41 protein-coding genes are annotated in these 45,821 nt (G+C 42.9%); 19 read left to right on the top strand and 22 right to left on the bottom strand.

Annotated elements, in window-relative coordinates; genetic code table 11:
- Nucleotides 1-817 precede the first annotated feature (817 nt).
- Entirely contained in the window at nt 818-1,675 is an 858-nt protein-coding gene (gene rlmF, locus DRB05_RS04135) for a 23S rRNA (adenine(1618)-N(6))-methyltransferase RlmF (RefSeq protein WP_128725811.1), read from the bottom strand.
- 176 nt (nt 1,676-1,851) lie between these two features.
- Between rlmF and DRB05_RS04130 the strand changes: the two genes are divergently transcribed.
- Nucleotides 1,852-2,772, top strand: a complete 921-nt coding sequence (locus DRB05_RS04130; protein ID WP_128725810.1) for an alpha/beta fold hydrolase — start codon at nt 1,852-1,854, stop codon at nt 2,770-2,772.
- Here DRB05_RS04130 and DRB05_RS04125 read toward each other — a convergent pair.
- Nucleotides 2,714-4,180, bottom strand: a complete 1,467-nt coding sequence (locus DRB05_RS04125; RefSeq protein ID WP_128725809.1) for a sulfotransferase — start codon at nt 4,178-4,180, stop codon at nt 2,714-2,716. The genes DRB05_RS04130 and DRB05_RS04125 overlap by 59 nt on opposite strands.
- Before the next feature lie 98 nt (nt 4,181-4,278).
- A complete protein-coding gene (locus DRB05_RS04120) occupies nt 4,279-6,930 on the bottom strand; it encodes a TonB-dependent receptor (RefSeq protein WP_128725808.1) in 2,652 nt (883 codons plus the stop codon).
- Nucleotides 6,931-7,462: 532 nt separating this feature from the next.
- Between DRB05_RS04120 and DRB05_RS04110 the strand changes: the two genes are divergently transcribed.
- Nucleotides 7,463-7,837 carry a hypothetical protein gene (locus DRB05_RS04110; RefSeq protein ID WP_128725807.1) on the top strand — a complete coding sequence of 125 codons (375 nt, stop codon included), beginning with the start codon at nt 7,463-7,465 and terminating at the stop codon, nt 7,835-7,837.
- A gap of 55 nt (nt 7,838-7,892) precedes the next feature.
- The gene (locus DRB05_RS04105; protein WP_128725806.1) at nt 7,893-9,254 is read left to right on the top strand and encodes a leucyl aminopeptidase family protein; all 1,362 of its coding nucleotides are present in this window, start codon (nt 7,893-7,895) and stop codon (nt 9,252-9,254) included.
- Nucleotides 9,255-9,349: 95 nt separating this feature from the next.
- Here the strand turns inward: DRB05_RS04105 and DRB05_RS04100 are convergent, their stop codons facing one another.
- Both DRB05_RS04100 and DRB05_RS04095 read right to left on the bottom strand, forming a co-directional pair.
- Entirely contained in the window at nt 9,350-10,822 is a 1,473-nt protein-coding gene (locus DRB05_RS04100) for an aminoacyl-histidine dipeptidase (protein ID WP_128725805.1), read from the bottom strand.
- Between the two features lie 107 nt (nt 10,823-10,929).
- Nucleotides 10,930-12,000: a ketoacyl-ACP synthase III gene (locus DRB05_RS04095; RefSeq protein ID WP_128725814.1), complete on the bottom strand. Its 1,071-nt coding sequence runs from the start codon at nt 11,998-12,000 to the stop codon at nt 10,930-10,932.
- Between the two features lie 180 nt (nt 12,001-12,180).
- Between DRB05_RS04095 and DRB05_RS04090 the strand changes: the two genes are divergently transcribed.
- The 7 genes from DRB05_RS04090 (at nt 12,181) to DRB05_RS04060 (ending at nt 18,063) form a co-directional block, all read left to right on the top strand.
- Nucleotides 12,181-13,428 carry a HAMP domain-containing sensor histidine kinase gene (locus DRB05_RS04090; RefSeq protein ID WP_128725804.1) on the top strand — a complete coding sequence of 416 codons (1,248 nt, stop codon included), beginning with the start codon at nt 12,181-12,183 and terminating at the stop codon, nt 13,426-13,428.
- On the top strand, nt 13,403-13,918 hold the full coding sequence (locus tag DRB05_RS04085) for a response regulator (protein WP_128725803.1): 516 nt from the start codon (nt 13,403-13,405) through the stop codon (nt 13,916-13,918). The genes DRB05_RS04090 and DRB05_RS04085 overlap by 26 nt, the downstream gene beginning before the upstream one ends.
- Before the next feature lie 51 nt (nt 13,919-13,969).
- On the top strand, nt 13,970-14,380 hold the full coding sequence (locus tag DRB05_RS04080) for a DUF1761 domain-containing protein (RefSeq protein WP_128725802.1): 411 nt from the start codon (nt 13,970-13,972) through the stop codon (nt 14,378-14,380).
- 6 nt (nt 14,381-14,386) lie between these two features.
- On the top strand, nt 14,387-14,638 hold the full coding sequence (locus tag DRB05_RS22890; RefSeq protein ID WP_128725801.1) for a hypothetical protein: 252 nt from the start codon (nt 14,387-14,389) through the stop codon (nt 14,636-14,638).
- Nucleotides 14,639-14,809: 171 nt separating this feature from the next.
- On the top strand, nt 14,810-15,070 hold the full coding sequence (locus DRB05_RS04070; RefSeq protein WP_128725800.1) for a hypothetical protein: 261 nt from the start codon (nt 14,810-14,812) through the stop codon (nt 15,068-15,070).
- A gap of 136 nt (nt 15,071-15,206) precedes the next feature.
- Nucleotides 15,207-17,213, top strand: coding sequence for a TonB-dependent receptor (locus tag DRB05_RS04065; protein ID WP_128725799.1), 2,007 nt, complete (start codon nt 15,207-15,209; stop codon nt 17,211-17,213).
- A 37-nt stretch (nt 17,214-17,250) separates the two neighbouring features.
- Entirely contained in the window at nt 17,251-18,063 is an 813-nt protein-coding gene (locus tag DRB05_RS04060) for a kinase (RefSeq protein ID WP_240036199.1), read from the top strand.
- A 466-nt stretch (nt 18,064-18,529) separates the two neighbouring features.
- On the opposite strand, the gene DRB05_RS04055 is transcribed toward DRB05_RS04060, so the two are convergent.
- From DRB05_RS04055 to DRB05_RS04005, 11 genes are all read right to left on the bottom strand, one after another.
- A complete protein-coding gene (locus DRB05_RS04055; protein WP_128725798.1) occupies nt 18,530-18,916 on the bottom strand; it encodes a RidA family protein in 387 nt (128 codons plus the stop codon).
- A gap of 111 nt (nt 18,917-19,027) precedes the next feature.
- Nucleotides 19,028-19,339, bottom strand: coding sequence for a hypothetical protein (locus tag DRB05_RS04050; RefSeq protein ID WP_128725797.1), 312 nt, complete (start codon nt 19,337-19,339; stop codon nt 19,028-19,030).
- 391 nt (nt 19,340-19,730) lie between these two features.
- Nucleotides 19,731-20,579 carry a Tim44-like domain-containing protein gene (locus tag DRB05_RS04045; RefSeq protein WP_128725796.1) on the bottom strand — a complete coding sequence of 283 codons (849 nt, stop codon included), beginning with the start codon at nt 20,577-20,579 and terminating at the stop codon, nt 19,731-19,733.
- A gap of 144 nt (nt 20,580-20,723) precedes the next feature.
- On the bottom strand, nt 20,724-21,443 hold the full coding sequence (locus DRB05_RS04040) for a DUF3379 family protein (RefSeq protein WP_128725795.1): 720 nt from the start codon (nt 21,441-21,443) through the stop codon (nt 20,724-20,726).
- Nucleotides 21,443-21,958, bottom strand: a complete 516-nt coding sequence (locus DRB05_RS04035) for a sigma-70 family RNA polymerase sigma factor (RefSeq protein WP_010605216.1) — start codon at nt 21,956-21,958, stop codon at nt 21,443-21,445. Before DRB05_RS04035 ends, DRB05_RS04040 begins: the two co-directional genes overlap by 1 nt.
- A 157-nt stretch (nt 21,959-22,115) precedes the next feature.
- Entirely contained in the window at nt 22,116-23,747 is a 1,632-nt protein-coding gene (locus DRB05_RS04030) for a BatD family protein (RefSeq protein WP_128725794.1), read from the bottom strand.
- Nucleotides 23,741-25,633, bottom strand: a complete 1,893-nt coding sequence (locus tag DRB05_RS04025) for a VWA domain-containing protein (protein WP_128725812.1) — start codon at nt 25,631-25,633, stop codon at nt 23,741-23,743. Before DRB05_RS04025 ends, DRB05_RS04030 begins: the two co-directional genes overlap by 7 nt.
- A gap of 8 nt (nt 25,634-25,641) precedes the next feature.
- On the bottom strand, nt 25,642-26,625 hold the full coding sequence (locus DRB05_RS04020) for a VWA domain-containing protein (RefSeq protein WP_128725793.1): 984 nt from the start codon (nt 26,623-26,625) through the stop codon (nt 25,642-25,644).
- Complete coding sequence (locus DRB05_RS04015; protein WP_128725792.1) at nt 26,618-27,049, bottom strand: DUF4381 domain-containing protein; 432 nt, start codon at nt 27,047-27,049, stop codon at nt 26,618-26,620. Before DRB05_RS04015 ends, DRB05_RS04020 begins: the two co-directional genes overlap by 8 nt.
- Nucleotides 27,050-28,003: a DUF58 domain-containing protein gene (locus DRB05_RS04010; protein ID WP_128725791.1), complete on the bottom strand. Its 954-nt coding sequence runs from the start codon at nt 28,001-28,003 to the stop codon at nt 27,050-27,052.
- 4 nt (nt 28,004-28,007) lie between these two features.
- On the bottom strand, nt 28,008-28,964 hold the full coding sequence (locus tag DRB05_RS04005) for a MoxR family ATPase (protein WP_128725790.1): 957 nt from the start codon (nt 28,962-28,964) through the stop codon (nt 28,008-28,010).
- Between the two features lie 268 nt (nt 28,965-29,232).
- Here DRB05_RS04005 and fadI point away from each other — a divergent pair, with 268 nt between their 5' ends.
- The 6 genes from fadI (at nt 29,233) to DRB05_RS03975 (ending at nt 36,434) form a co-directional block, all read left to right on the top strand.
- Entirely contained in the window at nt 29,233-30,543 is a 1,311-nt protein-coding gene (gene fadI / locus DRB05_RS04000; RefSeq protein ID WP_128725789.1) for an acetyl-CoA C-acyltransferase FadI, read from the top strand.
- Nucleotides 30,543-32,645, top strand: coding sequence for a fatty acid oxidation complex subunit alpha FadJ (fadJ, locus tag DRB05_RS03995; protein WP_128725788.1), 2,103 nt, complete (start codon nt 30,543-30,545; stop codon nt 32,643-32,645). The genes fadI and fadJ overlap by 1 nt, the downstream gene beginning before the upstream one ends.
- A gap of 213 nt (nt 32,646-32,858) precedes the next feature.
- Nucleotides 32,859-34,391 (top strand): sensor domain-containing diguanylate cyclase, encoded by a 1,533-nt coding sequence (locus DRB05_RS03990; RefSeq protein ID WP_128725787.1) that lies wholly within the window; start codon nt 32,859-32,861, stop codon nt 34,389-34,391.
- A 76-nt stretch (nt 34,392-34,467) separates the two neighbouring features.
- Nucleotides 34,468-35,034 carry an elongation factor P hydroxylase gene (locus DRB05_RS03985; RefSeq protein WP_128725786.1) on the top strand — a complete coding sequence of 189 codons (567 nt, stop codon included), beginning with the start codon at nt 34,468-34,470 and terminating at the stop codon, nt 35,032-35,034.
- Nucleotides 35,024-36,145, top strand: coding sequence for an ATP-NAD kinase family protein (locus DRB05_RS03980; protein WP_128725785.1), 1,122 nt, complete (start codon nt 35,024-35,026; stop codon nt 36,143-36,145). Before DRB05_RS03985 ends, DRB05_RS03980 begins: the two co-directional genes overlap by 11 nt.
- Nucleotides 36,146-36,158: 13 nt before the next feature.
- The gene (locus tag DRB05_RS03975) at nt 36,159-36,434 is read left to right on the top strand and encodes a YfcL family protein (protein ID WP_010377735.1); all 276 of its coding nucleotides are present in this window, start codon (nt 36,159-36,161) and stop codon (nt 36,432-36,434) included.
- A 69-nt stretch (nt 36,435-36,503) separates the two neighbouring features.
- Here the strand turns inward: DRB05_RS03975 and DRB05_RS03970 are convergent, their stop codons facing one another.
- Together DRB05_RS03970 and DRB05_RS03965 are read right to left on the bottom strand one after the other, a co-directional pair.
- Complete coding sequence (locus DRB05_RS03970) at nt 36,504-37,736, bottom strand: divalent metal cation transporter (RefSeq protein ID WP_128725784.1); 1,233 nt, start codon at nt 37,734-37,736, stop codon at nt 36,504-36,506.
- A 120-nt stretch (nt 37,737-37,856) separates the two neighbouring features.
- Nucleotides 37,857-38,720, bottom strand: a complete 864-nt coding sequence (locus DRB05_RS03965; protein ID WP_128725783.1) for an HDOD domain-containing protein — start codon at nt 38,718-38,720, stop codon at nt 37,857-37,859.
- 185 nt (nt 38,721-38,905) lie between these two features.
- Between DRB05_RS03965 and DRB05_RS03960 the strand changes: the two genes are divergently transcribed.
- Nucleotides 38,906-40,462, top strand: a complete 1,557-nt coding sequence (locus tag DRB05_RS03960) for an AbgT family transporter (protein ID WP_128725782.1) — start codon at nt 38,906-38,908, stop codon at nt 40,460-40,462.
- 129 nt (nt 40,463-40,591) lie between these two features.
- Here DRB05_RS03960 and DRB05_RS03955 read toward each other — a convergent pair whose 3' ends face one another.
- Together DRB05_RS03955 and DRB05_RS03950 are read right to left on the bottom strand one after the other, a co-directional pair.
- The gene (locus tag DRB05_RS03955; RefSeq protein ID WP_128725781.1) at nt 40,592-41,302 is read right to left on the bottom strand and encodes a DUF4336 domain-containing protein; all 711 of its coding nucleotides are present in this window, start codon (nt 41,300-41,302) and stop codon (nt 40,592-40,594) included.
- 140 nt (nt 41,303-41,442) lie between these two features.
- A complete protein-coding gene (locus DRB05_RS03950) occupies nt 41,443-42,036 on the bottom strand; it encodes a TetR/AcrR family transcriptional regulator (protein WP_128725780.1) in 594 nt (197 codons plus the stop codon).
- Between the two features lie 198 nt (nt 42,037-42,234).
- Between DRB05_RS03950 and DRB05_RS03945 the strand changes: the two genes are divergently transcribed.
- A complete protein-coding gene (locus DRB05_RS03945) occupies nt 42,235-43,269 on the top strand; it encodes an MBL fold metallo-hydrolase (protein WP_128725779.1) in 1,035 nt (344 codons plus the stop codon).
- A gap of 68 nt (nt 43,270-43,337) precedes the next feature.
- Here DRB05_RS03945 and DRB05_RS03940 read toward each other — a convergent pair whose 3' ends face one another.
- Nucleotides 43,338-43,967 (bottom strand): LysE family translocator, encoded by a 630-nt coding sequence (locus DRB05_RS03940; RefSeq protein WP_128725778.1) that lies wholly within the window; start codon nt 43,965-43,967, stop codon nt 43,338-43,340.
- Nucleotides 43,968-44,083: 116 nt separating this feature from the next.
- Between DRB05_RS03940 and DRB05_RS03935 the strand changes: the two genes are divergently transcribed.
- Nucleotides 44,084-45,004 carry a LysR family transcriptional regulator gene (locus tag DRB05_RS03935; protein WP_128725777.1) on the top strand — a complete coding sequence of 307 codons (921 nt, stop codon included), beginning with the start codon at nt 44,084-44,086 and terminating at the stop codon, nt 45,002-45,004.
- Nucleotides 45,005-45,017: 13 nt separating this feature from the next.
- On the opposite strand, the gene DRB05_RS03930 is transcribed toward DRB05_RS03935, so the two are convergent.
- Complete coding sequence (locus DRB05_RS03930; RefSeq protein WP_128725776.1) at nt 45,018-45,626, bottom strand: outer membrane beta-barrel protein; 609 nt, start codon at nt 45,624-45,626, stop codon at nt 45,018-45,020.
- Nucleotides 45,627-45,821: the final 195 nt, after the last annotated feature.

Genomic DNA, 45,821 nt, shown 5'->3' with positions numbered 1-45,821 from the left:
GCGAGGTAAACTCGCTCCTACCACAGCATCAGCACTGACCAGCGTGGTCGGAGGTGGTTTACCCACCGAGCTGTTGGGCTCCCCAAACAAAGAGAGTAAAACATCCTAGTTCGTAGCGAGCCAGGGCCTTATTAAAGATCGCGAGGTGAACTCGCTCCTACCACCGCATCAGTACTGAGCTGCATGGTCGGAGGTGGTTTACCCGCCGAGCTATTAGGCTTCCCAAACAAAAAGAATAAAACATCCTTCTTCGTAGCGAGCTAGGGCCTTATTAAAGGTCGATTAACAGCATTCATCCATGGATCTAATCGACATTAGTACATCCATGTTACGTCAAACCCGTTGCAGCAAATGTGACGGGTTTTTTGCTGTTTTGGGTATAGAGATTTGAGATATAAAACCTCGCGAGGTGAACTCGCTCCTACCACCACATCAGCATAGAGCAGTATGGTCGGAGGTGGTTTACCCGCCGAGCTATTAGGCTTCTCAAGCAAAAAGAATAAAACATCCTAGTTCGTAGCGAGCCAGGACCTTATTAAAGATCGTGAGGCAAGCTCGCTCCCGCCACATCAGCACTGAGCAGCATGGTCGGAGGTGGTTTACCCGCCGAGCTGTTGGGCTCCCCAAACAAAGAGAGTAAAACGTCCCACTTCGTAGCGAGCCAGGGCCTTATTAAAGGTTGATTAACAGCATTCATCCATGGATCTAATCGACATTAGTACATCCATGTACGTCAAACCCGTTGCAGCAATGCAGCGGGTTTTTTGCTGTTTAGAAAATCTCGCGAGGTAAACTCGTTTCCACCATATACACATTGCTAGGGTTTGAAAAAACTCCAGGCGATAAAACGGCTTGTCTTATTACCTTGTTCCATCTCGATCACTTTTACTTGCTCTGCAGCGAACTGTTTAAGTTGCTGTTTAAGTGGTTTGACGTTGTCTTTATTAGAGATAAGGGAAGTAAACCAATAAACTTGCTCTTTGAAAGTGACACTCTCAGAGATCATATCCAGTATAAAGCGCTTTTCTCCACCTTCACACCATAGCTCTTGAGCTTGACCGCCAAAATTTAGCGAGGCTTGTGGTGCTCGGTTAAGGTTTTTCCACTTTCTTTGCGTGCCCTTGTTGGCATCTGCTTCACTGGAATGGAAGGGCGGGTTACACATTGAAAAATGATAAAACTGGTTTGCTTTTATTATTGTTTTAAAAAAGTGATTAGGCTGCTTTTGTTGCATCACTTTTACCGGCAACTTATTTAGTTCTGCGATGGTTTTGGCACACTTCACAGCAAGAGGATTGATGTCAGAGGCCACAAAGCGCCAGTTATATTCTCTTGATCCCAAGATGGGATAGATCAAATTGGCACCAGTGCCAATATCTACGCCTTGCACCTTATCGGGCAAGTTACTTTCATCTAACAGATCTTTCAGCGCATGGATATAGTCTGCTCTGCCTGGAACTGGCGGGCATAAAAATTGTGCGGGGATATCCCAAACTTGTATATCGTAGTCTGATTTAAGCAATGCCTTATTTAACAGTTTTACGGCATCTGGATTAGTGAAGTCGATGCTTTTTATGCCATCAGATCGGTTGTAAGTAAAATTCTTTAAAGCGGGTTCAATCGCTATAAGCTTGTCTAGATCATAGCCTGAATTATGCTTGTTTCTTGGGTGCACAGGATTCTTCGAATAAATAAAAAGGATTATAACACTTTTAATCGAACGCTTAAGTCTTGAATACTGGCTTTATCTTAAAGGCATATCAACCCTTTTATTTGCTTCGTTTAAGAGTTTACTTATCAATCAGTCAACTGGTACGATGAGGTTAGTGTTCAAAGAATAAAAACAAAGAAATGATAGAGCAAAAATCACTATTAGTAGATATAGCAGATGGACATAAACTCCATCTCAGATATATAGCAAAACCGGATAGTAGCGGCCCCGCTGTGTTTTTTATGCATGGTGCGGTTGAAAATGGCAAAATTTTTTATACTGAAAGTAATAAAGGGCTAGCGCCTTTTTTAGCTGAACACGGCTATCGCTGTTTTGTTGGTGATCTTCGTGGGCGAGGAGAGAGCATACCTAAAATCGACGCTGAAGCGGATTATGGTCAAACTGAATCAATCTTGCACGAAATCCCTGAAATGCTGAATTTTATCGAACGATATACCGGATCTAGAGCACAATATTGGATTGCGCATTCTTGGGGAGGGGTATTGATGAATAGTGTTTTTGCACGCTTTCCTGAAGAAATTCCGCATGTTAAAGCATGTGTTTATTTTGGCTCTAAGCGTAGTTTACATAACAATCACCCGAGCAAATTACTGAAAGCAAACCTGATATGGTTTAACGTTGCGCACTATTATTCGAAAAAGCATGGGTACTTACCTGCGAAGAGGCTCGGTTGGGGAAGTGATGATGAGTCTTTAAAATCACATGCTCAAAGCGCTGACTGGGCACAGAAGCACCCATGGATTGACTCCGATGACGGTTTTAATTACGCCGAGGTATTACAAGACATGACGTTGCCTCCAATCTTGCACATTGCGGGCGTTAAAGATAAAGCACTGGCACAACCTGTTGATATTCAAGCGTTCATTCGTGAATCAGGAAAGGGGATACAAGAACTCAGAATTTATGGAAAAAGTCACGGCCATCGGCACAATTATGGGCACATAGACATGTTAACCCATAAACATGCACGCGATGATCAGTTTAAAGATTTACTGGCGTGGTTTGATCGCTTTGCGGTTGAGCAATCATCTTCTCAATAAACGCTTCATATCGCTGCCACTTTTCGAGAGGCTGCGTGCTGATTGGCTTTCTGACCTGAGCCTTACTTAACGTATGCACCGGCTTTTTAGATTTGTGAAACTCCAAGCATTCTGGTTCGTATTTTTGATATAGAAAGCTCAAGCATTGCTTGATGGTCTTTTCGGGTTCAGCGATAAGTTGTTCGTAACTGAGCGTAAAAATATCTCTTTTCATAAACTGGTTAAAATGTGACATCAAGTCACTTTGCGCTTGCGCATACAAGGCAAATTCACTTAAAGAGCAGAAGTAGGGCTCGCTTTCGGCGAAATGATTACTATAGACCGACCACGCTGTCGCATTGAGGTTGCGAGTTAAATGAATAATTCGTGCCTCAGGGAATAGTTTGTGGATTAAGCCCAGATTTTGAAAATTAGCTGGAAGTTTATTGATCACCACTTCTTCCGACACCCGATGCCGCTTTATCTCGTCGACATAGAGTAAGCGGCAATGATCTAACATGGAGTTACTTAGTTGGTCTAAACAAGCTGGGAACTCTGCATTATTACGTTTAAAGAGGTAAGGGACAATTTTATCGCTGATCACGGTATTCTCACCTAGTGTGCCAACATGTGAATGTTGCACTAGCATTTGCTCTAAGAGAGTCGAACCTGTTCTCGGTAAACCAACAATAAAAACAGGTGTAAATGTTGTCTTAACCCTATCACTAGGTTTATCAAAAAATGCTTTACCACAATGTTGTTTGATTGATTCAAAAAAAGGCAGCATGTCTACAGTACGAAACTCGCTCATCAGCAGCTGTGTATCATTCGCTAAGGCATAGTTATCTTGAGCTGCATTATAGTTACCTAATTGTTCATGACACTTAGCAAGAGCATAGTGGACCACTGCTTTTAGCCTCGGTGCTTCAAACTCATTTTCCAGTTTCTCTAAAATCGCTAAATATGTAGGTAATTCTTTGGCTGAGGACATTTGTACCAGTTCGTACAGCATAAATGCTGTCACGGTACTATGAGGACAATCTAACCCCGCCTTAAAGACGTTTTTAGCTTGTTCAATAAAGCCATAGTCCAGATAAAATTGACCGAGTTGGTAATGGGCTTGAGCATTATGTTTTGCCACGCTTAAGGTGTATTCAAGTACGGTTTTTGCGTCAACAGGTGAACCAACGGCTAAAAACGCATCGGCCAAGGCGAAGAGCGGTTCAAGCATTTTTGGTAAATGTTCGCAGGCTCTTTTTAAATAGTAGATTGCGTTATCATATTGCTCTAAACGCATGCATATGCGGCCTAAACCAAATAGAGCAGGACCGTTGTTAGGTGACTGTTTTAGTACAGACTTGTACATAAACTCAGCTTCTCTAAGCTTATTTTCGGCCAATAATTCGTTGGCTCGCTTTAATAACAACATTTTCGTATTCAGAGTTAACTACTTTGTTATATAGGATAAAAATAAAAAGGCGAAATAGCTAATGCTAGTTCGCCTTTGTTTCTGGGTTACAGTAAAAGTTAGAACGTATAGGTTGCTTTTACATAGTAGAAACCACCATTAATACCGTATGGTGAAGTCTCGTAGTATTTGCCACCCCAGTTGTTATTTGGGATACCTGTAGCGTCAAAGAAGTCTAGTTCTTCAGCATCTTGGTCAAAGATATTATTTGCACCAACAGATAGACTGATTGAATCTGTTGCATAGTAAGTAAGCTCTGCATCAAATGTGATTGTTGCACTTGCTGTTTTAGCTGTTGCATCATAATCTACGTGGACACCTTGGTATTCACCAAAGTAGTTCATACGCACAAAACCTGAGAAGCTATCCCATTGCTGAGCCCAAGTTAATGTACCTCTGTGCTTAGGTAAGTCGTTTTCTAGACGAGATACCTTGAAGTCACCTGTAATCGCAGAGAAGCGATCAACTTCGGTTTCATTCCAGTTGTATGCTGCACTAAATGTCGCATAACCACCCAGCATATCCATAGAGTAGTTACCAACTAAGTCGATACCTTGAGTCGTGGTATCGAAGTCATTAGTAAAGAAGCTCACCTGTGCTAAGTTGTCAACGTTCGGAACACCCGCCGCTTTAAGGGCATCTTTGTCAGCTTGGTCTAACTCTATCTTCTCTGACTGGCTTAGGCGGTCAGTTACTTCAATGTTGTAGTAATCTAACGTAATAAATAAGTCGCCAGAACGATATACTGCGCCTAATGTGTAACTTTCAGATTCCTCCGGTTGAAGTTCCGTGCCGCCCAGTTGTAACGAAATTGGGTTTGTTGGTGGTAATAGCGCAGAGTCTACAAGTACACCACTACTTAAGTTTGTTTGTACGTTAGATACGTTAGCTTGACCTACTGTGGGTGCACGGAAGCCGGTACTGATTGAACCACGAACTGAGAAGTCCTCTGTAACGTGGTACTGGCCCGTGATCTTAAAGTTAGTAGTCGAGCCAAATGAATCATAGTCTTCATAACGCAGCGCCCAGCCCATCATGAAGTCTTCAGTAAATGGCGTTTCAATATCCACATAAGCGGCATAGTTACGGCGAGTGTACTCTCCTGCTGCAGAAGGTTTAAATCCAGGAAAACCGTTCGAACCAATACCAAAGCCTTGCTCTGTTAGCGGCCCTGCAATAAATGACGCTTCATCACCCGAAAGTACTTCAAATGTTTCTTCATGCCACTCAAGACCTGCAGCAACGTTTACATCGTAAGCAAGATCAAAGTCGTAACCTTTCGATACATCAAAATTAAAGTTCTTTTCTAGCTGAATATACTTACCTGGACTAAAGTCCATCGGAGTATCTGGACCTAATGAGGCATTCACCGTGTTAGTAATAAAATATCTAGATTCGTTGCGGCCAACAGAGCCACTCAAATCCCAATAGGCTCCCTCTAAGAAGCCATCTTTAAATTCACCTCTCACACCCATAGTTAAAGATGTATCTGTTATATTACCACCGAAGTTTGGTGTAAATCCTGCTGGAAGGATTTGGTTAAATGCAAAACAGTTGGCAGCATCCAACTGCCCTAATGCCGTTGGATCTGGCAATCCATTCGCTTGAAGTTCGACTACTGGACAGTCTAATTGTGCATCAAGGCCACCATCTAACGCACCTACTAACACTGTTGGTGTTGCCGCATCCCACAATTTTTGCTGTGCTTCGTCTGTTGCACTCCTTCTCATCGGTACGCCATTAACGAGTCTGATTGTACCGCCATAAACTCCGGGGCGAGTGGTTGGGTTTCGATAATAGAACCCACCTTTTACATCCCGTTCTGAGTAGTTACCGAACATGTAGAAGTGGGCGTTATCTGTAACGTCTACACCAACATTACCAAAAATACTGATGTCGTCTTTGATTTCGGGTGCACCCCAAATTTGTGCTGGATCTGCAACGCCTTCTAAGCCAGCTCCCGCAAATGCTGCTGCATCAGGACGCTGAACACTGCGGCTAGTCGCATCGGCCTCTTTATATTGAAAGCTTAGGTTAGCAAAGCCATCATCCGTAAATGGTAGACCCACGTTACCTTCGATAACCGTTGTATCGCCGTCACCTTCGTAGTATTCACCTTGACGAATAGAGAACGAGCCCCCTTCGCTTGCGTCTTTTAGTACAAAGTTCATTACACCCGCGATAGCATCTGAACCGTACTGCGCGGCAGCACCGTCGCGAAGTACCTCCACCTGTTTAAGCGCGATACTAGGGATCACTGAAATATCAGGACCTTGAGCACCATCGTTAATCCCACCGCCTAAAAAGGCAATAACCGACGAACGGTGGCGACGCTTACCGTTTAACAAAATCAGCGTACTATCCGCAGGCAATCCGCGTAAGTTAGCTGGTCTTACTAAAGTCGCTGCATCACTGATAGGATTCGCGTGTACGTTCAAAGACGGTACAGAACCTTTCAGTAGCTCGAGCATGTCAGAACCTGCCGCCTTTGACATATCTTCTGCACCGATGATGTCGATAGGGACCGGTGACTCACCCACAGAGCGAGGTGCAGCCCGAGAGCCAACTACGGCGATTTTTTCGATTTTTTCATCTGACTTTGCTTGATTGGCTTCTTCAGCCATTACGGTCGTGGTAAGAAGTGACGTAGTTGCTGCAGAAGCGAGCGCGAAGCGAATTGCACGGCGCAGCGTGTTACTTTTTAGTTTCATCCTGTTTCCCCAGTTGATTGTTGTTGTCATACCAATAAAAAGGTCATTTATAATATTTTTACCTTTAATACACATATAATTTAATTTGCAGTGTGTTGGCAAGCGCTTTTTTAAAATTAGCAGCGATTTTTAAAACTGCAACTTTCTTAATAACTTTTTGTTTAAGCTAAGAAGAGTTGCAGAAATTGAATGGTAAGTTATTGTTGAAAGTGAAATTTTGAGCCGTTTAACTACTTTTCAAGACAAACACCCAGTAGCTTAAAATTTATCGTTTCAAAACTTAGCGAGTTTCGTGAAGTTTCATTATTCAGTTTTTGTAGATTAATTGAACAGTCCTGAACGGCTAGTCTTTGCGTGTATGATTATTGTACATCTTTGTATGGTAACTGAGGTCGATTTTGCTCTAATTCATTATTTTGCACACTTTACGTATAACTTTGCTGGCTAGAATGGGTAATTTGTACCATTGGCTAATAGCTAAAGTGCTGATAATTTTGATAGACTCTAGTCAACACTATATTTGAGTTCACTAATGAAGCTGATCAAAGTTGTCCATAAGGCACCGATGCGCGTTGCTCGGATCAGTAAACGCAGACAGCAAATGAGGTTGCGTAGGGCGATGATTGCGCTCAAATGCGCACTAGAGCAAGAGAAACAAGAAACTAAAGAGATGCTTGAAATCTACAAGCGATATACCTTGGGGCGAGCGCAGAAGTCTGAGCTCAAAACGGCGAATGCCCAGCTTGTGGATATTCTTAAAGGGCTTGGGCTTGGTGTGTTTGCGGTTTTACCTTTTGCCCCCATAACTATTCCGATCATCGTTAAGGTTGGTCAATTAGTGGGTGTAGATGTGTTGCCTAGCTCATTCAATTTGAAAAAAAAGCCGACAAAAACCAAGGAACAGTGAATTTTCTTTTTAGCCTTGGTAATCTAAGTACGAACATAATAAATTTGAGGCCTACATGAACAATCTACTCGTTCAATCTGCTATGGGTAAACCCATTTCAATCTTCTCCGCTGCAGAATTAGCGTCATGGCAAGCGCAGCAGTCAAACACGATACAGCTTTTCGTGAAAACCGCACAATTTCAATCACAAAAAACCATTCTTATTCCGAATGCTGAATCTGGGGAAGTAGAACGAGTTATTGTGATTTCAGAAGAAGATGACTTTTGGTTATTGGGCGATCTTGCAAAGCAGCTTCCAAAAGGCACTTATTTTATTGATACTGCTTCTGAGCAAGTTGAAAACCACGCGATTGCGTTTTTACTGGGTGCGTATCAATTCTCTGCGTATAAAGAATTACCGGCGGTTGAAGCAAAACTTGCTATCAAAGATATTAAGACATATTCCAAGGTAAAAGCGTCTGTGGAGTCTATTTATCTTGCACGAGACCTTGTAAACACACCTGCGGCCGATATGATGCCTCAGCACATGGCTGAAGTAATGGATGAACTTGCCGAGCAATATGGCGCATCATTTGAGCAAATCATTGGTGATGAGTTGTTAGAACAAAACTACCCAACGATCCACATGGTAGGCCGTGCGAGTGACAATGCTCCGCGTTTGCTTGATTTACGTTGGGGTGATGAAAACCACGCAAAACTTACTTTAGTTGGTAAAGGCGTATGTTTTGACTCTGGTGGTCTGGACTTAAAACCTGCGTCTGGAATGCGTAATATGAAAAAAGACATGGGTGGAGCGGCTCATGTTATTGCGCTGGCCAACATGATTATGGCGGCAAAACTGCCTGTTAGATTACGCGTACTTATTCCTGCGGTAGAAAATGCGGTGTCTCGCAATGCCTTTAGGCCAGGTGATGTGATCAAAACACGTAAAGGTATTACGGTTGAAATTGACAATACCGATGCCGAAGGACGCTTGGTTTTATGTGACGCATTGGCCGAAGCACAAACTGAAGCGCCAGAGTTATTGATAGATTTTGCGACCTTGACCGGTGCATGTCGCATTGCCCTTGGTACTGAACTTCCTGGTTTTTATTCTACAGATCAAGCTATTGCGTCTGAGCTAATGGAAATTGGTCTGGGTAATGCGGATCCTATCTGGCAATTGCCTTTGTTTGCTCAATATAAGGCACTGTTCAAGAGCGATATCGCCGATATTGCCAACTGTGGTTCGACGCCGTTTGGTGGCTCAATAACAGCTGCACTTTATCTAAAAGAATTTGTTGAGCCTGCCACGACACCTTGGCTACATTTTGATGTGATGGCTTGGAACGTAAGAGCGTTACCGGGAAGACCTGTTGGTGGTGAGGCATTGGGTCTTAGAACCGTGTTTAGTTATCTTGAGAAAAAGTTCAGCTAGTCGCAAAGTCTAAAATCTATAAAAAGCCCAGCTATGTCAGCTGGGCTTTTAGTTTGTCTAATAACCGAATTGGTATAATTAATTTTAGATTAGTTTTACTGCTTTTCAGGAATGTTCTCTAAGATCCCTTTCATTTGCTGCCAATATAGACCAACGCTTGAAATTTCTACTTTTTCCTCAGGAGAGTGTGGAAATTTGATCGTTGGACCAAAAGAAATCATATCCATGTTCGGGTAAGGCTTTTTGAACAAACCACATTCAAGACCTGCATGAATAACCATAATATGTGGTTTTTCACCGTAGATTGATTCATACATATCACGGAAAATAGCTAATACTTCTGAGCTTGGATCAGGCTTCCAGCCTGGGTAAGCACCACTAAATTCAATGTCAGCTTGCGTCAGCTCAGCCAGTGAGCGCAGCATACCCTCGACATCACTGCGACCAGAATCAATTAATGAACGGATCAGACATAGGACTTCTAGAGTGTTATCTGTAGTAGAAATTACGCCCATATTAAGTGAGGTTTCAACAACACCTGGAATATCGTCGCTCATGCGTACAACACCATTAGGGCAAGCGTTAAGAAGCGCTAAGACTTTGCTTTGGGAAGCTTGGCTCATTGGCAATGTGCTAGTTGTTGAAGTGCTGAGTGCAAACGTGATCCCAGTTTCTATGGCACATAATTCTTGCTTAATGATAGTTTCATAAGCTTCAATCAGCGCTTGGAACTCGCTTATTTGCGCTTCATCAAAACTAATGAGTGCGTATGCTTCGCGCGGAATTGCATTGCGTAGGGAGCCGCCTCTGATCTCGATAAGTCTTAGATCAAAGTCTGCGATATGGTGCTTTAGGAATCTTGCGAGCAATTTATTGGCGTTAGCACGGCCGGTGTGAATGTCGACGCCAGAGTGTCCGCCACGTAGGCCTTTTAGAGACAGCTCAAAGATTTGATGGTGTTTGGGTAACACTTCTCGCGCGAGTTGTAGAGTTAAGGATGCATCTACACCACCTGCGCAACCCATGTAGATCTCGCCTTCTTGCTCGGAATCGGTGTTGAGCAGGATTTCACCTTCTAACCAGCCAGATTGCAAACCAAACGCGCCGCTCATACCTGCTTCTTCATCAACGGTTAGTAACACCTCAAGTGGACCATGCTTAATATCGTCAGCGTCTAATACGGCTAAACATGATGCCATGCCGATACCATTGTCTGCACCTAGCGTAGTACCAGTTGCGGTTACCCAGCCATTATCAACATACGGCTTGATTGGATCGGTAACGAAGTTGTGTGCTGTATCGTCATTCTTTTGTGGCACCATATCAATGTGCGCTTGCAATACAACGGGCTTACGATTTTCCATACCACTTGTCGCAGGCTTTTTGATGAACACATTACCAGTTTCATCACGACGTACGTCTAAATTTTTGCTTTTAGCCCAGTCAACAATAAAGTTTGCTAGTGGTTCTTCGTGTTTTGACGGGTGGGGAATGGCACAAATTTGGTCAAAAAACTTCCAAATTACTTGTGGTTCTAATTGACTGATCTCGGTATGCGCTTTGAGCACAGTAGACTCCTTGGATGAGCGATAATAATATTGCAATATTACCACCCACCCAAGGGCAAAATCGAGCAATTAACTCTAAGTTTCAGTACTTAGGGAGAATAGCCTACTTATTGAGCTTTACTTGCAGCGACTGCTGGTGCTACTAATTCAAGGCCGGTTTTATTGCAATCTGGTAAACGCGCATCCGACTTTGCGATTGGAGTCGTTCTTTCTCCCCATTTCAAATAGCTGGCAGCCCAAGTTAAGCCCGCGCCAAATGCCGCAGACATAATATTAGCGTGTGGTTTAATCATGCCATTTTCTACAGCTTCACACAGTGCAATTGCAATTGTAGCAGCAGAGGTATTACCGTATTTGTCGATATTAACCATGACTTTATCATCTGCAATTTCTAGGCGATTTTGAATAGCTTGAATGATGCGAAGGTTAGCCTGATGAGGGATAAGTACATCTATGTCGTTTAGTGATAACTGTGCTTGGCTGAGTACGTCATCACATGCGTCACTCATACCTTTTACAGCACGCTTAAATATTTCACGTCCTTCAAAAGACAGAGCAGAAGGCCCAGTGCCGGCGCAGCGGTCCATATCAGTACCATAGTTTGGAATGTGCAATATACTTCTATCTGTGCTATCACAGCCAGTCTTAGTGCCTAAGAGCCCGGTTGGCTCGTCACTTGCTTCAAGCACGACTGCACCTGCACCATCGCCAAATAATACTGCGCTGTCACGCTTTGCCCAGTTTACATACCAAATCATACGTTCCGCAGCGACAACAACAGCTCTTTTAATCATACCTGCTTGGATCTGTGCAGTAGCATTTTGTAATGCATACAAAAAGCCCGAACACGCCGCATTCGTATCACACGCCGCAGCACCAACAGCACCAATATTTTTTTGTACTAAAGAAGCTGTATTCGCTACCATAGTTGACGGTGTACAGGTTGCGAGTAGAACAAGGTCAATATCTTTACCCTCAAGTCCTGCACATGCCAATGCGTGTTGACTTGCTACCGTTGCAAGTTCAGCAGTGCTAACATGGCTAACGCGTCTAGATCTGATACCTGTTCTCGTATTTATCCATTCATCATTGGTGTCAACAATAGTACTAATTTCATCATTACTGATGCTCGCTGGTGGAATACACTTTCCCCAGCCGGTGATTTTTGCATAAACCATAGTGTCTCTTAATCTAATCCGACCAGTTGGCCAATTTTTCATTTATACCAAATCCTTCACAGTATTGCCATAAAAGCGAAGCTATGGTGTGTATTGGTGCAATATAACTGACCTCGATCACACCTATTTTTGTTAGATTAGGTATAATCTTTTCATCTTAGCTCAGACCCGTTCATTTTCATGAAAATTGCTTTTTCTCCCAATTCTGCATTGGGCCAACTGTTGTTGTTACGGTCAGTGGCAATCGTTATCCAAATTGTGATGCTTGCCATAGCCGCTGTCGTATTTGGTAAACAATTTGATTTTGTTGCGGTGGTGGGAGTGGTGGCTGCGGAGTCGGCATTTCAGCTGTTAAGTATTTACGCCTATCGTAACACAAAAGAAGCAGCGCCCATTGGCATGACAATGCAATTGTTGGCGGACATTTTGTTTCTTACTATTTTATTAGATCTGACCGGCGGAGCGACCAATGCGTTCGTGTCTTTGTTGGTACTGCCAACCGTTATTGCAGCAGTAACGATCCCAACTATCAACATGTTGATGGTGTCGGCTGGGGCGATTGGCGCTTACCTTTATCTTTATATAAAAATGTCTCATGAACATGTTCATCATATGGACATGAGCACTCATTTGCTCGGTATGTTAGTTAACTTTACTTTCACTATCATAGTTGTTGTTACCGTGGTGAGCATATTGGTAAAGCAAAATCGAAAAAAAGAGCGGGCGATCGCCTTGCTAAGAGAGCAGCAGTTACAGCAAGAGCAATTAATCGCATTAGGCAGTGCGGCCGCACAAGCGACCCATCAACTCGCCACGCCAATCGCACACTTGGCTCTATTACACGAAGAGCTGGATGAGTCGTACCCAAAAGAGCCCTGTGTTCAAGAAATGTCAGAACCTCTTGGGAAATGTAAGGAGCAGCTTAATGTCTTTAGAGAATTCACTGAGTATTTAAAGTCAGCGTCTAAACAACTGATAACCATAAAGCATTTTGCTGAGCAGTTAAAAGAATTGACGAATTTACAATTTCCACAGCAGCATTTTCGATTCGATATCACTAATGTTCAAGGGGCGCTGTGCGATGATCCTATGTTGATGCCTTCGATTTTAAATCTTATTAGTAACGGTGTGCGAGCAAATGAGCAAGCAAAACAAACTGACATCGACGTGATATTTACCTCACAACTGACAGAACATGTGATCACCATACTTGATAGAGGGGAGGGGATCGCAAAAGAAAAGCTAGCGCAATTGGGCCATAATGTCGTGAGCAGCGAATCAGGACTTGGTATGGCGGTGCTGCTCAGTCATGCGACAATTGAACGGCTTGGTGGACACCTAATAATTGAAAGCGATGTGAGCTTTGGGACAAAATGTACGATTAAACTACCAAGGGTAAGTGATGAAGTTACTGCTTGTAGAAGATGATGTGCCTTATGCACAGACATTGATAAGGCGCTTGGAAAAACAAGCATTTAGTGTTGAACATGTTACTTCCATTGAAGATATGCAGGTGGCGTGTAAACAAGAGGTTTTCGGCTACATATTATTGGATATGAAACTTGGCGAGGCCAACTCAATAAACTTCATAACACAAATCAAGCAGCTCAATGCAAATGCTCGCATTGTATTATTAACGGGTTATGCCAGTATTGCGACTGCGGTTGAGGCGATAAAATTGGGCGCTGACGACTATTTAACTAAACCTGCAAGCACCAGCTTGATAGTACAAACGCTATTGGGAGAGAAAGGCCAAGAAATTGTTGAAGAAGTCATGTCTCCAGAACGACTAGAGTGGGAACATATTCAGCAAGTTTTAAAGGCAAATGAAGGTAATATCTCTGAAACCGCGCGGCAACTTAACATGCACAGAAGAACACTGCAGAGGAAATTACAAAAGAAACCTGTTTATAAGTAAGTTTTCACTTATACTCATTATTAAATAAAATGAAATATGCTGAGTTAGTCGATGATACTTTCATTTGAAGCATTAAACCTTTGGGCAATTATTCTCGCCGCTTTGTCTTCCTTTATGTTAGGTGGTATTTGGTATTCTCCCATGCTGTTTCAAAAAGCGTGGATGGAGGGGTGTGGATTGACAGAGCTTGACTTACAAGCGAGCGATCCGAAGATGACTTTTGGTGTTGCATTTCTGCTGTCTTTGCTATCCGCTGTGTTTATGGCGGTGATGCTTGATCTATCGCTCTCTTTGCTTGCGGCTACGGGAGTTGGACTTGGTGTAGGGATCTTTTTCGTCGCCTGTTCATTAGGAATAAGCTATATATTTGAGCAACGCCCGATGAAACTGTTTTTAGTCAATGGTGGCTATCACGTGTTACAGTTTACGCTCATTGCATTTATACTAAAGATCATGAGTTAATTCGGTATGGCAAAACCCAATAAAAAAGGCCCAGTTAGAACTGTTGATATTTATTGTTCTGGGTGTCGCCATCAGCTCTTTAAGTATCGTAAGGGGGGTAAGGGTAGCCTAGTTAAATGTTTCAAAGAGCGGATCACCCAAGACTTTACGACCAACCAAATAAACTGCCCCAATTGTGAGCAAGAATTTGCCCGTGATACGCTAGTGAGAGGTGCGCCAGCACTGAAAATAATCGGTGGCAAGGTAACCTTCAAGTAACGATTACTTCAATTTTCATAGCTCACCTTCTGCTGTTATCAGACAAATGTCCTGTATTGAATTTTCCAATTTGTTACTATCTCGCCGTTTGGCTTTGCTGTTTCAATGAATGAAAATGACCCTTCCCATGGAGCTGGGCCAGCCTATTGGGTCTTGCAAAATGGAAAAAACATGATCGATTTAATGTTCGATATCATCGGTATGACAGGCACTTTTTTGGTCGTTGGTGCATTTTTTATGCTACAGCTGGAAAAGGCATCTCCCGATAGTTTAACGTACAACTTAATGAACTTAAGTGGTGCGATCCTGCTACTGATTAGTCTTTGTTATAACTTTAACCTCGCAAGCTTTGTGATTGAGCTATTTTGGATCGCTGCGTCGTTAATTGGCTTATTTAAATATTTCAAAGCGAAAAAGTTGGCATCAGCTTAAGGTGTAAAAGAAAAGCCTAATCAAAAACTTGCGTAGTGGCTAGGAGCAAGTATTATTAAGTTAATCATATGCTGCTACGTAGGTTAGAGCAATCTAACACTACGAGTGAAGTGTGGGAACATAGAGCTCGTATAATATGAAAAACTTAAGCGCTTTAATTAAAGCCACGCTATTCTTAATTCCTTTTGCGGTAGTCGCTGAATCAGACGCCGCGGACTCCGATCTGTACCAGCTTTCATTTGAAGAGTTGTTGAATGTAAATGTCTCTATCGCAACTAAAACCGACGAAACGAGAGCATCGGTCCCTTCTAGTATTACTGTTTTTAATTCAGAACAAATAAATAGCTTGGGTGTCGACAATGTCTATGATCTGATGAATTTTGTACCTGGCTTTCAGTCTACTCGAGGCGATTGGGTCGGGGCTGTGCCAAAAGAGCATACCCGGGGTGTGTATTTAGATACTGGACACGTATTAGTGATGATTGACGGACAACGGCTGAATGAGTCCTCATTCGGAAAAGCTTCTGTCTATACCCCTTATATTCCTATTGAGATTATTAATAAAGTTGAGTTTATCCGAGGCCCGGGCTCCGCGCTTTATGGTAGTAATGCCTTTCTTGGTGTGATGAATATTATTACCAAAAAACGTAGTAACCAGCTTTCTGTTGGCTATGGTGAACATGGCAATGCGCAAGCAGCATTGAATCTTTCAAGGCAAGTGTCGGACGAAACGCGGCTCTATGCCAATGTAGCATTTAATAAACGCTCAGGGGATAGCTATTTTGGAGGCGCTGTAAAAGACCCGTTAGAATCACTTTTTGTTGTATTTGGAGGTAGTCATCAAGCGTTAAAGTGGCAAGTAAGGTTTAACCGTACTCAACTTGATGAGTTTTTAAATCTTTCCCGTTATTCCCCTGAAAACGAGCATAAAAGCGAGAACTATGCGGCAACAATTGAGTATGTTTGGCGAGTTACTGAGCAACTTGAGTTAACGCATAAGTTGAGTTTTATTGAGCATAATATCGAAAGTGCTGGACTTATCGTTACAGCAGAAGAAGTTGGTATCACGCAAGGTGGCGACTTTTTAGTTGGCCCAGCTTGGCAATCTAGAGATTTAACTTATAACCTAGATGGTGGTTATAAACAAAATGACCGCTTACAATGGAACTTTGGCGTTGAGTTATCAAAGGAAGAGCAAAGTAAAGCGGGCGTTAGAACTTCATATTACGACCAAAGTGCCGGTGATATTATCATCTATAACCATACTTATTTAGGTGGCATTCAAACTATATCTGATTACGCTCCTTTTTATTCGCTGCGACAAGACTTTGATTCTTATGCAGGGTATGTTCAAGCAAAGTATCGATTTAGCGAAAAACTCAGCATGTTTACGGGGGTAAGATACGATGAGGTTAAAAACATAGATGATAAATTATCTCCTAGGCTTGCATTCGTTTATGACTTTGACGAAGTAAACACTTTGAAGTTGCAATATGGGGAGTCTTTTCGCACCCCAGTTAGTAATGAGCTTAACTCAAACGATGATGTAACATCGGGTAATTCAAACTTAACGTCAGAATATGTGAAAACTACGGAACTTGTCTGGCATTATCAAGATGAGTCAAAGCAGTTCGACGTGGTATTGTTTGATAACGAACTGGAAGATTTTATTAATTTAGTTCCTGTTAATAACGAGCAAGCTGAATTTACCTTCGATAATATCTTTGAAACGAGTATGCAGGGTTTAGAAATTAACAGTAATTTTAACTTGACTGACTCAACATGGATACAAGGCGCCTACACACAACTATTTGATGAACCATTAAACGGCAGTTTTAAAAAATTTGCGGCTTTGGCGTTTACGCACAAAGTGAACGATTTTGAAATTACGTTCAATGCAATATGGCGCGACAAAACTCAGGTCCCCGTTTTTGAGGGTGCAGACATTGAGCCTTTTTCCCAAGATAGTTATTATTTATTAGGTGCAACGTTTGCCTGGCAGTGGCAGGAGGACGCGGTGTTTCAGATAAAAGCAGAAAACTTAACCGATAAAAAATATGATGTTTTTGATCCAAGGATGACGGATGGAAGAGTGCCTCAGGAGGGAAGAAATTTACGCTTGCAGATTAAGAAGTCATTTTAAATAGTCCTCGTGTGAATAAAATAGAAAAGGATGTTGTGTGAGCGTAAATACTGGATTAATTAACCAGCTATGTGCACAGATAAAAAAGCAGAGAATCGCTCAACGGCCTTTGCTAGTTGGCGTTAGTGGAGTTCAAGGCGTTGGTAAATCAACCTTAAGCAAACAGTTATCTGAGCGACTTCAGCAAGATGGCATATCGTGCGAGAGTGTATCGCTGGACGATTTCTACTTAGACCCCCAAGAGCGAGTTCAATTAGCAGAGCAATATCACCCCCTGTTTAAGCAAAGAGGCTTGCCCGGCACCCATGACCTCGTACTATTTGATACGATATTAACGCAATTTAGAGTTGGCAAAGCGTTCTCTCTTCCTGTTTTCGATAAATCCATAGACAAAAAATTACCGCGATCTCAGTGGCGACAAGTTGAAGCAGAACTGTCTGTGTTAATTCTTGAAGGTTGGTGTATTGGTATTGGTGCACAGCCAGAATCATTATTGACTCAACCGATCAATGCATATGAGCAGCAACAAGACGCAGGCGCCTTATTTCGCAAGACAGTGAATCAATTTTTAAAGCAATATTACCAACCGCGATTCGCGCAAATAGACTATCTTATTTATCTTAACGGAATGGATTTTGAACGGGTTTTCCGCTGGCGTCTGCAGCAAGAGCACCAGCTTATCAAAGCTCGAGGTCAGGGAATGGACGATGAGCAAGTTAAGCAATTTATTCAGCCATTTCATCGACTCTCTGAGTGGGGAATGCAATCCTTGGCTAATCTCGCAGATACCGAGATATGCTTAGGTGAGACAAGGGAAGTGGTTAGTGTAAAACACCGTTTCGTTGACTAGATTTTATACCAGTTGTATTAAGTAAATGATCTATCTTGAAGCGGGGAAATAGCTTTAGTAGCACCGCTCTCGCGTCCTGCTACCGCTAAGGTACCTATATCCATATAGGCAAGGCAAAAATTTTGCTATTTAGTTGTTCTAAATGAGAAATTTTTAACGAAGCTAATATGCTATTTCACCCTTCAAATTGATTAGAGAATTAATTCAATTGGTATTATTGCAGGTTTGAAAATTTAAGCCTGCTCCTCACTTAAGCAAGCTGTTATAAGCTCCTATTGGCCTTTTCATGCTGATTGATGACGTCAGGTTATTAGTGTGATGCTGGAAGTGACTCATCTATTGCATACTTTGCCTTGGGCAAATATCGATAAGCCTGTCGACGCTCATGGGAGGGCGTAAAAATTTGTATCGAGGACAGCAAACCCGATACTCTACAATGATAAGGTCGACTATCCCTTGTCTCTTGTCATGCCTCGGATAGCACCGCATCGACTTCAGTCTCTACCAACCACTCAGGGTCAATAAAACCCTTGACCTCGACAAACGTACAAGCTGGACGTTGAGTCGAGAACAACTCACCATGAGCTTTGGCTGCTTGCTCCCACTCTTTGATATTGGTCAACATAATCCTAGTACGGATAACATCTTCAATACTGCCACCTGCTTCTTCAATCGCTTTTAATGAAATTTCCAAACAATATTTCGTTTGCTCATACACATTTCCAATAAATACGGTTTGACCATTGTCTATTGGAGCTGTGCCCGCTACCGCTATATTTTTACCTATTCGACTCGCACGAGAGAATCCTATTGGTTCCTCCAAATGTGAACCAGAGCTTATCAATTTCCGCATATTCTTCCCTTAGAATTATAACTCCCACATAGGGAGCTAAGTATTGTTTGGCTAAAAAGTGAAGCGTTATCGAGCAAAGCGTTACGTGAGCAGTAGCTTGATATTCGCAATCTAATTGTAGAATGCCAAACCTAATTGCAAAATGGTGAAAACAAACATAGATGTTATCATCAATTTATCTTTGCGATGAAAATTTTGGATAAGAGGATCTTTTTGTTTTGATAGAAATCCATTTTTCATTGATTCTTCAAGGTTTGCAAAAGATATCGTTGTAATATTCATTCCCATTCTGTTGTTACACAATTTATTCCATTCATCTGGATAAACATTCTGTACATGTGCTTTTATTTTTCTTAAATGGAAAGTTCGAAAAAACAAACATGATAGCGCTGCAAAAAAAGGCAAGTAGATGAAGGCATGCACAATGAGTACTCCTTTACATTTAACATTTTAGTATTTATGCGATACGCAGTTTGTTTTGCATAATCGCTTGTTAGACTGAGGCGCAACTTGCTTGGTGTGTCAAAGTTGGTATTACTTATGTGATAGGAATATGCTTTTTAGGGGCACCAACCTATTATTATTGAAGTGTTCCCTTCGTTGCTCAGCGCTTATTATTCTGCTATTACACCTAAATTTAGCCAAATAAGCAATGACATTCGTTGCACAGAGCGCGGTATGGTCTGAATAATTACGCTGGTTAACTAATTGATTTTATTAATTAAACTTTGTCTCTTACTCATTTTCTCTGTTTTGGTCAAATAAGCACTACCGCAGCGCCGTGAGTATCTGAGCCGCAGTAGTGCTTTATATGTTAGGCTGCTAGGTCTTCAACGCCAACGATTAGCCAAGGTGCTTCACCCGTTGTTTTACGCTCTAAGTGCCATATTTCGTGGATAGGTTCTTCTTGCATGTCGCCTAGGTCACGATATTTGCCAGTAAACTTAATACTAACTTCCCAAACGTCAGGGCGTGTATCTGCTCGGACTAACTCAGCGTCAACAAACATCACTTCAGTATTAACGTCGCCTTGCTGCTCTCGCTCACGTTTGAACTCTTCAACCAACTCTGGACTTAAGTATTCAGAAACTGTCGAAAAGTCGTTGTTATTCCAAGCGGTTTGGATGGTTTGATAATGCTGTCTAGCGCCTTGTAAAAAGCCGTTGATATCAAAATCTCTAGGTAGATTCATAGGCACGCTACTTGCGCCAAAACCACCGCTAATTGGTCCTTGGCTTTGAAATTGCTGCGGTGGTGGCGTATTGTTGTAGCCACCCATAGGCGGTGCGCCTGCATAACTTGGCTGTTGTTTTCTAGCAAGCATGCCCTTAACTAATTTGAAAATTAAAAAGGCAGCAGCGGCAAGCAAAATCATTTCAAGGAACTGAAATCCCTCGAAGTCATCGCCAAGCATAGCTGCAATTAAGCCACCGGCTAATAAGCCCCCAAGTACGCCAGCCATAATACCTTTTTTACTCGATTTAGGCTTTGTTGTAGATTTTGCATTTAACGCTTGGGTATCAGTTTTTTGCTTTTGTTGAGCCTTTTGTGTTTGGTGTGTTTTGCCTGAGCTTTTACTACCAAATTTCTTTCTCGCTTCAGCATTAAAACTGGCTGTAAACAAAAAAGACACAAGGGAAAGTAACACAATGAAATGTTTCATAAAGTTCCTATATACCAAAATAACTGCCGCCATTGTAAAGAACTAACATGGCTATTTAAATAGGTATATACCTCAATTAAATTTGTATTTTAGGAAGTTTAGTAAGGATATTGAGACACCGCCCCAAAGAGTGGGGCGGTAGTATTATAACCAGCGTAGTGAGCTTGTTACTTCTGATTGGAAGGTTTCAATCGGCGTACCCCGATTTGCCACCAGTATGGTGTTGGCTTTACCATCATGAGCAATTAAGCCCTCAAAGCGATTATCACCAAAGCTATCTTTACCGTCAATCGTGCTATGTTGGCCTGCTGGCACGACAAAAACCGTGAGTGGACCAAATTCGGATTGCATAACAAGGTGAAGGCTTTTTTGGCCTTTAAAATTACAAAATGTCGCGTAAACCACTTTACCCGGCAAGTTATCGAACTTACCTCCAAACATTGCGAGCTTTTCATTAACAGTTTGCAGTGAAACCGTTTCTTGCTTTTGCAGTGCGTTTTCTTCGTAATACACATGAGCAAGCGCATGCTCACCGGTGTCGACAGGGTGCCCAAAACCACCAAAGTAAAATACTACGGCGGCAAAAAATACACTGGCTGCAATTGCAAATGGTGCGGTTGCGCGTCTAAACCAAGACATTTTCACCACATTTTTCTCTTCCGTATCAAGCTCCTTTTGTTTTGCAATAATCTTTTCAGCCAACCCCTCAGGCACATCAATATCGAGTGATTTTCCTAAGAAATCGTCGAAATCTTGCATTTCTTCGACTAGTGCTTGCAACTCAGGTTGCTGTTCGGCCTGTTTTTTGACCTCTTCATCATGAGGATCAGCAACGAGGCGGCGTCGAAATTCGAGTTCATCCATCAGTTTGATGCCCCCTTTATTGGTTCATATTCAGTCGTTAAAGCGTCTTTCAGCTGGTTGCGAGCACGGTATAATCTCGTCATCACCGTGTTTTTATTCAGCTCAAGTATATCGGCGATTTCATCACCAGAGCATCCCATAACCACTTGCAGTAGCAGAGGTTCACGATATTCTGGTGCTAAGTTGGCTATTTGTCGTTGCACAACGGTTTGTTCCATTGCATCATCCAAAGCCGAACTGGTATCGTCGACCAGCGTATCTTGTTCAACCTCCGCATAGTCAAATTGCTTGCGCTCAAAACGACGTGCATTTTCTCGTCTTAAAATAGTTAATAACCAAGGCTTTGCTGCATTTTCATCTTGTAATGAATCAAGTGCGCGCCAAGCCCGCAAAAAAGTTTCTTGTACTAAGTCTTCTGCTATTGTCGGATCGCCAGACAACCAATAAGCGAACTTATATAGCTCTTTGTGGTACATCCGAACCAGTGACTCGTAGTGATGTTGTTTACTGGCCATATCTATGAGACCTATCTTTTTGCAGGTTTATTTCAACAAAAACTCATTTTATTTTAGTTGATTTTGGAAGTGTATCTTCACACCAAGCATAATTGATCTGTTAATTATTTACTAACAAATCTAGTTCGTCTTGCAATAAAAAAGCGCCCTGAGGCGCTTATTGGTATAGACTGCTTAAATTTTGACTTTTATTAGTGTGAACCGTGCTTTTCACGCTGGTTTTAATTTCACCGTATAATTGAGACAGGTCTACTTTTGCGCTATTGCCTCCATACAGCGAGCTTTGTAGCGTTTGTACCTGCGCTCGCAATGAGCTGGACTGAAGTGCTAGCCATTGTGTCATGGTGATATTTTGTTGTTTGGTGTAGCGCAGTAGTGCCTGATAAAAGGCTGCAGGGTTATTCTGTTTGACTGCTTCTTCAAACGAAAGAAAAGGTGCTGGATTTTCATCTGTGACTGTATTTGCTTTGGGGCCGATGGCCGATTTTGCTTTGAGACGCCATACTAGTAATGTGATAAGCCATAGTGCGTATCCAAAAGCGGCGATTGCCCACATCCACAGCGGGATAATTTGCTCAGTGATCACCTTCGTTTGCGTAGCCGTTGACGGGGTTATGCTCGGGCTTGAAAGTGACTGCGCGATTGGAGCGGTCTGTGGTATGACTGGCTGATTTGGATCAGGAGTCACACTGACAGACTTACTTGGTAATGTCGCAAATTCTTCACGTTTAGTGATGGTGTTAAACCAAGGTAGTTTTACTTCGGGCAGAGTAAAATCACCGGCGAGTTGCGGTAGGTAAGCAAAAGAAATGGTTAACTGTGAGATGACTTTTCCATCTCGGGTAATTTGCTTACGTTCAGACGCGTCTGGATAAATTCTAAAGCCATTAACGTCTTCGAGTTGAATGTCAGGAAGCTGCTCTTTAGTAACACCTACAGCAGTGAGTGTTAGTGTTCTCGTGATGGGTGTTCCAACCATAAACTCGTTATCTTTGGGCTGCCATTCTTCAGAAAAATTCAAATATTCACTGGGTAGCCAGTTATCAGCAGCGTTAGCTGGGATTGGAGATACTGAAAAGTCAATGGTATTGCCAACCGCAGAAGTCGCCATTCTACGATAGCCATCTCTGATCTGACCATTGAAGATCGGCGGCTCTATGCTGAAGTCACCACTTTTTTGTGGTTGGATCATATATTCGCGAGTGAGCACCATGTAGCGTCGGCCGTCAATCACTTCGTATTCTTCATTGGCTTTGCCCAATTGTGTGAAGTTGGCTCCATCTGAAACAGGAGCACTTAGTTGGCCATCTAGTAGTTCTTTTCCTACATAGAGTTTAACGGTATAAAGCGCTGCCTGTTGAACATAGAGGTTTTTTGTCTTGAGTTCGGTTTTTACGAATATATCTTCACTTTGCTGCTCATCATCACGAGCAACAACTTTTATTTCGATAGGCTGGGTCGTTTCACCATCTACCTCTAACGCGGGAATGGTGTAAGTACCCGGGGTGCGAGCAACGAGCTGCATTTGCCAGGTGGTAGAGCTTGAAACGCTACCATTAATGATACTGGTTCTAGAGCTGGTATTCACGGGGCTGGTGATAAAGTCGTTACTAAGCACAGAAACGTCAGGAATAGTACCTTTGACTTTGCCTTCAGCGATAATCGACAACGTAAAGTATTCACCTGCGAGCACTGGGTTTTTGTCTACGCTGGCTGTGAGATTTTCCAGTGCCAACGAGGCGTGGCTTAATATCAACAAAGACAGAAAAAATAGAATGCGTTTTACCATGATTTTTCAGCTCCTCTTGGTAGACGTCTTTGTTTGCGTTGTTGTGCTTCTAGTTGCATTTTATTTCTCAATAATATGGCCGGATCATCAGGTACTTTTCTAAGCAGTTGATTAAGCTGTTGCGCTTTCTCAATTTCTTCAGGGGTAAGTGGCCGACTATCTTGCATCATTGTAGCCTGTGCCTTTTCTTCATCCTGCGGTGATTGCTCGGGATCGGGCTTAGGTACGGCTTGTGCTTGCTGTTGTTTTTGCTCTTGAGTTTGTTCGTCAGCTGCTTGCTGGTCTTGACGGGCAGCATCTAGCTCTGGCTCGTTATTGTTTTGTTCTGACTCACTTCCTGCTTGTGGATTCTGTTGGTCTTGCTGACCTTGTTGCTCCTGCTGACCTTGTTGGTCTTGCTGACCTTGTTGGTCTTGCTGACCTTGTTGGTTCTGCTGACCTTGTTGGTCCTGCTGACCTTGTTGGTCTTGCTGACCTTGTTGGTCCTGCTGACCTTGTTGGTCCTGCTGACCTTGTTGGTCTTGCTGCTCTTGCTGATCCTTTAACGCTTCGACTAACGATTTATTATCCTTCGCTTGCGTAAAATCAGGATCTAAGGACAAGGCTTTTTCGTAGGCAGAAATCGCGTCGTCTAACTTACCAAGCCGTGCTAGCGCATTGCCCAAATTGTATTGGCCTTCTGCTGAGCTTGTTTGTTCGAGTGTTTCTACCGCTCCTTCGTAATCTCCGGCTTTATAAAGGGCTGCGCCTTTTAGTACCGGATTATCGGCAAGCGCGGCCTCATCAAACGCTTCATTTTGGTAGGCCTGCAGCGCGTTTTGGTCGCTATTTTTAAACCACTGCGTCCATTCATTTGCCAGCGCTTTTTGCTGCGGCAACATCGCAAAAACAACCAAAGCACTGAGTATAACTGCGTGATTTCGAACCAATAGCAGTGCGAGTGGAATAAGTACAATCAACAGATATATTCCCGCATCTACTCGCCACTTAGCACTTTCTTGGTCGCGTTTAAGCACCGATGTATTTGCACCCAAATTAGGTTTAAATGTCTCTATGTCACTGCTGTCAGCAGTATAGCTGGCAAATTTTCCACCTTTTACTCTAGCGAGTTTTTCAAGTCGAGTTGGGAATAACTTGGGCACGACTATCTGGCCATATTGGTCTTTTAAAAAGCCGCCTTCAGGTAATTTGATTGGTGCGCCTTGCGCCGTACCTAAGGCATAGATACTCAGCTTAAATGGGCTGTCAGAAAGAAGCTTTTGTACATCTTCTGCGTCTTCTTGTTCAAGTCCATCGGTTACCAAAATAATGTCACCATAGGTTGCACTTGCACCTGTTAACAAGCTAACGGCTTCTTCGATGCCGGCATACACATTAGAGCCTTTTGAGGGCATGATCTCTGGACGAAGGCTCGGGATCAAATTCTCAAGAGTGGTGACATCAGTTGTGAGGGGCGACACGGTAAAAGCATCGCCTGCATAGGCGACTAAACCCGTTTCGCCTTCTTTAAATAGCTTTAGCATGTCTAAAGTTTTAAATCTCGCTTGCGTTAAGCGGTTTGGCGTGAGATCGGTTGAATACATAGAATAAGACATATCCAGCACTAACACTCTAGGTGCCTGAGTTTTAAATACCGGTACTTCTTGTTTTTCAATACTTGGTCCCGCAACTGCAATAATGGCCAACAAAAAGAACACAATACCAAGCCAAGAGTTACTTTGCTTTTGGTGTTTTTGACCACCGGCTCCCATCACCACCTTCATCAGGTGCGGTGCGATAAGTTGCGCTGATTTTTGATTGGACTTTTTAGACCATTGCAACGCACTATATATCACCCAAGGAATAAGAAGCCAAAGCAGATGTGGGCGAATAAATTCAAATTCCATCATATTATTTACCCTCTTAATTTTGTTCTTAGTACAACACCGAGCTGAGCCACAAAAAGCAAGCCGAGTATCGCGAGGAGAGGAATATAAAACAGTGAAATCTTAGGACGGAAAGTCTGTGTTTCATCACTAATCGGCTCTAGCTCATCGAGCATAGCGTAGATGTTTTGTAGGCCTTCCACGTCTTTTGCGCGAAAATATTGCCCACCAGTTTCTTTGGCGATATGTTGCAACGTTTTCTCGTCTATACTACTACCAGCCATAGAATTAAAACCAAATAAACCAAAACCGCGCCTACCATCTGAGCCAACACCAACGGTATAAATCTTTATGCCTTCTTCTCGGGCTAAGATCAGTGCTTCTTCAGGTTGAAGGTTGCCAGCGGTGTTTTGACCATCGGTCAGCAAAATCAAGATTTTGTTACTTTGTTCACGTTCACCAAAACGCTTTACCGACAAACCAATAGCATCGCCAATCGCTGTGGCGCGTCCAACTAAACCAATTTGTGCCTCACTAAGCATTTGGCTAACCGTCGCTAAATCTCGGGTGAGTGGCGTTTGCAAAAACGCGGTGTCACCAAAAAGAATAAGTCCCAGACGATCTCCTTGGCGTGCTTCGATAAAGTCGCTAACAACGGCTTTGACGACAGACAATCTGTCCACTAAGCGACCTTGATATTCCATATCTTGCTCTGTCATTGAAGCCGACAAGTCAACAGCAAGCATAATATCGCGTCCCTCATTTGGCACAACGATTGGGTCGTCAAGCCAAGTTGGGTTTGCCGCTGCGGTTACCAGTAACAGCCAGATGAGTGTTTCCACTAGGCTTACTTTTGCGCGCTTATTGAGTTGAGTTGTGCTCGCGAGTTGTAACTTTGCGGCACTTGGCATACGAATATTGATGTTGGTCTGCGCGATACTCGGTTTAAACTTCGCAATTAGCCAAGGCAGAGGTAACAATAAGAAGGCAAGGGGCCAACTAAACTCAAACATCGAGACGCTCCTTCACTTTGAAGGTATTAATCGCACGACATAGTTTATCGCTGAGTGCGGGGTCTTGAGTCGGTGCATATAACGAGTCGAGCTCTTGTTGAGTGAGTTCAACGCGTGTGAGTCTTGCTTGCAGCGATAACCATTCTTGGCCCGATCTACTCGCAGCGGTATCACCATAATAATGTTTTACTAAACGTTTGAGTATGGTGTGTAATGCTTGGGCATTATCCTGCAAATGACTCAGTTTTACGGCTTCCTTTTTTGCCTTTAAAAATTGCTGGCGACGATATAATAGCCAACACGTAGCCCCAAATATTGTGAGTAGAACACAAATGGCTCCCCACATTGGATAAGAAAGTGGCCACCAGCTCACGCTTTGAGGGATGACCACGTCATTAAGCTGGTCGAGTGGATTGACTTGCATTTAACCCCTCATGATTTGTAATTCGATTGGTAATGACGCGTCGTACTTTTGTAACGACATACCAGAGCGCTTGAGAAGCGCCAATCTTCGATTGAAAAAGTCAGACGCATTTTGCGAGAATTTGTCTCTAAATTGCTTGTCCATCAAGGGCAATGTCCAGTTTTGTTCGCCAGCTGAGACCTCAATCGCTTGGCTGTATTCAGGAAGATGATGCTCAAAAGGATCGCTCACCATACAACCAATTACTTCGTTATGGCGGGTGGCACGCTCTAGTAATTTAAAGCTTTCGTCATTCAACTCCGTAAAGTCAGAAATGAGATAAATCAGGCTGCCGGGTTTTGCCAGATGAACAAGTCGTTTTAAATTCTCATTGAAACGATCCCCCGAGGGGGGAGTTTCTTTTTGAATTAATGCTTGTTCGTGCAGGGCACAAAACTGATGAGCTAGCGCAAGCACTCCACGGTCGCGAGCAATCGGCTTGAGCTCGTGGTGATTACTGTCATTAAACACCACACCACCAACACGGTCGCCGCGTTGGCATGCAGCCCAAGACACCAAAATGCCTAAGTGCGCCGCAAGCACCGACTTAAGTAACAGCTTTGAACCAAATAGCATGCTTGAGGAAAAGTCACAAAATACAAAAACGGGTCGCTCTTTCTCTTCTTGAAAGAGTTTCGTGTGTGCTTCACCGGTACGTGCGGTAACTCGCCAGTCAATCGCACGAATATCATCACCATATTGGTATTGTCTGACTTCAGCAAACTCCATACCTCGACCTTTGTGCGGTGCAAGGTATTGCCCTGATTGAGCACTTTTCACTTTTCCTCTCGGTTTGAGCGAAAGTAAATGCGCCTTTGACTTATAAAAAAGTAGCTCTTTCAGGCCGAGTTCGACACCATTACTATGGCTTTCATTAAACCAGCTGGCTGAATTAAACTGCTTGATGTCGTTCATAGTATTATGGAACAGCAACCAATTCTAAAATCTTACTGATCACCTGATCTTTGGTGACCCCATCCGCCTGTGCTTCATAACTCAGCACGATACGGTGGCGTAGCACGTTATGCACCACAGCTTGAATATCTTCTGGTGTGACAAAGTCTCTGCCTTGTAGCCAAGCATGAGCACGAGAACATTTATCAAGCGCAATTGTAGCTCGAGGACTCGCGCCATAATCAATCCAGCTTGCAAGCGTTGCATCAAAGCGTTGTGGCTGTCTGGTCGCAATAATCAATTGCACAAGATATTGCTCCAGCGGCTCGGCAAGATGCATGCTTAGTACGGTTTTACGGGCCTCAAATAGGGTTGCTTGACTAATAGGTGTGAAGGTTGCTTGATACTCCTCCAACGCCTCGCCACGGGTGAGACGCAAAATATCGACCTCGGTTTCTGCGTCCGGATAATCAATATTCAAATGGAGTAAAAAGCGGTCGAGCTGCGCTTCAGGTAACGGATATGTACCTTCTTGCTCAAGCGGGTTTTGCGTCGCCATTACCATAAATAGCTCAGGCAATGGATACGTTGTTTTGCCAACGGTTATTTGGCGCTCAGCCATTGCTTCTAGTAGCGCTGATTGCACTTTGGCTGGCGCTCGGTTGATTTCGTCAGCCAAAATCAAATGATGAAAAAGCGGCCCTTTCTCAAACACAAATTCGTTGGTTTGTTGGCGATAGATATCTGTACCAGTTACATCGGAAGGTAATAAGTCAGGGGTAAACTGGACGCGTTGAAAACTGCCTTCAATACCTTTAGCTAGTGCATTTACCGCACGGGTCTTAGCAAGACCTGGAGGGCCTTCAACCAATAAGTGTCCATCTGCTAAAAGTGCGATAAGCAAGGATTCGGTCAGTGCACTTTGTCCTAAAATTTGGGTATCTAAATATTCTTTTAGTTGAGAAAACTCGTTTACTGCCATGAGACTGCCTTTTAAGCCGACAAAAATAAAAATAGTTATATGGACGCTGAATGAATAATCAAGTTGATTAGACTCATAATTTTAGAAAAGTTCATAAATTTTAAATAACAATTTCAAATACTTTGAGATCGACTAAAAATACATCTAAAGTTGATTTTCACGGTTTAAAAAGCAGCCATTTCGTGCTTTGCTATTGGCAACTGCGATTTGGTTGTTTAGAATCGAAGGAAATTAACAGGTCAGACCTGTCAGCGGGAGAGCAAAATTCATGTCTGAACAAAACATACTAAAAACATCAAAAGGCGACCGAATCGCTATCGTGAGCGGCCTGCGTACGCCATTCGCAAAGCAAGCTACCGCTTTTCATCACGTTCCAGCCCTAGATTTAGGTAAAATCGTCGTCAACGAGATGCTTGAGCGTTTGAATTTCGATCGTAAAGAAATCGACCAACTGGTATTCGGCCAAGTTGTACAAATGCCGGAAGCACCTAACATTGCGCGTGAAATCGTGCTTGGCACTGGCATGCCAGTTTCTGTTGACGCTTACTCTGTATCACGTGCATGCGCAACCAGTTTCCAAGCGATTGCTAACGTTGCAGAGAGCATTATTTCGGGCCAAGTGAGTGTTGGTGTTGCTGGTGGTGCGGACTCATCATCAGTGTTACCGATTGGCGTGAGCAAAAAGCTTGCAGGTAGCCTTGTTGACTTGAATAAAGCACGTACGCTTAAGCAGCGTTTACAGATTTTCTCAAAGCTAAGACTCAAAGACTTACTGCCAGTGCCACCAGCAGTTGCGGAATATTCGACAGGCTTATCAATGGGGCAAACCGCTGAGCAAATGGCTAAGACTCACGGGATCAGCCGTGCAGATCAAGATGCGATGGCGCACCGCTCACATACCTTAGCTGCAAAAGCATGGTCGGAAGGCTTATTAAACAATGAAGTGATGGCTGCCCATGTTGAGCCATACAAAAGCTTTATTGATAAAGATAATAACATCCGTGAAAACTCCTCATTGGAAAGCTACGCCAAGTTAAAGCCTGTATTTGACAGACAGCACGGCTCAGTAACAGCAGCAAATGCAACGCCACTGACCGATGGTGCAGCGGCAGTATTAATGATGAGCGAAAGCAAAGCCAAAGCGCTTGGCTACGATATCTTAGGTTATGTGCGTAGTTTCGCCTTCTCTGCAATCGGCGTACACGAAGATATGTTGATGGGTCCTGCACATTCAACACCTATAGCACTTGACCGAGCGGGTATTACACTTGCTGATCTTGACCTGGTAGAAATGCATGAAGCTTTCGCAGCGCAAGCGCTGTCCAATATGAAAATGTTTGGCTCAGACAAATTCGCGCAAGAAAAACTTGGTCGCAGTAAAGCAATTGGCGAAATCGACATGGATAAGTTTAACGTGCTTGGTGGCTCACTTGCATATGGTCACCCATTCGCCGCAACTGGCGCACGCTTGATCACGCAAAGCCTACATGAGCTTAAGCGCCGTGGCGGTGGTCTTGCATTGACAACTGCCTGCGCTGCAGGTGGTCTTGGAGCAGCATTCGTATTGGAGAGCGCATAATGTCAGTATTTTCTTATGAATTAAACGACCATAAAGTCGCCATCGTTACAATCGACGTACCGGGCGAAAAGATGAACACCCTACGTGATACATTTGCTGATGAATTATTAGAGATCATCGCAAAGAGTAAACAAGATGATGTAACGGGTATGGTTTTTATCAGTGGTAAAGACGATAACTTTATCGCTGGTGCAGACATTAAAATGCTGGATAGCGCTAAAACCCGCGAAGATGCGTTAGCGATTTCGGAAATGTGCCATAAAACCTTCTTTAAATTGGCAGATTTACCATTCCCAACTGTAGCGGCGATCCACGGCGTAGCGCTTGGTGGTGGTTTAGAGTTTGCGCTGGCTTGTGATTATCGTGTGTGTAGTGAAGACAGCAAGACTAAACTGGGTCTTCCTGAAGTACAGCTTGGTCTATTGCCAGGCGGTGGTGGTACACAGCGCCTACCGAAATTAGTTGGTATTCAAAAAGCACTTGAATGGATGCTAACTGGTAAACAAGTTCGACCTAAGCAAGCGAAAAAAGCGGGCCTAGTTGACGATTCCGTGCCGCACAGTATTTTGCTCGACGTAGCGGTGAAGCTTGCTAGAAAAGGTAAACCTAAACCTCGCAAACCGAAATTAGACAAAGTTAGTCAGTTGCTAGAGTCTAACCCGTTCGGACGTAATATCATTTTCAAAAAAGCACAAGAAAATGTTGAGAAAAAAACGGGTGGTCACTATCCAGCGCCAATCGCTATCATTAAAGCGGTACGCGCATCTGTAGAGCTAGACAAGCTTAAAGGTTATAAAACCGAAGCTGAGGGTTTTGCTGATTTAGTGATGTCAGAAGTATCGCGCTCGCTCCGTGGAATTTTCTTTGCGACAACGGAAATGAAAAAGGATTTCCAAGGTAAAGATCTTGCTCCTGTGCAGCGTGTTGCAGTGCTAGGTGGTGGCTTAATGGGCGCAGGTATTACCTATGTTAGTGCGGTTAAAGCAGGCACACCAGTACGTATTAAAGATGTTGCGCATCAGGGCATTAGCAACGCATTAAATTACAGCTATAAGATCCTAACGCAACGCCAAAAGCGCCGTATTATTTCAAAGGCAGAGATGCAGTCAACTTTGAATATGATCACGGGGACAACAGATTACTCTGGTTTTAAACACACAGACATGGTCATTGAAGCCGTATTTGAAGACCTAGACCTTAAACAGTCGATGGTGGCGGATATTGAACGCGAATGTAGTGAGAGTACAATATTTGCAAGTAATACGTCATCATTACCAATCGGCCAAATCGCGGCAAAAGCGACGCGTCCTGAAAACGTAATTGGTTTGCATTATTTCTCACCAGTAGAAAAAATGCCACTGGTGGAGATCATTCCGCACGACGCCACCAGTGATGAGGTTATTGCGCGCACTGTGGCTTTTGCCCGTAAGCAAGGCAAAACCCCAATCGTCGTAAAAGACAAAGCTGGTTTTTACGTAAACCGTATTCTGGCACCTTATGTCAACGAAGCGGCAAATCTTTTGCTTGCTGGCGAGCCGATAGAGAAAATCGATCAAGCCTTGGTTGAGTTTGGTTTCCCAGTTGGTCCTCTTGCGCTTCTTGATGAAGTAGGTGTAGACATTGGCTCTAAGATTGCGCCAATCCTAGAAAAAGAATTAGGCGCTCGCTTTAAGGCGCCAGATGCTTTTGCACGTATGATAGATAGCAAACGTCTAGGTCGTAAATCTGGTCGTGGTTTCTACACCTATGAAGGTAAAAAAGGCAAGCAAGTGGACGATTCAGTCTATGAATTACTTGGTGTCACGCCTTCTCCTAAATTGAATAAACAAGAAATTGCGAACCGCTGTGTTGCACAGATGCTCAATGAGGCTGCGCGCTGTCTTGATGAAGGTATTATTCGTAATGCAAGAGATGGTGATATTGGTGCTATTTTTGGCATTGGTTTCCCACCGTTCTTGGGCGGCCCATTTAGTTATATGGACAAAAAAGGCGCCAATAAGGTGTGTTCAGAGCTATCAACATACGCAGCTGACAACCCTGTATTTACACCTGCGGAGCCGCTACTCGCAATGGCCGAAGAAGGCAAAGCTTATTACGAGTAATGATGCCAATGTATCTTAATACTCGTTAGTGAAAATATCCTATCTGTAAGCCGCTGTAATGCGGCTTTTTTCGTTCTCTAGTCTAGACTTAATCGCTGTAATAGCATGTAACTTTTATATTATCAACATGGATTCTACAGCACCTAGACGGACTCTAATTTCTTCTTTTGCTTACTGCGCGCTAGGATTTGCTGAATTGGGACAGTAGAGTAGATGAATAGACGTATTTTTTTGCAGATTATTGGATTAGTTATTTTTACTATTTTGGTGAGCAGTGGTCTAGTTTATTGGTCTACTTTGTTAAACCACTCCATTTCTTCATTTCATCAGTCATGGCAATCAGAGACTGAAGTTGCAATTAGACGTGCTGAATTGTTATCTGAGCTGGAGCGTAGCTTTGGCTACAACGGCTTTATTCATCACTTCAAAAATTATGTACTGCGCCAAGATGAGAATTATTACGAGCAAGCTTTAGCTGATGTTGAAGCAACCAAAACAACAATTCTGAAGTTGCAAAGTACGGCGCTAAGCAGCCAAGAGACAAAGGCATTAGCTGCTATTCAATACACTTTTGATAAATATACACAAATGCTCGCACTTGCTAAGTCAAAATTCACATCGAGAAGGTTGAGCTCTGAGGTTGTGGACAGCTTAGTGGAAGTGGATGATACGAACGCTGAAGCTGCATTTAATTATTTGCGTAAGTCGATTGGAGAGAAATTTGCGCTTGCAAAGCAAAACCAAACGGTAAAGCTCGATCAAACCCAAGAATTGAGTAACACCGGTGTGTTGTTGTTGCTTCCAATAGTCTTGTTATTTGCTTGCTTAAACATTTTTACGCTCATTTTTGTGGTTAAACTGATCAACGAAAAAAGAAAGTTATTCAACTCTACTCCCGATGCCATTTTATATTGTGATAAAGACGGTAGGCTTAAAGAAGTCAATAAGGCCTGTACTGATTTATTTGGCTATCAGCCTCAAGAGCTATTAGGTATGCAGCTTGAAGACCTCGTTCCGGAGCGGTGTACCGGTAGACACGTCGTGGACACAGAGAAATTCCTAAGCACTTCTACGATGCGCCGAGTGACGCATGATGGACTTAAAATTTTAGGGCGGCACCAATCAGGAGTGGAGATCCCAGTGGACATCGAGTTATCCACTGTGTCTGTCTCTAAAAATGATGTTTTTATTGCGGTGATCCGAGACTTACGTCAAGAGCAAGAATTGAAGAACCGTGCTGAACTGGACTTCTTAACTCAGGTTATGAATCGCAGAAAGATAGAAGCGCTATTGAAAGAAGAAGTGCAGCGGGCCATCCGCTATCATCGAGCGCTATCGCTATTGGTAATCGATGTTGATCATTTTAAACAATTAAATGACACCGCGGGACACCAAGATGGTGATAATGCATTGAAAGAAGTTGGACAGTTTCTAGGTGAGCAAGCACGCCCAAGCGATCATATTGGACGATGGGGCGGTGATGAATTTGTGATTATCTGCCCTGAAACTCGGCCAGATGCCGCGCTTAACTTTGCACAACGACTGGTACATGAATTTACTCGCTTCACCAGTTTTGGACTGACATTCAGCATTGGCGTGGCGGGATACGAGCTTATCGGTGAAAGCTTTAATCACAAACGATGTTTTGAAGAAGCTGACTTAGCCCTCTATGAGTCGAAAAACGGAGGTCGAGATCGTGCTTCGCTTTATATCGCGCCACGCAGCTCTTTGGACAAAAAGGCATAGTCTAAGACGAGATCTTTTACTTTAGCCGCTAAAAACCTTACAATTTGCGCCCAGTTTAGACTTGTGGCGGATGTTGATGCATAAAATAGAAGACCTCATTGCTGTTTTTAATGGGCTATTCCTGCACACGCTCAACACTGAGTTGGTAGTGGGTGATGACGAACCTATCTATCTACCTGCAAATGGATCTTACCCTCATCATCGCATTATTTTTGCTCATGGCTTTTATGCCAGTGCTTTGCATGAAATTGCACATTGGCTTGTTGCGGGTGAAGCGCGTCGGCAACTCGAAGATTACGGCTACTGGTATTGTCCTGATGGACGAGATAAAGCGCAGCAACTCGAATTTGAAAAAGTTGAAGTGAAACCGCAGGCTATTGAGTGGGCGTTAAGCGTCGCTGCTGGTTTTTCATTTAATGTTTCCGTTGATAACCTTAACGGTGAGCAAACTTGCCGTTTTAGCTTTCAACAACGGGTTCATCAGCAAGTGCTAGCGTTATTAGAAAGCGGGTTTAATACCAGAACGACTCAACTACTCAAGGCATTAAGTCATTTTTATAATACGCCTTGGCCTTTACGCCTGCAGCAATTTAACTGGGATATCCCGACAGAGCTAAGCATGGAGTTTAACAATGCAATTTAAGCTTGGACTTATCATCAACCCTTTAGCTGGGCTTGGTGGCAGCGTTGCACTAAAAGGTAGCGATGGCGCAGAAACAGCTCAACAAGCATTGGCGTTAGGTGCAGAGCCTCGCGCTAATCAGCGAGCAAAAACGGCTTTAACACAACTGCTTCCATATCAAGAAAACATCGAAGTATTTACTGTTAACGGTGAGATGGGGGAGCGTACGGCAAAAGAGCTGGGTTTTAACACCCAAGTGATTTACCACAGTCAAAGCACAGCAACTCGTCCTGAAGATACTGAGACGGCAGCGCAAATGATGCAACAGCTCGGTGTCGATTTGATTTTGTTTGCAGGTGGCGATGGTACCGCCCGTAACATTTGCCACGCCGTGGGTGATTCATGTCCTGTACTTGGGATCCCGGCGGGGTGCAAAATTCATAGTGGGGTATACGCGATAACGCCAAAAGCAGCTGGTAGAGTCGTTGAACTTTTGGTTACCGGAGAGCTTGTCTCTATAGGTGAAGCCGATGTAATGGACATCGATGAAGCTGCATTTCGTGAAGGTACGGTGCGCGCCAAACGATTTGGTGAAATGCAAGTGCCGACCGAACTGAGATATGTGCAAGCGGTGAAAAACGGTGGCAAAGAAAGCGATGAACTGGTGTTGGCTGATATCGCTGCCTATGTAGTTGCCGAGATGGACGAAGATGAAACCTACATTATGGGGTCTGGTTCCACCGTTGCGGCTGTGATGGAAGAGATGGGGCTTGACAATACGCTACTCGGTGTTGATGTTGTAAGGGATCAAGCGCTGATCGCGCAAGATCAAACCGCGCAGCAATTGTTGTCGCTTGCTGATGATAAAACAAAGCTAGTGATCACATTAATTGGTGGTCAAGGACATATTTTTGGCCGCGGTAATCAGCAGCTAAGCCCTAACCTCATTAAAAAAGTCGGCAAAGATAATATTATCCTTATCGCCACAAAATCGAAATTAAAGGCCTTAAATGGTCGTCCTTTAATTGCGGATACCGGGGACGAACAACTTGATGAGTCCTTAGCTGGATTTATTAAGGTGATCACTGGATTCAATGACCATGTAATGTATGCCATAGGCCATCAAGAATAATTTAGGAATAAATATGTCTTTAGTAGAATATGTAGAGAAAGCGCAGCAGTTTTTTGATGAGCTTGTTGATAGAGCGAGTGACGATGAGCTGTTTGCTGGCGGCTATTTACGCGGTCACTTCGACTTAGCGGTAGGCTATGCACAAGTAGAGGAAGCGGACCTTTCAATTGATGAGTTAAATGCCAAAGTTGAAAGCAGCCTAGTAAAAGCATACCGAAATGGAGAGCTAAATGACGATGACAAAGCACATGTGGTCTCTATTTGGGAGCAGGTGCAAAATCTAAAATAACCGCACCTCGGCCGAGTGTAGCAGGTGCTAGAAGTCTAATTTCCATCTGCTACTCAGCCTCATTTGGCATTACATCAAAAATCGCCAATATATAAATAACAGCGCAAAGCCCACTAAATAAACCAGCCCCAGTCCTGTTAGAGCCTTAGTATAAATTGGTTGACTGCGATAGATCTCACCTTTCACTAATCCTAAATTCATCCAAGCAAAGATAGGAGTAGTGACAAACGCTGAGCTCATGGCAAACATCAGCATACTTTTTAAGTCGGCCTTAAAAAATAGCACCACGGCCATACCGAGAGTCGCTTGCAGTAGCAGAATAAGCGTGTAACTCTTTTTCGTTGTGTTAGGTCGCAACAGTTGAAGTGACTCATTGAGCACTCGGGAATAGCCGTCTAACACTGTGATTGTTGTCCCAAACATACACAAAAATGCGACGCCGGCAATTAACCATCTGGCCCACTCACCAATCGTGTTGGCATACATATCAATCAGCTGCTGTGAGAATGCGACGCCAGCAAGCTCCACGGGTTTATCTTGACCGTATTGCATTAGCATACCCAGTAAGCAAAAAACGACCGCCAGGCCCATCGTTACAAAATATCCTACTTTGAAATCCAGTAAAATTTGGCTACTTGTGAGTGGTTGTTTAGCCATCTTTGTTTTTAGCCAAGAGGAATTAATGGCTGAAATCTCGATTGGTGCGGGCATCCAACCCATTAAGGCAACTAAAAAGCCTAGTAGCGCAATGTCGTAGGGAGAAATCGGATTAGTTGGGGCTGGGTGAGCTGGTCCATTGTTAACCGCAATAGCAAGTGCCATGAGCGTGGAAATGGTCAAGATTATCATCACCCATTTGCTCGTTACATCGAGTATTTTGTAGTGCCCAACTAGCAAAATTGCCAAGCAGCTTGTTAAAAGTATAAAGCTTAACAGTTCAGTATCTATTGAAAATGGCAGCGAGTAACTTAAGAGGCTTGCAGTAAGTAATAGCACTCCTGCGGTATTTACGATGGCTGCGAAAATATTGAGCAGTACAAAAACTTTAAATCCAAAGCGGTAATGCGCGTGATAACCTTCGACAACAGTATGCTTAGAGTGGCTTGTGTACTCTACAGCATATTTAAAAAAGGGATACTTGAGCAAATTTACGACGACAACCAGCCAAATCAACTGACTACCAAACAGTGCTCCTGCTTGAGTGGATGAAACGAGGTGCGAGCCGCCTATCGCAGCAGTTGCCATTAATATTCCAGGTCCAAATATAGCAAATTTATCTTTAAGAGATAGCAGCGCTGGCAATGTAAATTCCTTAAGTTATTGTTATTCTATTGCCAATCAGTCTACGAAGTTTTAAGAATTGCCGCAATACCACGTCACAGCAAACTCAAAAGGTAGTGCGAGATTGCAATTATAGGCCTGCTAATTCGCTACTTCATCTAATTCTAGAAAGTACTCTTCTAAATCTTCTTTAATATCTTGGTAATCGTCTTCATCTAAATTCAAAACTCTTAACACATCGGCCTTCATTAGATGCCAATCAGGTGCCGCAACAAAACGCTTATTGATATGAACAAAGTTTTCCGCCATTTTTAAAGCAGCAAAGGCCAACTTTTGTTCTTCATCTTTGCAGCTACTCAAAAATTCGGGGTCATGGTGGCATAAAATCATCTGACAAATACTCTGTGGCAAATTCCAAGAGGCTGCAAGAAAGTAGCCGATAATGGCATGGTTGGTTCCGTATTTTTCTTCTTCGTGGTCTACTAATAACTTGTCGTAGTCTTTGTTGGCTGCAATGAGCGTTTCCATATAATCTGGGTAATTTACCGCCATAGCAGCTATTCCCGCATCGTGAAATAGACCAAGTAAGTGCAAGTTTTCGATAGGGACACGTGATTTGAGTTTATTGCCAATCACCATGATGCTATCTGCGATGTCTGAAGCGTTATCCCAAAATCGCTCTAAACTAATACAGCATGTGCGTTGATGAAAGGTTTGTTTGAGCAAAAAGCCTGTTACCAAAGTACTGACAGAATCTAGGCCAAGAAAAACCACAGCCTGTTTTACATCCGTTACTGTTCTTGCCAAGCCGTATAAGGGCGAGTTGATTATTTTTAGCACCGCAGCTGAGGTACTGACATCATGAGCGATGATAGAAGCGATATCGTTCAGATCGGGATCTGATGTAGCAAGTGCTGCTTGCAATTCGCTTATCAGGGCAGGCTTGGGCGGTAAGTTGAAACCATGTTTGACGTCAGCTAATACTTTGTCATCTAGATCTATCATCTACACATCCTTAATACTGGGTATATAAAAAGCATAGCTTAAATTCTTGATTGAACACTGACTTGAGGTCGAAAATACCAAGTCGATTACTAATTCGGCAAAGTGCATCGTCAATGGGCACGTTTTCTTGCTTAACATGTAAATATTAAGTTATGGTTAAGCAATTTTTTTCTTAGGGCAATGGTATGCACGAAACACAACAAGCGAACTCGCAAAATTCTGCGATCACCCGTTTTCTTAACGGGATAGAGCGGGTGGGGAATAAACTCCCCGATCCTGCAATCATTTTCTTATCAGCAATGTTGCTGATCTGGCTATTATCTTGGTTATTTTCAGGCGTAGAATTTAGCGCTATCGATCCGAGAACCAATCAGGCGATTGTCGTCCACAATTTATTAGACCCAAATGCGCTTGCTGGGTTTATGGCGACGATGGTGAAAACCTTCACGGGGTTTGCGCCATTAGGCGTGGTGCTAGTTGCTATGCTAGGTGTGGGTGTCGCTGAACATTCTGGCTATATAAATACTGGCCTTAAAATCATGCTTAAACGCACGCCTCAGGCACTACTAACTCCTTCTATTATTCTTATCGCTATTGTAAGTCACACGGCGACAGATGCTGGGTATGTGTTAGTTATCCCACTTGCTGGTGTTATTTTCTATGCGATGGGAAGACATCCTCTTGCGGGTATTGCAGCGGCATTTGCTGGCGTAAGCGGTGGATTTAGCGCGAACTTTATTCCTTCAGGCATCGATCCGTTACTACAAAGCTTTACCCAAAGTGCGGCACAGATCATCGATCCAGAAATTGCGATTAACCCACTAAATAACTGGTTTTTCACTTCGGCATCGAGTCTATTCATTGTACTTTTAGGTTGGTATATCACTGATAAAATCATTGAGCCAAGACTAAAAGCGACAGAAGTTGACGGTGATACAGATAGCTTGCCTTCATTCGATGAGATCACCAGTAAAGAAAAAAAAGGCTTTGTGGTAGCGTCAACGGTGATGTTAGCAGGTATCGCGTTATTGGTTTATGCATCAAGCGGCGAAGACTCAGCACTACGCAGCCCGTCAGGTGCTTTAACTGACTTTAGTGCGCCGTTAATGCAATCTATTGTACCACTTATTTTTCTCCTGTTTTGGATCCCAGGTGCGGTGTACGGTTTTGTTGTCGGAACGTTCAAAACTTCAAAAGACATGATTGATGCCATGACTAAGGCTATGAATAGCATGTCTTACTATATTGTTATGGCATTTTTCTGTGCACTTTTCATCAGTGCTTTCAGTCACTCAAACTTGGGGGCACTGCTTGCCATTGAAGGTGCTCAAGTATTAAAAGCTTTGGCGCTTCCAAGCTATGTTACAGTGATTGGTATCATCTTTCTCACGGCATTTGTAAACCTATTTGTGGGGTCAAGCTCTGCAAAGTGGGCGTTATTGGGGCCAATTTTTGTTCCAATGTTAATGCAATTGGGTATCTCACCCGATTTGACACAAGCGGCTTATCGCGTTGGTGATTCTGGCTCAAATATCATCACTCCACTTATGCCTTACTTCCCGCTAGTTGTGGTTTACTGCCAGAAATACGTTAAGTCTACAGGGATAGGTACATTGATAGCGATGATGTTGCCTTACTCGATTGCCTTTTTGATTGGTTGGAGCATCTTCTTATTGATCTACTGGATGCTTGGCGTTCCGCTAGGTCTACAAGCGAGTTATGCATATCCGGCTGGAATGTAGTTTGAGGAATGTAACTTCAGGGGATCCTTAAAATAATGAACTCCTGATCCAAACCTTAGATTAAGTAATAAAAAGCGCTGTTCAGTGAAATAACAGCGCTTTTTATATTTTGTTATTTTGTACTACACCTTACGCGGCTTTATTGATACCCAGCCAAGAAAATGAGCGATGTAAAAACGCCTCAGCAGCCTTTTCAATGCATTCACCATGAGCAATAACAATATATTGAGGTTGCCAATCAGCCATCTTTGAAAAACAGGCTCGGGCCTGCTGCTTTCCGAATATAAATGAAGCTCGCCAGTCTATTGGGGTTTTACCATTGGGGCTAATCACCCCCGTGATTTTCGCAAGTACCTTTTTAAATCCAGAGAAGTGGTTTGGATGAAAGTTCTCAATCAAATCCGTCAAAATTAACGTACTAGTTTTTTTATGGAAGAAAACGACTTCTTCCATTACCGCGCTACCTTTAAAGATCAGCTGGTCAATATCATTTTGCCACTCTGGCTCGGCAGTGTCGCCCAGCTGGCGATGAAACTTAAGATCGGGGCGTTTTTTGTCGACACCTGGAGAAGCAAACAGAGTCGCCGTTGGGAACTTTTCCTGCCAATCACCCATAAATAGATGGTGTAGTTTATTTGGAGAAATTAGATATTTTACTTCGCCAAGTTGAGTTAATTCACAAAGCAGTCCATCCGTTAGTTTTCCGGGAGAGTGGACCCACAATTCGCCAGAAGAAAGCTTGATTATGGTACTTCGAGTGGTGTACGGCATACCAAAAAATGGTACGGCTGGGCCGTTGTAGATCCAAATGTTATGACCAATAGAAATTAATTCGCTCATCTGATTTCCTTACTCACTTTAGAATTAATGTAACTATATCAGGGAAATTTTTTGTTTGAAATATAATCAACTACAAGCTTGGATGAGATATATTTGCTTAATTGCGTTGGCCTATTATATCAATGCTTTTGGACGTAAGGTTAAGCCCCATATCTCGCCATAAAGAGTGCAACGCTTTGCTCTACAACAAAATCAGGTTTTTCCAAGTTTGTGAGGTCAAACCCATATAGCCGTGGATAAAAAATGAAAGACTTAAGTTGATATAAAAACTGTTGTGCTGCGAAAGCTTTATGTTCGATACAAAGTGCATTATTAGCAACGGCATCGGCTAAAAACTTTTCTAGATAACGCATACAGCCAACTTTACTATTATTGAAATGTGCCGCCAACGTAGGGTCTTGTAATAATTCGATAAATGCCACGCGTGCTACTTTGATAAATGGTTCTGAGGTGAGGAGTCTGACTTCCCGCGAAGCGATTTCTTGTAATTGGTTTGCAACAGGGATATCAGATCGATATTGATAAATATCACCTTGGTCAACTTGAAGCAGCATGTGTTCAAGTACACTATACAGCAGCAACTCCTTAGTCTCAAAGTGATTATAGATAGTTCGTTTAGACACTTCTGCGTGCTTTGCGATAAGATCCATACTGGTATTTTGAGCGCCATTTTGAGCAAATAACTGCTGGGCAGCCTCCAGAATTTGCAGCCTTTTTCTCTCTGATTGTTTCATTTTTTCTATTACATACAAGGGAATATCTAAATGTTGATATCCCACATTCTAGCAAACCTAGAATATATTACACTACTTAGTTTACTTTTTATTTTTGGTGTGTAGACTACACTGTGTAGTTTACCTTTTGGTGGTGATATGAAAAAACGAATATGGTTTGGATTGATTGTAGTCTTGTTGATAGGGGGAGGAGGAATTATGGCTTCTAGTTTAAATGCTGCGGTAAACCAAAGTGGGTATTCATCGACTCAGTTTAGTAATGGTAAGTTTCATAATATTCACGAAACGAATAAAGCGAGTTTAGGTAAGACACTGGAAATTTTCTGGCGCTTTTTTACCGAACAGAAAGTCAATGCGGTGCCGAAGGTTAACATGCCAGTGGCTGCGCTCACCGAGGCGAATTTGAAGGCGCTTTCTGAAACGCAAACTCATGTCATCAAGCTTGGACATTCATCGGTACTAGTAAAAGCGCAAGGGCAGTATCTGTTGATTGACCCTGTTTTTGCTGAACGAGCATCACCTTTTTCATTTATTGGTCCAAAGCGTTTTCATCAGCCACCCATTACCATTGAGTCATTACCTAAAATTGATAAGGTGTTGATTTCACATAACCATTACGACCACCTAGATAAGGAAAGTGTAAAGCGACTAGCAGATAGAGTGGGGGTATTTTATGTCCCTTTGGGCGTAGAAGGTGATTTGCAAAAGTGGGGAGTTCCCGCCGAGAAAATAAAGCAGTTTGACTGGTGGCAGTTTGAAGAAACCGCTGAGTTAACACTCACCTTTACACCTACTCAACACTTTTCTGGACGTGGACTTGGAGATGCAAATAAAACCCTTTGGGGAGCGTGGGCTATTCGCACAGCAGACAAAAATATCTTTTTTAGTGGAGACTCTGGTTATTTTGCTGGATTTAAGGAAATAGGTGAAAGACTTGGTCCATTTGATCTGACGCTCGTGGAAACCGGCGCCTATGATAAAGATTGGTCTGATATACACATGACGCCAGAGCAAAGCGTACAGGCCCATATAGATTTACGAGGAACGCATATGATCCCCATTCATAATGGTACTTTTGACTTAGCTTTTCACTCTTGGTTCGACCCGCTCGTTAGAGTCAAAGTTGCAGCTGAGCAAAATCAAGTGACGTTGGTAACGCCTGTTGTAGGTGAAGTGTTGACACTTTCAGAAACGCTACCAAGCCACAGCTGGTGGGAAACGCTAGTGCCTTAATATTGGTATCGTAGTAATTGAATAAGGGCTACCGTATTAGGCATACACCCTTATTCAGTATTCTGGTGTTAAGCAATCAACATTCTTAATGAAAAGGCCATAAGCAAAACAGCAAGTGCCTTTTCAACTAGGTTCATTTTGTTTATGAACCAAGCACGAGAAGGCGGAGCTGAAAATAATAAACTGACACAGATAAACCACAAGGCATTCACGCTGCACATCCAAGCGCCGTAAAAAAGTTGAACATGTAGCGGAGTTCCTTGACTGATTACATTAGTTACCACGGCTAAGAAAAATAAAGTTGCTTTTGGATTGGTTGCATTTGTTAAAAAGCCTAGGCCGAACGCTTTTTTGAGTGATTGTGAACTTACTTTAACTTGAGTATTTGCTGCCTCTAGTTGAATCGTTCCTGCACTTTTAAGCAATTGAATGGCGATGTATATAAGATATGCAGCGCCAATTAATTTAGCTATTTGTAAAACCCAAGGTGAGGCCTGCATCAGTGCCCCAACACCAAGTAAGGTATATAAGATATGAACACTAAGCCCAGTGCCAATCCCCAAGGCTGTTATTGCGCCGTGTAGTCTGCCGTATTTCAGGCTCTGCCTGACTGTAATAACAAAGTCGGGGCCCGGCAAGATCACTGCGACAAAATGAATGATGGCTAATGATAAAAACTCTGGCCAATACTGCACCATATTCCGCTCCCAATATTATGTTGAATAGTTAAGAGCATTGTATTTCTATTCACATGAGAAGATAATAATCTAAAAATGGAAATAACTTTTGCGTGGAGCGCACAAATGGGAGTGCTATGACAACCAGTAAACATATTGAACTACTGCAAGAAATGTCGATTTTTGTTTCGGTTGTCAATATTGGCAGTTTTTCTGAGAGCGCTAGGCAGTTAGGTGTCTCGCCGTCATCGGTGAGCCGTGCCATAAAACACCTTGAACAGCAATTGGGGGTGTGCTTACTTCAGCGCACCACACGCAGCTTAAGACTGAGTGAAACAGGAAGAGCGGTGTATGAACGCTGTACTCAGCTGGAACAAGCCGCTAAAGACGTTATCTCGCTCTGTGAAAGTCATCATCAGACTGCACAAGGAGTCGTTAAAATCGCAGCGCCAAAAGCGGTCGCACATACGCTAATACATCCAAATGTGATGGTGTTTTTAAGCGAATTTCCAAATATTGATGTTCATTTGGTGTTAGATGATAACGCACTGGACCTGATCCGAGATGAAATAGACATTCTATTTAAAATTACTAACGAACCACCGCAAGGCTTGATAGGCCGAAGCGTGATGAAAATAAACCATATATTGGCGGCGTCCCCAGAATACCTTGCAGCTCATTTTGCTCCTACCCACCCCAAAGAATTAGTACAACATAGCTGTATTGCGTTGGGAGAAACGGATGCCGATGCTAAGTGGCAATTCAGAAAAGGCACACAAAAACACACCACCCCAGTTAGCGGGCGCTATAAAGCAAATCATACTCGAGTGAGGCTAGATGCTGCGCTGCAAGGGCTTGGGATCACAAGCTTGCCTGTATTTGTCGCTAAAGATGCTTTAGCATCAGGTGAGTTGATACAGGTATTGCCTGAGTGGGATTTCGAGACAAATTATTCAGGCGAGCTGTGGATGCTATATCCATCGACTCGCCATATTCCTGCAAAGGTGAGTGTTTTTGCTGATTTTATTGTACAGCGACTCACTACGACTTGTTATTAATAGTCTCTGTTAGCTAGAGTGAAAACCGATAACTCAATGTGGCACTTGCTTGAACTTGTCTCAACTGTTCATCATCGAAGTGCCAGCTGCATGTATTTTGAGTCGCAGGGTCAATATCACAAGTAACTTTTGAATCATTGCTTAGAAAGCTTACAATCCAACGCACTTCGGTACCCAGGTGGAATCCAGCACCGATATTATATTCAAGACCAGTGTATAAACCAGTAGCGAAGAAAGTGTCTGAGTCGATAAAATTAGGATTAACAAAAGTTGCACCAAGCTGTGCACCTAGGTATATATCTAAATTGTCTGTGAGCGGTCGTACTGCCGCGCTTTGAAATAGTAGGTATTCCATTTCCACTTTATTTAGTGGGTACGCAGTAAGCTGAGTCTCTGTTTTACCATAGTAAAATCCATAACGACCTTTGGATATGTACTTGTCTACACTTACTCCCAAATGCGAGTCATCTTCCAATTCGTATGTCTGGTGGCGAGAAGTTTCGATATCATTACTGTACGTTTTACCACCGTATATTGAAACACCAAAATCTCCGTAATCTGCGGCACTGACGTTGCTAGAAACAACTAACGCCAAGATAGTCGCTAATGAAGCTGATTTCATAAAGTCTATATCCTTGAGTTGGAATAATTTTTTAGATCTGAAACCAAGTATACCAATGATGAAAGAAAATAATAACGAGGTAGGGATGATTTACTTGCATTTTTTGGGCTAGGTTTTTATTATTTAGCCGTCTGTTTGATTTGGAAAGTACTTTGCAAGTATTCTTACGTTTACTTATCACATTGCTCGTGGTGG

The organism is Pseudoalteromonas sp. A757 (assembly GCF_004103285.1).
Lineage (GTDB): Bacteria > Pseudomonadota > Gammaproteobacteria > Enterobacterales > Alteromonadaceae > Pseudoalteromonas > Pseudoalteromonas galatheae.
This window is presented reverse-complemented; position numbering and strand designations above follow the sequence as displayed.

Excerpts from the sequence above, each read along its gene's own strand:
- DRB05_RS04130 (WP_128725810.1), top strand. The coding sequence starts at position 1,852 with ATGATAGAGCAAAAATCACTATTAGTAGATATAGCAGATGGACATAAA.
- DRB05_RS04125 (WP_128725809.1), bottom strand. The coding sequence starts at position 4,180 with ATGTTGTTATTAAAGCGAGCCAACGAATTATTGGCCGAAAATAAGCTT.
- DRB05_RS04120 (WP_128725808.1), bottom strand. The coding sequence starts at position 6,930 with ATGAAACTAAAAAGTAACACGCTGCGCCGTGCAATTCGCTTCGCGCTC.
- DRB05_RS04110 (WP_128725807.1), top strand. The coding sequence starts at position 7,463 with ATGAAGCTGATCAAAGTTGTCCATAAGGCACCGATGCGCGTTGCTCGG.
- DRB05_RS04105 (WP_128725806.1), top strand. The coding sequence starts at position 7,893 with ATGAACAATCTACTCGTTCAATCTGCTATGGGTAAACCCATTTCAATC.
- DRB05_RS04095 (WP_128725814.1), bottom strand. The coding sequence starts at position 12,000 with ATGGTTTATGCAAAAATCACCGGCTGGGGAAAGTGTATTCCACCAGCG.
- DRB05_RS04090 (WP_128725804.1), top strand. The coding sequence starts at position 12,181 with ATGAAAATTGCTTTTTCTCCCAATTCTGCATTGGGCCAACTGTTGTTG.
- DRB05_RS04085 (WP_128725803.1), top strand. The coding sequence starts at position 13,403 with ATGAAGTTACTGCTTGTAGAAGATGATGTGCCTTATGCACAGACATTG.
- DRB05_RS04080 (WP_128725802.1), top strand. The coding sequence starts at position 13,970 with ATGATACTTTCATTTGAAGCATTAAACCTTTGGGCAATTATTCTCGCC.
- DRB05_RS22890 (WP_128725801.1), top strand. The coding sequence starts at position 14,387 with ATGGCAAAACCCAATAAAAAAGGCCCAGTTAGAACTGTTGATATTTAT.
- DRB05_RS04070 (WP_128725800.1), top strand. The coding sequence starts at position 14,810 with ATGATCGATTTAATGTTCGATATCATCGGTATGACAGGCACTTTTTTG.
- DRB05_RS04065 (WP_128725799.1), top strand. The coding sequence starts at position 15,207 with ATGAAAAACTTAAGCGCTTTAATTAAAGCCACGCTATTCTTAATTCCT.
- DRB05_RS04055 (WP_128725798.1), bottom strand. The coding sequence starts at position 18,916 with ATGCGGAAATTGATAAGCTCTGGTTCACATTTGGAGGAACCAATAGGA.
- DRB05_RS04045 (WP_128725796.1), bottom strand. The coding sequence starts at position 20,579 with ATGAAACATTTCATTGTGTTACTTTCCCTTGTGTCTTTTTTGTTTACA.
- DRB05_RS04040 (WP_128725795.1), bottom strand. The coding sequence starts at position 21,443 with ATGGATGAACTCGAATTTCGACGCCGCCTCGTTGCTGATCCTCATGAT.
- DRB05_RS04035 (WP_010605216.1), bottom strand. The coding sequence starts at position 21,958 with ATGGCCAGTAAACAACATCACTACGAGTCACTGGTTCGGATGTACCAC.
- DRB05_RS04030 (WP_128725794.1), bottom strand. The coding sequence starts at position 23,747 with ATGGTAAAACGCATTCTATTTTTTCTGTCTTTGTTGATATTAAGCCAC.
- DRB05_RS04025 (WP_128725812.1), bottom strand. The coding sequence starts at position 25,633 with ATGGAATTTGAATTTATTCGCCCACATCTGCTTTGGCTTCTTATTCCT.
- DRB05_RS04020 (WP_128725793.1), bottom strand. The coding sequence starts at position 26,625 with ATGTTTGAGTTTAGTTGGCCCCTTGCCTTCTTATTGTTACCTCTGCCT.
- DRB05_RS04015 (WP_128725792.1), bottom strand. The coding sequence starts at position 27,049 with ATGCAAGTCAATCCACTCGACCAGCTTAATGACGTGGTCATCCCTCAA.
- DRB05_RS04010 (WP_128725791.1), bottom strand. The coding sequence starts at position 28,003 with ATGAACGACATCAAGCAGTTTAATTCAGCCAGCTGGTTTAATGAAAGC.
- DRB05_RS04005 (WP_128725790.1), bottom strand. The coding sequence starts at position 28,964 with ATGGCAGTAAACGAGTTTTCTCAACTAAAAGAATATTTAGATACCCAA.
- fadI (WP_128725789.1), top strand. The coding sequence starts at position 29,233 with ATGTCTGAACAAAACATACTAAAAACATCAAAAGGCGACCGAATCGCT.
- fadJ (WP_128725788.1), top strand. The coding sequence starts at position 30,543 with ATGTCAGTATTTTCTTATGAATTAAACGACCATAAAGTCGCCATCGTT.
- DRB05_RS03990 (WP_128725787.1), top strand. The coding sequence starts at position 32,859 with ATGAATAGACGTATTTTTTTGCAGATTATTGGATTAGTTATTTTTACT.
- DRB05_RS03985 (WP_128725786.1), top strand. The coding sequence starts at position 34,468 with ATGCATAAAATAGAAGACCTCATTGCTGTTTTTAATGGGCTATTCCTG.
- DRB05_RS03980 (WP_128725785.1), top strand. The coding sequence starts at position 35,024 with ATGCAATTTAAGCTTGGACTTATCATCAACCCTTTAGCTGGGCTTGGT.
- DRB05_RS03975 (WP_010377735.1), top strand. The coding sequence starts at position 36,159 with ATGTCTTTAGTAGAATATGTAGAGAAAGCGCAGCAGTTTTTTGATGAG.
- DRB05_RS03965 (WP_128725783.1), bottom strand. The coding sequence starts at position 38,720 with ATGATAGATCTAGATGACAAAGTATTAGCTGACGTCAAACATGGTTTC.
- DRB05_RS03960 (WP_128725782.1), top strand. The coding sequence starts at position 38,906 with ATGCACGAAACACAACAAGCGAACTCGCAAAATTCTGCGATCACCCGT.
- DRB05_RS03955 (WP_128725781.1), bottom strand. The coding sequence starts at position 41,302 with ATGAGCGAATTAATTTCTATTGGTCATAACATTTGGATCTACAACGGC.
- DRB05_RS03950 (WP_128725780.1), bottom strand. The coding sequence starts at position 42,036 with ATGAAACAATCAGAGAGAAAAAGGCTGCAAATTCTGGAGGCTGCCCAG.
- DRB05_RS03945 (WP_128725779.1), top strand. The coding sequence starts at position 42,235 with ATGGCTTCTAGTTTAAATGCTGCGGTAAACCAAAGTGGGTATTCATCG.
- DRB05_RS03940 (WP_128725778.1), bottom strand. The coding sequence starts at position 43,967 with ATGGTGCAGTATTGGCCAGAGTTTTTATCATTAGCCATCATTCATTTT.
- DRB05_RS03935 (WP_128725777.1), top strand. The coding sequence starts at position 44,084 with ATGACAACCAGTAAACATATTGAACTACTGCAAGAAATGTCGATTTTT.
- DRB05_RS03930 (WP_128725776.1), bottom strand. The coding sequence starts at position 45,626 with ATGAAATCAGCTTCATTAGCGACTATCTTGGCGTTAGTTGTTTCTAGC.